Source organism: Calyptranema fuscum S582, from assembly GCF_055793305.1.
The window spans coordinates 1-57,671 of record NZ_JBSLYH010000010.1; the positions used below are offsets into that span (position 1 = coordinate 1).

At 49.2% G+C, this 57,671-nt stretch carries 45 protein-coding genes and 1 tRNA gene (1 of these 46 running past the window's edge); 24 read left to right on the forward strand and 22 right to left on the reverse strand.

The window, feature by feature from the left end; translation table 11 throughout:
* Window positions 1-1,355 (forward strand): CHAT domain-containing protein (locus ACR6Z4_RS09035; RefSeq protein ID WP_479716926.1); only part of this gene is annotated, 1,355 nt, incomplete at its 5' end.
* Window positions 1,356-1,555: 200 nt separating this feature from the next.
* Here the strand turns inward: ACR6Z4_RS09035 and ACR6Z4_RS09040 are convergent.
* Window positions 1,556-2,005 (reverse strand): tetratricopeptide repeat protein, encoded by a 450-nt coding sequence (locus ACR6Z4_RS09040; RefSeq protein ID WP_479716927.1) that lies wholly within the window; start codon window positions 2,003-2,005, stop codon window positions 1,556-1,558.
* A 1,067-nt stretch (window positions 2,006-3,072) separates the two neighbouring features.
* Here ACR6Z4_RS09040 and ACR6Z4_RS09045 point away from each other — a divergent pair.
* From ACR6Z4_RS09045 to ACR6Z4_RS09075, 7 genes are all read left to right on the forward strand, one after another.
* The gene (locus tag ACR6Z4_RS09045) at window positions 3,073-8,193 is read left to right on the forward strand and encodes an nSTAND1 domain-containing NTPase (RefSeq protein WP_479716928.1); all 5,121 of its coding nucleotides are present in this window, start codon (window positions 3,073-3,075) and stop codon (window positions 8,191-8,193) included.
* A gap of 144 nt (window positions 8,194-8,337) precedes the next feature.
* On the forward strand, window positions 8,338-9,435 hold the full coding sequence (locus tag ACR6Z4_RS09050) for a Gfo/Idh/MocA family protein (RefSeq protein ID WP_479716929.1): 1,098 nt from the start codon (window positions 8,338-8,340) through the stop codon (window positions 9,433-9,435).
* 97 nt (window positions 9,436-9,532) lie between these two features.
* A complete protein-coding gene (locus ACR6Z4_RS09055) occupies window positions 9,533-9,961 on the forward strand; it encodes a hypothetical protein (RefSeq protein ID WP_479716930.1) in 429 nt (142 codons plus the stop codon).
* An 80-nt stretch (window positions 9,962-10,041) separates the two neighbouring features.
* Window positions 10,042-12,093 (forward strand): NACHT domain-containing protein, encoded by a 2,052-nt coding sequence (locus tag ACR6Z4_RS09060; RefSeq protein ID WP_479716931.1) that lies wholly within the window; start codon window positions 10,042-10,044, stop codon window positions 12,091-12,093.
* Window positions 12,094-12,205: 112 nt separating this feature from the next.
* Window positions 12,206-13,294, forward strand: coding sequence for a metal ABC transporter solute-binding protein, Zn/Mn family (locus ACR6Z4_RS09065; protein WP_479716932.1), 1,089 nt, complete (start codon window positions 12,206-12,208; stop codon window positions 13,292-13,294).
* 158 nt (window positions 13,295-13,452) lie between these two features.
* Complete coding sequence (locus tag ACR6Z4_RS09070; RefSeq protein ID WP_479716933.1) at window positions 13,453-14,214, forward strand: metal ABC transporter ATP-binding protein; 762 nt, start codon at window positions 13,453-13,455, stop codon at window positions 14,212-14,214.
* A 95-nt stretch (window positions 14,215-14,309) separates the two neighbouring features.
* Entirely contained in the window at window positions 14,310-15,161 is an 852-nt protein-coding gene (locus tag ACR6Z4_RS09075; RefSeq protein WP_479716934.1) for a metal ABC transporter permease, read from the forward strand.
* A gap of 57 nt (window positions 15,162-15,218) precedes the next feature.
* Here the strand turns inward: ACR6Z4_RS09075 and ACR6Z4_RS09080 are convergent, their stop codons facing one another.
* A complete protein-coding gene (locus ACR6Z4_RS09080) occupies window positions 15,219-15,587 on the reverse strand; it encodes a winged helix-turn-helix transcriptional regulator (protein ID WP_479716935.1) in 369 nt (122 codons plus the stop codon).
* Between the two features lie 101 nt (window positions 15,588-15,688).
* Between ACR6Z4_RS09080 and ACR6Z4_RS09085 the strand changes: the two genes are divergently transcribed.
* Complete coding sequence (locus tag ACR6Z4_RS09085; protein WP_479716936.1) at window positions 15,689-16,165, forward strand: cupin domain-containing protein; 477 nt, start codon at window positions 15,689-15,691, stop codon at window positions 16,163-16,165.
* Here the strand turns inward: ACR6Z4_RS09085 and ACR6Z4_RS09090 are convergent.
* Entirely contained in the window at window positions 16,162-16,659 is a 498-nt protein-coding gene (locus tag ACR6Z4_RS09090; RefSeq protein WP_479716937.1) for a hypothetical protein, read from the reverse strand. The two genes, ACR6Z4_RS09085 and ACR6Z4_RS09090, sit on opposite strands and share 4 nt — an antisense overlap.
* Window positions 16,660-16,705: 46 nt before the next feature.
* Window positions 16,706-17,080 (reverse strand): phasin family protein, encoded by a 375-nt coding sequence (locus ACR6Z4_RS09095; RefSeq protein WP_479716938.1) that lies wholly within the window; start codon window positions 17,078-17,080, stop codon window positions 16,706-16,708.
* 324 nt (window positions 17,081-17,404) lie between these two features.
* Between ACR6Z4_RS09095 and ACR6Z4_RS09100 the strand changes: the two genes are divergently transcribed.
* Window positions 17,405-17,797, forward strand: coding sequence for a VOC family protein (locus tag ACR6Z4_RS09100; protein ID WP_479716939.1), 393 nt, complete (start codon window positions 17,405-17,407; stop codon window positions 17,795-17,797).
* 173 nt (window positions 17,798-17,970) lie between these two features.
* Here the strand turns inward: ACR6Z4_RS09100 and ACR6Z4_RS09105 are convergent, their stop codons facing one another.
* Window positions 17,971-18,666 carry a TVP38/TMEM64 family protein gene (locus ACR6Z4_RS09105; protein ID WP_479716940.1) on the reverse strand — a complete coding sequence of 232 codons (696 nt, stop codon included), beginning with the start codon at window positions 18,664-18,666 and terminating at the stop codon, window positions 17,971-17,973.
* A 202-nt stretch (window positions 18,667-18,868) separates the two neighbouring features.
* On the opposite strand from ACR6Z4_RS09105, the gene ACR6Z4_RS09110 reads away from it, so the two are divergent.
* Window positions 18,869-19,315 (forward strand): QcrA and Rieske domain-containing protein, encoded by a 447-nt coding sequence (locus ACR6Z4_RS09110; protein ID WP_479716941.1) that lies wholly within the window; start codon window positions 18,869-18,871, stop codon window positions 19,313-19,315.
* A gap of 96 nt (window positions 19,316-19,411) precedes the next feature.
* Here ACR6Z4_RS09110 and ACR6Z4_RS09115 read toward each other — a convergent pair whose 3' ends face one another.
* The 3 genes from ACR6Z4_RS09115 to ACR6Z4_RS09125 form a co-directional block, all read right to left on the reverse strand.
* Window positions 19,412-20,467, reverse strand: a complete 1,056-nt coding sequence (locus ACR6Z4_RS09115; protein ID WP_479716942.1) for a dipeptide epimerase — start codon at window positions 20,465-20,467, stop codon at window positions 19,412-19,414.
* A 103-nt stretch (window positions 20,468-20,570) separates the two neighbouring features.
* Complete coding sequence (locus tag ACR6Z4_RS09120) at window positions 20,571-21,314, reverse strand: LOG family protein (RefSeq protein WP_479716943.1); 744 nt, start codon at window positions 21,312-21,314, stop codon at window positions 20,571-20,573.
* Between the two features lie 4 nt (window positions 21,315-21,318).
* A complete protein-coding gene (locus ACR6Z4_RS09125; protein WP_479716944.1) occupies window positions 21,319-22,644 on the reverse strand; it encodes a PhoH family protein in 1,326 nt (441 codons plus the stop codon).
* Window positions 22,645-23,063: 419 nt separating this feature from the next.
* Here ACR6Z4_RS09125 and ACR6Z4_RS09130 point away from each other — a divergent pair, with 419 nt between their 5' ends.
* A complete protein-coding gene (locus ACR6Z4_RS09130; RefSeq protein ID WP_479717049.1) occupies window positions 23,064-25,712 on the forward strand; it encodes a cation-translocating P-type ATPase in 2,649 nt (882 codons plus the stop codon).
* 118 nt (window positions 25,713-25,830) lie between these two features.
* Here ACR6Z4_RS09130 and ACR6Z4_RS09135 read toward each other — a convergent pair whose 3' ends face one another.
* The 3 genes from ACR6Z4_RS09135 to ACR6Z4_RS09145 form a co-directional block, all read right to left on the reverse strand.
* A complete protein-coding gene (locus ACR6Z4_RS09135; RefSeq protein ID WP_479716945.1) occupies window positions 25,831-27,426 on the reverse strand; it encodes an NAD(P)H-quinone oxidoreductase subunit 4 in 1,596 nt (531 codons plus the stop codon).
* Window positions 27,427-27,811: 385 nt separating this feature from the next.
* Complete coding sequence (locus ACR6Z4_RS09140; protein WP_479716946.1) at window positions 27,812-29,914, reverse strand: NAD(P)H-quinone oxidoreductase subunit 5; 2,103 nt, start codon at window positions 29,912-29,914, stop codon at window positions 27,812-27,814.
* Window positions 29,915-30,368: 454 nt separating this feature from the next.
* Window positions 30,369-31,079, reverse strand: coding sequence for a YdcF family protein (locus ACR6Z4_RS09145; RefSeq protein WP_479716947.1), 711 nt, complete (start codon window positions 31,077-31,079; stop codon window positions 30,369-30,371).
* 58 nt (window positions 31,080-31,137) lie between these two features.
* On the opposite strand from ACR6Z4_RS09145, the gene ACR6Z4_RS09150 reads away from it, so the two are divergent.
* Entirely contained in the window at window positions 31,138-31,296 is a 159-nt protein-coding gene (locus tag ACR6Z4_RS09150) for a hypothetical protein (protein ID WP_479716948.1), read from the forward strand.
* Between the two features lie 499 nt (window positions 31,297-31,795).
* Complete coding sequence (ctpB, locus tag ACR6Z4_RS09155; RefSeq protein WP_479716949.1) at window positions 31,796-33,145, forward strand: carboxyl-terminal processing protease CtpB; 1,350 nt, start codon at window positions 31,796-31,798, stop codon at window positions 33,143-33,145.
* Window positions 33,146-33,387: 242 nt separating this feature from the next.
* Here the strand turns inward: ctpB and ACR6Z4_RS09160 are convergent, their stop codons facing one another.
* Window positions 33,388-34,821, reverse strand: coding sequence for an isochorismate synthase (locus ACR6Z4_RS09160; protein WP_479716950.1), 1,434 nt, complete (start codon window positions 34,819-34,821; stop codon window positions 33,388-33,390).
* A 305-nt stretch (window positions 34,822-35,126) separates the two neighbouring features.
* Here ACR6Z4_RS09160 and menA point away from each other — a divergent pair, with 305 nt between their 5' ends.
* Entirely contained in the window at window positions 35,127-36,032 is a 906-nt protein-coding gene (gene menA, locus ACR6Z4_RS09165; protein WP_479716951.1) for a 2-carboxy-1,4-naphthoquinone phytyltransferase, read from the forward strand.
* Here menA and ACR6Z4_RS09170 read toward each other — a convergent pair.
* Window positions 35,978-39,589, reverse strand: a complete 3,612-nt coding sequence (locus tag ACR6Z4_RS09170) for a response regulator (protein ID WP_479716952.1) — start codon at window positions 39,587-39,589, stop codon at window positions 35,978-35,980. The genes menA and ACR6Z4_RS09170 overlap by 55 nt on opposite strands.
* Before the next feature lie 796 nt (window positions 39,590-40,385).
* On the opposite strand from ACR6Z4_RS09170, the gene ACR6Z4_RS09175 reads away from it, so the two are divergent.
* On the forward strand, window positions 40,386-41,828 hold the full coding sequence (locus tag ACR6Z4_RS09175) for a cytochrome ubiquinol oxidase subunit I (protein WP_479716953.1): 1,443 nt from the start codon (window positions 40,386-40,388) through the stop codon (window positions 41,826-41,828).
* Between the two features lie 86 nt (window positions 41,829-41,914).
* On the forward strand, window positions 41,915-42,928 hold the full coding sequence (cydB, locus tag ACR6Z4_RS09180) for a cytochrome d ubiquinol oxidase subunit II (RefSeq protein WP_479717050.1): 1,014 nt from the start codon (window positions 41,915-41,917) through the stop codon (window positions 42,926-42,928).
* Window positions 42,929-43,256: 328 nt separating this feature from the next.
* Here the strand turns inward: cydB and minE are convergent, their stop codons facing one another.
* The 4 genes from minE to ACR6Z4_RS09200 form a co-directional block, all read right to left on the reverse strand.
* A complete protein-coding gene (gene minE, locus ACR6Z4_RS09185; protein WP_479716954.1) occupies window positions 43,257-43,529 on the reverse strand; it encodes a cell division topological specificity factor MinE in 273 nt (90 codons plus the stop codon).
* A 53-nt stretch (window positions 43,530-43,582) separates the two neighbouring features.
* Window positions 43,583-44,386 carry a septum site-determining protein MinD gene (gene minD / locus ACR6Z4_RS09190; RefSeq protein WP_479716955.1) on the reverse strand — a complete coding sequence of 268 codons (804 nt, stop codon included), beginning with the start codon at window positions 44,384-44,386 and terminating at the stop codon, window positions 43,583-43,585.
* 93 nt (window positions 44,387-44,479) lie between these two features.
* Window positions 44,480-45,274 carry a septum site-determining protein MinC gene (minC, locus tag ACR6Z4_RS09195; protein WP_479716956.1) on the reverse strand — a complete coding sequence of 265 codons (795 nt, stop codon included), beginning with the start codon at window positions 45,272-45,274 and terminating at the stop codon, window positions 44,480-44,482.
* A 191-nt stretch (window positions 45,275-45,465) separates the two neighbouring features.
* The gene (locus tag ACR6Z4_RS09200) at window positions 45,466-46,836 is read right to left on the reverse strand and encodes a four-carbon acid sugar kinase family protein (RefSeq protein ID WP_479716957.1); all 1,371 of its coding nucleotides are present in this window, start codon (window positions 46,834-46,836) and stop codon (window positions 45,466-45,468) included.
* A gap of 585 nt (window positions 46,837-47,421) precedes the next feature.
* Between ACR6Z4_RS09200 and ACR6Z4_RS09205 the strand changes: the two genes are divergently transcribed.
* From ACR6Z4_RS09205 to ACR6Z4_RS09215, 3 genes are read left to right on the forward strand one after another with little or no spacing between them, the layout of a single operon-like run.
* Entirely contained in the window at window positions 47,422-49,308 is a 1,887-nt protein-coding gene (locus ACR6Z4_RS09205) for an EamA family transporter (RefSeq protein ID WP_479716958.1), read from the forward strand.
* A gap of 51 nt (window positions 49,309-49,359) precedes the next feature.
* Complete coding sequence (locus tag ACR6Z4_RS09210; protein ID WP_479716959.1) at window positions 49,360-49,770, forward strand: hypothetical protein; 411 nt, start codon at window positions 49,360-49,362, stop codon at window positions 49,768-49,770.
* A gap of 31 nt (window positions 49,771-49,801) precedes the next feature.
* Window positions 49,802-49,975, forward strand: a complete 174-nt coding sequence (locus tag ACR6Z4_RS09215) for a hypothetical protein (protein WP_479716960.1) — start codon at window positions 49,802-49,804, stop codon at window positions 49,973-49,975.
* 117 nt (window positions 49,976-50,092) lie between these two features.
* Here ACR6Z4_RS09215 and ACR6Z4_RS09220 read toward each other — a convergent pair.
* The 3 genes from ACR6Z4_RS09220 to trxA all read right to left on the reverse strand — a co-directional run bounded on the left by ACR6Z4_RS09220 (window position 50,093) and on the right by trxA (window position 51,890).
* A tRNA-Ser gene (locus ACR6Z4_RS09220) sits at window positions 50,093-50,179 on the reverse strand.
* Window positions 50,180-50,277: 98 nt separating this feature from the next.
* Entirely contained in the window at window positions 50,278-51,345 is a 1,068-nt protein-coding gene (locus ACR6Z4_RS09225) for an LOG family protein (RefSeq protein ID WP_479716961.1), read from the reverse strand.
* 221 nt (window positions 51,346-51,566) lie between these two features.
* Entirely contained in the window at window positions 51,567-51,890 is a 324-nt protein-coding gene (gene trxA / locus ACR6Z4_RS09230; protein ID WP_479716962.1) for a thioredoxin, read from the reverse strand.
* Between the two features lie 156 nt (window positions 51,891-52,046).
* Between trxA and ACR6Z4_RS09235 the strand changes: the two genes are divergently transcribed.
* Entirely contained in the window at window positions 52,047-52,232 is a 186-nt protein-coding gene (locus tag ACR6Z4_RS09235) for a hypothetical protein (protein WP_479716963.1), read from the forward strand.
* A gap of 906 nt (window positions 52,233-53,138) precedes the next feature.
* Here the strand turns inward: ACR6Z4_RS09235 and ACR6Z4_RS09240 are convergent.
* A complete protein-coding gene (locus tag ACR6Z4_RS09240) occupies window positions 53,139-54,302 on the reverse strand; it encodes a GuaB3 family IMP dehydrogenase-related protein (RefSeq protein ID WP_479716964.1) in 1,164 nt (387 codons plus the stop codon).
* A gap of 674 nt (window positions 54,303-54,976) precedes the next feature.
* On the opposite strand from ACR6Z4_RS09240, the gene apcA reads away from it, so the two are divergent.
* The 3 genes from apcA (at window position 54,977) to ACR6Z4_RS09255 (ending at window position 56,616) form a co-directional block, all read left to right on the forward strand.
* Window positions 54,977-55,462, forward strand: a complete 486-nt coding sequence (gene apcA, locus ACR6Z4_RS09245) for an allophycocyanin subunit alpha (RefSeq protein ID WP_479716965.1) — start codon at window positions 54,977-54,979, stop codon at window positions 55,460-55,462.
* Window positions 55,463-55,578: 116 nt separating this feature from the next.
* A complete protein-coding gene (apcB, locus tag ACR6Z4_RS09250; RefSeq protein ID WP_479716966.1) occupies window positions 55,579-56,064 on the forward strand; it encodes an allophycocyanin subunit beta in 486 nt (161 codons plus the stop codon).
* 348 nt (window positions 56,065-56,412) lie between these two features.
* Window positions 56,413-56,616 (forward strand): phycobilisome linker polypeptide, encoded by a 204-nt coding sequence (locus ACR6Z4_RS09255; protein ID WP_479716967.1) that lies wholly within the window; start codon window positions 56,413-56,415, stop codon window positions 56,614-56,616.
* Between the two features lie 190 nt (window positions 56,617-56,806).
* Here the strand turns inward: ACR6Z4_RS09255 and ACR6Z4_RS09260 are convergent, their stop codons facing one another.
* Window positions 56,807-57,671, reverse strand: the 3' portion of a protein-coding gene (locus ACR6Z4_RS09260; RefSeq protein WP_479716968.1) for an SLBB domain-containing protein. 599 nt of this gene lie beyond the right edge of the window; the window shows 865 of its 1,464 coding nt (coding positions 600-1,464); the start codon falls outside the window, past its right edge; it ends in the stop codon at window positions 56,807-56,809.

The following is a 57,671-nucleotide window of genomic DNA, read 5'->3' on the forward strand; positions in this document are numbered from 1 at the left end:
CCACACCCACACCCACACCCATCCCCAATGATCCACGGATCGATACCCCGCCTCCCGTCCTGCCGCCACCAACGTTGATCGATACCACCGACACCATCGATACCAACGTCACAACTCTGGAAGACGGATTGACTGGAGAGTATACGACTTATCTGGGCGTGGCAGAACCTCCGATCAAAACCCTGGATGATGCCAGAGATATTGCCAGAGAAATCGAAGACGCGACCGGAGCGAGACCCGCCTTTATTTACATCAACTTTGTTCCGGCGACACTTGGTTTAGACGAAAATCCAGCGCCTCAAGATACAGATCAACTGGAGTTGGTCGTTGTCACGGCGAGAGGCGAGTTAATCCGCATCCGGGTTTCCGATGCCACAAGGGCTACCGTATTGGCGATCGCGAATGAGTTTCGTAGTGAAATCACCAATCCCAGACGCACCTTAACCACTACCTATTTACCCTCTGCCCAACAACTGTATCAATGGCTGATTGCCCCAATTCAGTCAGAGCTGCAAGCCAGACAAATTACCAATCTGGTGTTTTTGCCACCCACGGGGTTGCGATCGCTTCCCTTTGCGGCACTGCACGACGGGCAACAATTCTTAGTCGAGCACTATAGCATCGGCTTAATGCCCAGCCTCAGTCTGACGGATACGCGCTATGTCGATATCCGCAATTCTCAAATTCTGGCATTAGGCATATCGGAAGGCGTGCAAGGGCAGGTGCCTTTACCCTCCGTTCCTTTAGAAATTTCCACATTGGTGCTCGACCTATGGAAAGGCGGCAGAATCTTTTTGAACCAGACGGCGACGCTAGATAACTTGCGTGAAATTCGTCAAGAACAGCCCTTTGGCATTATCCATATGGCAACCCATGCCGACTTTGTTCCCGGTACGGCTGACAATTCCTATATCCAACTATGGGATCGAAAATTGCATATGGATCAAATCCGGCAATTGGGATGGAGCGATCCGCCGGTAGAAATGTTGGTGCTGAGTGCCTGCCGCACAGCGTTGGGAGATGAACAGGCTGAACTGGGCTTTGCCGGAATGGCAGTGCAAACGGGGGTCAAAACAGCGATCGCCAGTTTGTGGTATGTCAGTGATGCCGCTACATCTGCCCTGATGACCGAGTTTTATCAGTCGTTGAGCCAGGCTCCTATTAAAGCCGAAGCACTCCGAGCCGCCCAGCTCGCCATGATCAGAGGGCAAATCTACGTCGAAAATAATCAATTGCAGGGTTTAACGACGGTAGGAAACTTACCACTGCCCAACAGCAGTCTTGCCGATGGAGAACAAAAACTTTCACACCCCTACTATTGGGCAGCCTTTACCATCGTGGGCAATCCCTGGTAATGCGCTATCGTGCTTTGCGCTCCAACCTGACACGGCTGGATCCCGCGATGAAATTTAGTGGGAGTACCGCACGGCGTGCGGTACTCCCACTAAATTTCATCACCCAAATCAGCAACGCCGCAATTCCCAATGGCGTCACAGACAAGCTGTTGAGAGAGCCGCGCTCTGCGCGGCTCTCTCAACAGCCGTACTCTATTCCCTTAACGGCAGGTAAAACTACGATTTTGATTGACCGACAAAAAAGCCGCTCTCAAACGCGAGATCAATTTTCGTTTAATCTTGCTTAAACCTGGGTTGCGGCGTACACCCAACGCTTTGTCATAGCAGGCATAGGCTTCGTCGTACCGCTTGAGCTGCTGTAACGCCGCCCCTTTAAATATCCAGGCTTCCGTGTTTTTGGGTTCAAGCTCGATCGCGCGATCGCAACTCTCTAACGCCTCCTGATATCGACCCAGATGAATTAACTCTGCGCCTCGAAATACCCAAGCGGCACAGTAAACCGGCTGAAGCTGTACAGCTCGATTAAAACAAGCTAAAGCTTCTGCATGACGACCCGCGTTAGCCAATTCATCACCCTTTTCATACCAAGCAGTGCTATCCGCAGGATTAGTGTTCAGGGTTTGATCCAATTCCGTAAAAGATTTGTGCATGGTGTAGTGATCGTTGAATGGAGCGATAATGTGCACCCTGAGAGTCGAACTGTGCCGAGCTATAGCGGTAGCTCGTTGGCTTAGCCGAGTCAACCTGATCTAGGAGTTTGGCTGAAAAGTAGCGTTGCGAACCCACCAAAACGCGATCGCAGATTTAATCTTGAAAGACACCCTGTGCTAAACCTAGCTGTTGCCTGCGATCGCTAATTCCGTCATCAAATTGTTATTTGAGTCGGATCTGGGCATCCAATTGACCCCAGCTTCCGTAACTGTACTTGAATAGTAACGCTTGTCTTCATTGAATTAATATTTTCTTTAAATCTATTTACGTTATTCTCTGTCCAAATCAGTAATCTCACCCAAAATACGTTGAAATTGCCCCTTGCTGCCGAGGTTTAACAGGGTAATTACGTATTTATACTTCATGATCCGTTAGCAGCCGGAATGAAAAATTCGGTAATTTAACGCAGAAAACACTAATTTTAAGTTCCTGAAATTTACTAATTAGGCATTAATTAATAGAAGCTTTACAAACATATTTAGGAAATAGTGAAATGAGGGCTCTCACCCCTATCACCACAAGTTTGTGATTCGATTATCTTTCTTATTGAGGGGCTAATAAATCCGTTTCTCAATTCTGCATATTTTGCTTAGAACGCAATTTAAAAGGCAAAGCTATTGATTTCGTGGCACTGCTTCAAAAACATGAAAAAACCTGTTGAGCTAGCTTCGAAATAGTTTGCTATGAATCAGACAGTAAGCCTTTTGGCTTTTTGTTTTTTACTAAATTTTCTTAAAAAGCGTAAGTGATTAATACTCGACTTAGCTTTTTTAGAAGAGTCATTCTATCAGAGGTTCATCGATTAGAAGACGCTAATTTGCGCCAACTATAGAGATGGGCTAATTTTTCTGCGCTGATAATTATTGGCGTTTGAATTCGACCGAAATCAGATGCTTAAGGTTTTAATTTAGCGGTATTAAATTCCATCGCCGTTCAAAATCAATCGAGCCAAATTGGGAATCAATCGTATTAAACAGCAACCATAGTCGGGTGAGGTGATGTATCAATGTTACGAGATGCCCTGGCAGTAGGGATTAATACTTATCAATATTTGCCGGGTTTACAGGCACCTGCTCATGATGCTGAAGCGATCGCTCAGCAACTACATACCTATGGAGAGTTTCGGGTTCATCGTCTACCGGAAGTTATCCAATCGGGTCAACCGCAGGTCGGTAAAAAAACACACGTGACATTGAAGGAGCTTGAGACGGCGCTGGTCAAGTTATTTAAACCCCAGGGCACTCATGTTCCGCATACGGCGCTGTTTTATTTTTCTGGGCATGGAATTCAAAAAGATGCCGGAATTCGAGAGGGCTATCTCGCCGTCAGCGACTCCAATCCCGATACAGGGTTTTATGGGTTGTCGTTGTTCTGGTTGCGGCGGTTGTTGCAAGAAAGCCCGGTACGCCAGCGGATTATCTGGCTCGATTGTTGCCATAGTGGGGAGTTGCTCAATTTCTTAGAAGCGGATCCGGGTGCGAACTCTGGCACCGATCGCCTGTTTATGGCAGCGTCTAGAGAATATGAGTTTGCCTACGAGTCGTTAGAGAGTCCCTACAGCGTCTTTACCCAGGCAATTTTGCAAGGTCTCGATCCAAAGCGGGTCGAAACCGGGGTGATCACCAATTATTCGCTGACCGATTGGGTCAGCCATTCACTCAAGGGCGAAATCCAGCAACCCCTGTTTGAAAATTCGGGCAGCGAAATCATTTTGACCCGGCAGACAGGTCTGGTGTCTCAGCCTCAACGCCCTAAAACTCAAGATATCTGTCCCTACCGGGGCTTGGAATTTTTTGATGAAGCCCATGCCGAGTATTTTTTTGGTCGAGAAACACTCACCGATCAACTGATTACAAAGCTCCGCACCGATCAATTTGTGGCGGTGGTCGGAGCCTCGGGTAGCGGCAAATCGTCTCTGGTGCGGGCAGGGTTGATTTGGGAATTGCGAGGCGGACAAAAGTTTTCGGGTAGCGATCGCTGGCGAATTAAACTGATTACGCCAACCGAGCATCCGTTGAGAAGTTTGGCAGCCTCCTTCATTGACCCCGATCTAAGCGCTTTAGAAAAAGCCGAACAGTTGCGCCGTGCCGAAGTATTTCTTCAGAATGGTGCGGTTGGATTTGCCCAACTGGTGCGTGCCAGTCTGCCAGCGGCAACCAGCATTTCGAGCCTCAATGCGGCGGATAGCCCCCGCTATTTGCTGGTCATCGACCAGTTTGAAGAAGTGTTTACCCTCTGTCAGGGACCACGGGCAGAGCGAGAGCGGCAACAATTTTTCGATTGTTTGCTCAAAGCCTTGCCGCTGGTGGGTGATCTGCTGCGCGTGGTAATTGTCTTGCGGGCAGATTTCTTTGCCAAATGTTCGCTCTACGACGCTCTGGTTCAACACATTCAACAAAGTCTGGTGGTTGTCACACCGCTGACCTACGAGCAAATTAAAGCAACAATTGTACGTCCGGCAGAAAAAGTTGGGTTAGTCTGCGAACCCAATCTGATCTACACGATGTTGCTAGATGTTATTGGCGCACCTGGGGAATTGCCGCTGTTGCAATACACCCTTTTAGAACTGTGGCAACGACGCCAGATTGACCCGGAAACCGAAATAGCCCGCCTTGCGCTGGATACCTATAACGAGTTAGGCGGGGTGCGAGGGACGCTGCAAACCCGTGCAACTCAAATTTTTTATGAACTCACCGCTGAAGAACAGGTTGTCGCAAAACGAATTTTTTTGGCATTAACTCAGTTGGGCGATGGCACAGAAGACACACGCCGACGGGTATCTAAAGCTGAGTTGGTCAGCTCGGTGTTTGGGCATGGGTTAGTCGAACGCACGCTGGAAAAGCTAGTAGCGGCAAAATTAGTCATTACCAACCAGGACAGTCGCACCACCTCTGATGCCGCAGGTGATGCAACGGTGCTGTACCCGGATATGAAAGCATCGCTATCAACGCGCCCGTCGGGTGAAACGATTGATGTGGCGCACGAGGCATTAATTCGCAATTGGGAACTTTTGCGCAGTTGGCTGGATGAAAATCGAGAAATGTTGCGTCGCCTCCGCCAGATTGAGCGGGCTGCCCAAGAATGGCAGAATGCCGGACAGCCGTCAGGTGTGGAATATTTGTTGCGGGGTGGGCGATTAGTTGATGCGGAAGATTTTATTTATACCTATCCCCATGAACTTTCGGAATTGGCTCAAAATTATATTGAAATCAGCCGCAACGAAAATCAGTCGGCAAAACGTGAATCTCGGTTATTACAAATTGCGGTGCCGTCGGTGTTGTTGATTGCGCTGATGACGACGTTTAATCAATATCGCAATATCTCGCAGACCCAAGCCCAGCAAGATTATCAACTTCAGGTGGCGACATCCCGAGAGCGAGCGGCGATCGCCCAGGCGATTTTGCAAGAACCGCAGAGTGACCCGACCACTGCCCTACTCATCAGTCGGTTTGCTGCCGAACAAACCGAGCCAACCTACGAGGCGCAATCCAGTTTACGGGCAGCCTTGCAGGCATTGCGGTTGCAAGCGGAGTTCAAAGGTCATCAGGGCGATCTGACACAGATCCGGTTTAGTGCCGACCAAAAATATATTGCGACAGCCAATCAAGCGGGCATCATTCAAATCTGGTCGTTAACGGGTCGTGCCATCTATACCAACGGGGTTGAACCTACCAGGGTCTTTTCCTGGAATCCTCCGGCAACCGCCGTACAAACTCTGTCAACCGAGACTCCCTCAACCAAAACAGAGTCCAATTTAGCCAGTGAGCAAACCGATGAAGCAGATGAACCCGATGAATCTGTAGCCGCCCCCGTTGAGATTGCAGATCTGGCTATTAGTCCGGGGGGAGAGTGGGTAGCCGCGATCGCCAAAGATTCAACTCAGGTTAAAGTATGGTCCATCACATCGGGGCAGCAAGCCTATTTATTAGAACTGACCAAACCTGTCACTCAGGTTGCGTTTAGTCCCGATGGAGAATGGATTGTCACAGCTAGCGCTGACCAAACGATATCGATTTGGGGTGCCCGTACCGGACAGTTGCAAACCCATCTGACCACGACAGCAGCCATCAAAACCCTGCAATTTAGTAACTATAGTGGTGTGTTACTGGTGGGTGGCGATCGCACGGTTCAACTCTGGCGCGTGGTATCACAACCCAGTTCATCCGATAGCCCGACCCTTAAGCTAGAACCGCTGCCCTCGATGCCTCACTCTGCCCAGATCAACAGCATCAGCGTTAGCCCCAGTGGTCAATGGCTCGTGACAGCGGGTGAAGATGGTTTGACCCGATTGTGGAATACCACCACTGGAAAAATGCAGCGAGTGTTTGCCATAAATGCGGCAGCTCATGGGATGCCTACGGCAACGACAGCGACGTTATCCGATGGATCTGTGTCCGGTCGTGTGCCTGCCTTGCGATCGCTGATCAGCCCCGATGAAAAAACGGTTGCTACAGTAGACGGTCAGCACCAGGTCTGGTTTTGGGATCTGGCGACAGGACAGTTGAAACGAACCTTGCCCATGCAGGAACAGATTACCAACGGCGTTTCTAATAACGTTGCTGGCAACGTTTTCAGTAGCGTTTCCAATAACGTTAAAAATGACGTAGAAGCGATCGCATTTAGTCCTGATAGCCGTCTTGTAATTTTGGCAAGTCCCAATCAATCTCAGGCAGATGGCTTGTATGAAGCCTCGCTGTGGAATGTGCAAAGTGGTCACAAAGTCGGAGTGTTACAAGGGCATGCGAAAGAAATTGTTGCCACAGAATTTAGCCCAGATGGAACTTATACCCTCACCGCCAGCCGTGATGGGGCAGTGCGATTGTGGTCAACCACGATGGGGGGTGAATTGCCGACCCTTACCATGTCAGATGCGCCCATTCGCTGGCTGGCATTTGTGCAGCCCAATGCCGATCACGAAGCCAATGCCCCCAGTAAGATGGAGCTAGCGATCGCCAATTTAGTTACCGTCAGTGCCAACGGGCAATTGCAACAATGGCAATGGCAAAGCCATACTGCCCTGGATGTTGCCCCGATCTCTCCCGTGACAGACGTCTCTAGTTTATTGATTGACGATCAGGGGCAACAGGACAATCCACTTCGACCCGTTTTAGATTTACTCCAGTCGGTGTCGCAAAAGATTAACCCCGGTCAGTCGATTCTCGATAATCCCTATGCGTTTGCACCGTCGCTAGAGCAACCCACCAACCTAGAAGAGCCACCACCCGTTGATTCGTTGTCTTACCCAACCACCATTACGTCGCGGGGGGAAATTGTCTCAACGGCATTTAGTGGAGACGGTCATCGGCTGGCAACGGCAACCCAAGATGCTCAAATCGCCCTCTACCAATATCAGGCTGATCATCGGTTGCAATTGGTGCATCAATGGCAGGTGTCAACGGATCGGCTAATCTCCATCCGCCAACTGAGCTTTAGTCCTGACGGAAAGCAGCTATTGGGCATTGGTGATGATGCGATCGCCTATTTATGGGATGCGCAAACTGGACAACGACAGCATTCGCTGCAAGGGCACCAGGGTGCCATTCATACGGCTCGATTTAGCCCCGATGGTCGTTGGGTGATTACGGCAGGAGCCGACCACACGGCTCGAATTTGGGATGCGCGTTCGGGGGCGGAAGTGCATACCCTCAACCAGGCTCAATCCGTTACCAGCGCCAGTTTTAGCCCCAACGGACAATCGGTATTAACCACCAGCCAAGATGGCAATACAAAAATTTTAGATTGGAAAACAGGACAATTGCAGCTGGTGTTGCCTGAACAAACGGTAGGGCTAATTGATGCGCAATATAGCCCCAACGGCAAGTTGATTGCGACTGTTAGCACTGACAATATTGTGCATTTGTGGAATGTCCAGATGGGCATCGAACAGGCTCAGCTCAATCCGACCAATGAAAAAGGGGATGCCTTACGGATTCAGCAAGTCTTTTTTACGCCCGATAGTCGTTATGTTGCCACCCTGACGCAAAATGGCGAAGTGCAGCTCTGGGCAGCAACCTGGGAAGCTTTGTTGAAATTGGCACGCGATCGCACCCCCCGTCAACTGACTCCCGACGAATGTAGCCGTTATTTGCGGTTACCCGCAGCCGATTGCCCAAAGTTTGAAGGGTAACTGTAGATAGCAAGTTGCCATCAAGTAGTGTACAGATTATTTTTTGAAAGCCATGCGGAGCATGGCTTTCAAAAAATAATGTAACTTTAGCCAAGCGCGAAGCACTATAAAATGTGTGGGCAGAATGATGTGCAGGGGTGATTCATGGTTCAGTCTCCTATTGGGGTCGCCGTAGTTGGCACCGGATTTGGGCAAAAAATTCATATTCCTGGGTTGCAGATTCATCATCGGACGCAGGTCGTTGCCGTGCATCATCGAGATTTAGAAACCGCCAGGGCGATCGCCCAAACCCACACTATTCCTCATGCCTGTCAGACGATTGAGGAACTGGTGGCACTGCCAGAGGTGCAAGCCGTCAGCATTTCTACCCCGCCGTTTTTGCATTACGACATGGCAAAGACCGTCTTACAAGCGGGCAAACATTTATTGTTAGAAAAACCGACGACTCTGATCGCCCAGGAAGCCATTGAGTTACAGCAATTGGCGATCGCTCACAATGCCATCACGACGATGGATTTTGAGTTTCGGTTTGTGCCGGCATGGCAACACTTAGCCGAGCTGTTGGCTGAAGGATTTGTCGGACAAAAGCGATTAATTAAAATCGATTGGCTGGTGGCAGGTCGTGCCGATGCCAGCCGTCCCTGGAACTGGTATGCCCGCAAAGATCAGGGCGGGGGTGCATTAGGGGCGATCGGTTCCCATGTATTTGATTACATCCGTTGGTTATTTGGGCCCGTGAAACGGTTGTGCGGTCGCCTCAGCACAGCGATCGCCACTCGCCCTGACCCGATCACAGGGGAAGCGAAACCTGTTGATGCCGATGATACGGTTAGCCTGATGCTAGAAGTGGCAGATGGTACGCCCTGTCAGGTGTTGCTCAGTGCCGTCACTTACCAGGGGCGCGGACATTGGGTCGAAGTCTATGGCGATCGCGGCACGCTGATCTTGGGCAGCGACCACCAGACGGATTATGTACATGGCTTCAAGCTCTGGGCAAGCCAACCTGGCTCCCCTGCCGTCGAGGTCGAAATTCCAGAGCGACTGGCATTCCCCAAAACCTATGCCGATGGTCGCCTTGCCCCCTTCATTCGCGTGGTCGATCACTGGGTAAATAGTATTGATCAGGGAGTTTCTGCAACGCCGTCACTCCAGGAAGGCATCGATTCGCAATTGCTGATGGATCTGACCCACCAATCGAATGAATCGGGTCAATGGGTCGATGTGCCAGAGGTTAGGAATTAAGGATCAGGTAGAGACGCGATGAATCGCGTCTCTACCTGATCGTGTTTATTATGAATGAGGCGATCGCCCTTCGCCCTTACATTCCACAGGTAAACCTATGACCTCTGATGCGTCTTCTCCCAATATCACTCAAAGCATTGGCACCAACACCGGATCTGTAAACGCTGTCGCAGCTGGACGAGATGCGATCGTGACACAACAAACCACCCAGGCAGCCACCGTCGCCTTGACCCAAGATCAGGCAGTTGAACTGCTCCAGCACATCTTGACGTTGATCAAAACGGCTGAGTTACCAGATGAGGCACTGGCAGAAGCCGAGAGCTATGCCCAATTAGCCCAAACAGAAGCCAAAAAACCTGAACCCAACAAATCACGCATTGTTGGCAACCTGGAAGGAGCTACCGACCTGATCAAAAAACTCAGCGGCACCACCGACGCTGCTAAAGACCTGATCATCAAACTCAAAGACCCCATGCTGAAACTGGCGGGGTGGCTGGGCGTTGCTGCTGTCCATTTTTTCGGTTAAGGTTTTGCTATCGAAAATATTTTAGATCCCCGGCATCTTGCAGATGCCGGGGATCTTGAGCCTTTGCTGACCCAACTGATATGACCGACCCCACTGACCCTATACCTGCACCGCAAACTATCGATCAGACGGTTGGTACCAACCAGGGCGAGATCCAGGCAGTCTCAGCAGGGCGAGATGCTAATGTCATCCAAAAACTGGTAATCGAAGCACTAAATGTTTTTGGTAAGTCAGACTCTCAGCCCTCAGGCGAAACCACTCGACCCCGCGAAGAAAAGCTTTTACTCATCCAGGTCAAAAACGAAGTCCACTCGCGACTGAAGCAATCGCTACACAATGCCGTTTTAATTAACCTGCATAAAGAACAACAACCGCAACAGGTGAAACGCCCCTGGGATGCCGATATCAAAATTGGCGGTGGACCTGCCGAACCCCTGCCGGACGACACCTCAATTGTGCAGGTATTTGATCGAGAGGATGTTAGCGGCAAGTTACTGATTTTGGGGTCACCAGGTTCGGGTAAAACCACGACAATGCTGGATCTAGCAAAAGCTTTACTGATACGAGCAGATCGTCAGTCAGAATATCCAGTACCAGTTTTATTTAATCTTTCAACATGGAAAGATGATCGACAAAATATTTTTGATTGGTTGCTAGAAGAGCTCAAATCAAAGTATAAAATCTCAAAACGCATCGGTAAAAGTTGGATCCTAGAAAAACGTTTATTACCAATGCTAGATGGACTTGATGAATTACAAAGTCATCGACAAAGACTTTGCGTACAAGCAATTAATCATTTTTTATCATTAGAGTACTGTCCACAATACCTCCTAATTTGCAGTCGATGGGAAGAATACAATTTTCACAGAACATCTCTTAATTTGAACAATTCAGTCCATCTAAAAGAGCTTAAAAATGATCAGATTCAAATCTACTTAGATAAGATAAATCGTTCAGATTTATGGAAAGTATTAAGCCAAGATTCTTCCTTATTACAAATGGTAAGAACTCCACTATGGTTAAGTATTTTAATATTGTCAGAACGAGAAATAGGGAATGAAAATTGGAGATATTTAACGACTACCGAAGCACGTATATTAAATTTATTAGAATCATATATTCAATGCATGTTAACTAGAGAGATTAATACTCATCAATACCCACAAGAATATCAGCCAACCAGACGTCAAACAAAAAAATGGTTAAGTTACTTAGCTAGAAAAATGGGAGAGGAATATGAAACGGAATTTCTAATTGAATACATTCAACCCATTTGGCTCTCAGAGCGCTACACTAAACGCATTTATAAAAGCTTAAACAGCTTATTTTTTGGTTCATTCATAGGACTTTTCCTGACTTTATTTATATATTTATTTTTAGGTAACTCTTTTGGGTTTGCCGTCCCCATAATTAGTTTTATACTAGGGCTATTAATAGGAGTTAGTACTGAGTTTAATAAATCAATTACATTAGTAGATACTTTAAAGTGGTCTTGGCAAAGTTTTAGAATTGGTTGTCGTGAAGGAATAGATAAAGGATTACAGTTTTCAATAAAAGTTGCATTGATTGAAAGGTCAGAAAATAGCTATATCTTCTTCAGAAGCAAGCTGCATAAATTCTGGCATCGCTTTCGTAAAATTATTTGGTCAATATGGACAGCCATATGGTTAGCCATAGGATTGTTATCCGGGGTTTTAATCGGTATATTTATTGGTTCTATAAAAGGTTTGACCAACGAATCAGATATAGAGAACAGAATGATTCCTAATCAAGGAATTTGGAGTTCCGCCAACAATATTATTGGTTTTATTATTGCATGGGTAATAATATCAGGATTGACTTTAGGACTAGCAAATAAGCTTATTTTTAATTCACCTGAAAGTTTCATTACAGGATTCTTAAGTGGGGCAAGTCTGGGAGTAGTAATAGGTATGCTTGCAGGTTTAGAAAAAGGCGGTAGAGCTTGCATTCAACATTTCACTCTCAGGGTTTTACTTTATTACAGCGGTTCTGTTCCCTGGAACTATGCCCGGTTTCTCGACTACTGCACCGATCGCCTGTTGCTTCAGCGGGTGGGCGGTCGCTATCGGTTTGTCCATAAGTTGCTGCAAGAGCATTTTGCCCAGATGTAGAGGTCAATCCTGTTAAGACGCGATCGCTGGCGTCTCTATAGATTCATCAGTTGACCCTGATAAAGATAACCATTATCATTTTTGATGACGGTTGCCTTTTGAGTGTGGAACAATGCAGAACCAATATCCCATCAATCGCTTCCTTCCCAGTTCTCCGTTGTCCCAGCGGTTGTGGCTAACGGTGATAGCGATGACCGTTTCTGCGGTTGGGCTGAGCAGTTGCACTCGCAATCCAACCGCAGCAGGGCTGTCTTCCGCCCAACCTCAGACGGATGAACCACCAACCGATGAATTGGTGATCGTGACATCGACGTTACCCGTGACCAATTTCACTAAGGCAGTAGCGGGCGATCGCGCTGAGGTGACTTACCTGCTGCCTACCCATGTGGGACCCCATGACTACCAGGCAAAACCTGGAGATGTCAGGCTTTTGGCAGAAGCCGATGTGCTGGTAAAAAATGGACTGGGGATCGATGCCTATCTCGATAGTTTGGTAGACAATGCCAATAACGCAGAGTTAACGGTGATTGATACGAGCATAGGGATAGAACCGATCGCCAATGAAACGGATGAAGACCATGCTGAGTCAGAGCATTCAGATGCTGATGATCATGCTGCCGAACAGACTGCCAACCCTGAAGCGGCGGGGCATGACCATGACGACGAATTTAATCCGCATATCTGGCTTGACCCGGAGCGGGCGATCGCCCAGGTCGAACAGATTCGAGATGGCTTGATTGCGGTCGATCCAGAAGGTCAGGAAACCTACACGGCAAATGCGGCGGCTTATATTGACCAGCTCAACGCCCTGGATGACGCGATCGCCACAACTCTGCAACCTTACGCAGGCAAAGCATTTGTGACGTACCATGACTTTGCTCCCTATTTTGCTCAGCGATATCGTCTCCAGGTGGAATATTTAGTGGATGTCCCCGAAGACAACCCATCGCCGATGGATGTGCAACATGTGCTGAATGCGGCGAAGGCATCGGATTTGAAAACGTTGTTAACAGAACCGCAAGCGACTGGCAATCCATTTGAGGCTCTGGCTCAAGATCTTCAGGTTGGCATCAGTCCGTTTGACCCGATGGAAACCAGCGGGCCGGAAGGACTCGAACCCGACTATTACCTCACCGTGATGCGTCAAAATTTGGAACATCTCAAGCAGGCATTGGGTGCATCACCCGTGCGATCGCCATAACTTTGCATATGTAGCAGTACCCGCTTGAGTTAAGTACGGGGTGGGGGGGTGAACCCCCACGCAGGGGGCACCGCCCCCTGCACCCCCCTATACTTAATCAACTTGCACATTGCTATATTCAACGCTTATATTCGGCAGCAATTGGGACGGGCAGGGCAATGGAAACCATCTTAGACGTCAAGCAACTCAACGTGTATCGAGGCGATTATGCAGCGGTGCGCGATGTCTCATTTGCATTGCAAGCCCAAACCGATACGGCGTTGATTGGACCCAATGGTGCCGGGAAAAGTACGCTGGTGAAAGCCGTTCTGGGTATTTTGCCACGACAATCGGGGATGATTTCGATCTTGGGTCAACCTATGTCGGCAAAGGCTGGACGCAATTCTTATTGGCAGCAACAAATTGCCTATCTGCCGCAAAACTTTTTGTTTGATCGCAATATTCCAATGACGGTGGCAGAGGTCGTAGATCTGGGCTGGGGCAAGTCGGGCTTAAGTCTGCCCTGGCAAGCCAGAAAGCAACGGCGGCAAGCTATAGAGCGATCGCTGGCTCAAGTCAATGCCAGTTATTTGATCGATCAATCGATTAAAGGCTTGTCGGGTGGCGAAATCAAACGAGTGTTATTAGCATATTGTTTGGTGCGACCGCGCCGCTTGCTGATTTTAGACGAAGCCCCTGCCGGACTGGACTATCGCGGTGAATTAGAGTTTTATCAACTGCTCAACCAGCTCAAACTTGAACAGGGTTGGGCAATTTTACAAATCTCTCACGACTTAGATATGGTCAGTCGGCATTGCGATCAAGTGATTTGCCTGAATCGCCATATCGTTTGTCAGGGGGCACCCGAGGTTGCCCTATCGCCCGAAAACCTGATGAATGCGTATGGCCCAGAATTCACCCGCTACCGCCATTCCCACTAAATCTAGCAATCCCCAAGGGGCTGTGAGAGGCGCACCCCGATGGGGTGTGCCGCTTACCAGCCGCTTACCTGACACCTCATTTAGACCTGTTGCATATGGATGATTTGACTCGCTTGCTTGAATTATTGCAATTTCCTTTTATGCAGCGATCGCTGTTAGGCGGCGTGATTTTAGGAGTGCTAGGTGGCTTTTTGGGAAGCTTTGCTATTTTGCGGCAGCTTTCGTTCTTCAGCCACACCGTGGGTCATGCGGCACTGTTGGGCATTGTTTTGGGGGTGTTGCTCAACCTCGATCCGACTCTGACGTTGCTGCCGTTCACCGTCCTGTTTGGCTTGGGGGTGATCTACCTGATTTCGCAGACTGATCTATGGAGCGACACCATTCTCAATATCGTTTTTTCGGCATCATTGGCATCAGCCGTGATTGCGCTGAGTTTTGTGAAAAGCTACCAGGGCAACCTGATGAACTTGCTGTTTGGCGATATTTTAGCCATCCAAACCAGCGATTTGGGCTTAAGTTTGGCAGTATTACTCATCAGTGTGGTGTCCCTGGGGTTGACGCTGTGGGCACAGACGTTGCTGACATTGCACGAAGAAATGGCGAAAGCCCAGGGTGTTGCCGTGCGGCTTCACCAAACCTGGTTTATTGTCTTGCTGTCGCTGGCAGTAGCCGTGGCAATTAAAGCAGTCGGGGTGCTGTTGGTAAATGCATTTTTGGTGATCCCAGCAGCAACGGCGAAGTTGATCAGCCGAAAATTTGCGGTATTTGTCATACTATCAGCGGCGATCGGGGCGGTAAGTGCCGTGGTCGGCATTGTTTCGTCAGCTGCACTCAATATTGCATCAGGTCCCAGCATTGTCATTGCTCAGTTCAGCTTGTTTTTGATCGCTGTAATTGTGTCTCGGTTTCGCGTTCAGCCTCGCCGCAGACCCGTCACAGACTCATAGCAAGGTATTAGACCTCCGAGGTTTGCAAACCTCGGAGGTCTTGGGGAGTGCAATCCACTAGTCCATCTCAATCTGATCCTCAGAGAGTTTTGTATCAGGAATTTTCGTATCAGGAATATGCTGTAAACCCCAAACTGTAATTCCTTTTAAAATTGGGCGTAGACTCTGACCCTGTTTGGTTAAGGAGTAGTTCATCCGGCGGGAATGGTTGCTGTAGGGGTGCTTTTCAATCAATCCCATTTCTTCTAAGGCTTTGAGGCGACTGGTAAGAATATTTGAAGAAATGCCTTCGGGAGAGTCTAAAAACTCTTCAAATCGCTGTTTGTTAAAAAACATCATGTCGCGGATCACAAGCAGTGTCCAGCGATCGCCAATCAGATCGAGGGTGCAAGCAATGGGGCAGGGAGATCGTCGAATTTGCGTCACAGCCAAAACAAAATGAATCCTATCACTTGCATTTTACAAGTTATCTCTTGTATAGTGATTTTAACTTGCAACTTGCAATTTAGAAGTTAGTGAGAGTCACCATGCTTGAAACATTACTCGCCACGACCACCGGGCAACACTTTTCTGCCGTCGATTTAGGCTTGTTTTCTGGACTGCGTCAGTTTACCTTTGAAGCGCCCGAAAAATCGATCAAGGCAGATGGGAAAGTTTTTCTCAAACAATTGCTCAACCTTACCAGTGCCGAAATTTCGATCAACAGCTTGCCACCGTCCACGTCGATTCCGTTCTATCACAAGCATCAATTAAATGAAGAGGTCTATCTTTTTCTCAGCGGAGAAGGTGAGTTTCAGGTAGATAGCTCTACATTTGCTGTGCATCAGGGCACCGTGGTTCGGGTAGACCCAGAGGGAGAGCGGTGTCTGCGAAATACCTCAACCGTTGAAGATCTGCGTTGGGTTGTGGTGCAGGCACGGGCAGGGTCTTACTCAGACCATACGATTCAAGATGGGGTTGGGGTAAATCGGCAGGTCAGCTGGGTGGAAACACCGCAGGGCTAAAAATCATCGTCAAAGACGTCTTCTGAAAACGTTGAATCTGCTGCCCAGGGTGCGACTTCTTTATCGGCACAAGTATCCGTTCCCGACTCCAACCCGTAAGGATGCATGGCACAAACCAGCAGATTGCCGCCATAGATTCGCCCATGGTAATGACGACATCCGACACAAACGGGGTGCTGTTCTGGTAAAGGGTGCAGGGTTGGATCGTTGAGTTCCGCCATTTCCGGGAACACATCTGGGAACAGATCAGGAAACGGCAGTTCTGGTGGCAGAAACGTTTGGGCAAACAGCTCGATCTGCTGGAGGAACTGCGTATCAAGCTGATGGAGTGAAGGGGCGATCGCCTCCTGGACTTGCTCCGCCACGTCTTCAGAAAAGTCTAACAACGCATCCAGTGCGTCACCCATTTCTCTGGAGACATCCAGCACAAACCGTTCGGCATCATCCACTGCCGTCTCCCAAAATTTGATCCATTCCTGTTGCCAGTCGTCCATTGATCCAGTCGCAATTCTTAATTGCGTGAAGTTATTTGCATTGCTCTTATTCGCGATTGAGGCGACGCAATTCTTCTTGCAGCTTTTGCACCTGAGAACGCAGATCGCTAACGCTATCCGGTTGGGTACTGCTGGCAACGTCGTCTTCGTCGGTAAGAATTTCGATGCGTCGGGGTTCGCTAGGCTGGGTTTCTTGATTGCCCGTCGCTTCACCGGGTTGTTGTGCCCGGTTAATCATGTCATCCACCATACGTTTGGCTTCTTCGGTGGTGATTTCACCGCGAGCCACCATTTCATCGGCTAGCTTTTGAGCTTGCGATCGCAGTTCTGATAGCGTGCTGCCTGCCTTCTCACCCGCCAAAGAGGCAAAACCGACGCCTAAGTAAAATGCTTTTTGTACAATATCTCCAAAACCAGCCATGCTTGCTCCGGCTCCTTATGTGGGTTAGTCTGACGATTGGCTGTTGGCTACTACCAATCCACGATGAAACTGCAACGTTTTAAGAAGGGGGTGTGGGGGTTTCACCCCCACGAAGGGGGCAACGCCCCCTTCACCCCCTCTTTCTATAGGGCGCATTTTCATATAGAAACGGTGTGATAACCAATTCTCTTTTGCCAAACACTGGTGTACATCTTCGTTGCTAACAGCTAACGGCTAATCGCTATTAGCTATAGCATAGGAGCAAATTTACGCGATTGCCTACGGCAGTCAGCCTCAAACAGGGTGGGAATCCCGTACTTGGCGATGAAGATCGATCGCATTGACCATCTTGTGTTAACGGTTCGTAATATTGAAACCACCTGCGCCTTTTATACGCAGGTTTTGGGAATGCGGGTAGTGACCTTTGGGCAGGGTCGAACTGCCTTGCAATTTGGGCAGCAAAAGCTGAATTTACATGAAGTTGGGCATGAATTTGAACCCAAAGCACGTCATCCTGCACCCGGTTCCGTCGATCTTTGCCTGATTACCCAGACGCCATTGGCAAAGGTTATAGCGCACCTGGAAACCTGTGGGGTTGTGCCAGAGTCCGAAATAGTACCGCGTACGGGAGCCGTAGGAGCGATCGCGTCCATCTATATTCGTGACCCAGACGGCAATTTATTAGAAATCTCCAATTACATTAGTAGACCCAATTAAACGTCTGACAACGGGGTGCAGGGGTGGAACCCCTGCGTGGGGGCGAAGCCCCCACCCCCATGCTGCAATATTTAGTGTTTGCCACACCAGTTTGCAGTCGCTCTAAAACCGATAGCGGCAGGGCGTTGTGACTGCCCAAAGGGCGGTCACAACGCCCTGCCGCTATCGATCTGTCAATCCATGCGAATCACTTCTTTCATACCCAGCCAGTTATAGCGTTGGATGCCCCAGGGAAGCACGATTAAAACGGTGAGAAATACCAATCCAAAAGCGATCGCCATCGGCATTCCCATTGCCAGTTCTGATCCCATATAGGTCATTAAAAAGGTCGGGGGGATCATCCCTAGCAAGGTCGCGATCGCATAAATCGGGATAGATAACCCCGTGATGCCAGCTCCGTAGCTAATCAGGTCAAAGGAAAATACGGGAAACAGACGCGTAAAAAAGATCAGCCAACCGAGATAGTATTCACCCCGATGCTTAGAGAAATAGATGGCTTTCCCCGTGAAGGCACGAATAGTAGATCTGCCTAACGTTCGTCCTAAGAAATAGGCAATCATACTCCCCAGAAATCCACCCAGAACACTATAGATGCCCGCTGGTAAAGCACCCCAGACCGCTCCAGCCGCGATCGCCAACGGCACGCCGGGAATTTGGCTAACCACAACGGATAACGCCAGAATGCCCATGTAGAACAATGGACCCCAGATACCCAGGCGATCCACGGCGTGTTGAAATCCGGCTTTAGTGAACAGGTTGACTCCAAAGTGGTGCAATTGCCAAAACGCCAACCCACTCAAAAGGGCGATCGCCAAAGCGATGCCGTTCTGATAGGTGAGCAAGGCTCTCAGGTGTCGTGGAGTTCTCATGATTGGGAAATGGCTTCTTGCAATGGCTACGAGCGATCGCACATTCTTTCCAGACACGCGTTCCGGTGTTGCTGATGTTAGAGGTGTTTTTGTACGTGAAACCTATGGTTGCACGTGCAAAAACACCCCATCCTTAAATTCCATGCTAGGGTGCGAATACCTCAACATTCATCAACTCAACTCTCATGTGCAGGGATAGATTATGGATCGACGAACCTTTTTGACCTGGATCGGAATTGGTGGGTTAGCCAGCTCTATTCCGGTAGTCTTAGCTGCCTGTCAACCCAAATCCAATCAAACCGAGGTGACCTCTAGCGCCTCTCCTCGCCCAGACGGTTCTGCGGTCGTTGGCACCGCTGCGGATCTGGATGCTCAAGGGTTTTTGAAAAGCCAGCTGACCTTCGCACCCAATCCCGTTCTGGTGGTTCGCGATCCTGCGAATGCCGATATGCTCCATGCGGTAGATTCTAAATGCACCCACCAGGGGTGTGCGGTGGAATGGAAAGCGGATGTTACGCAATTTGTCTGTCCCTGTCATGACTCCAGGTTTGCCCTTGATGGCAGCGTCGTTCAGGGGCCCGCTAATCAACCCCTGGCGATTTATGCGGTCAGCGTCGAAGGCACAGACGTCATTGTTAAACCCAGTTAGGATCGTGAATTCATTAAAACCGCAAGGTTTGTGTTGTGAGGTGCGGCGGTGCCGCGCCTCACAACACAAACTTACAGCTTATTAAATCCATAATCCTTAGGTGTTCAGATCAGGACGAGTCACCCCCAGCCCCGGTAAGTCGTTAGGCATCAGGTAGCCGTCTTGCATCGCTGCACCGACAAACGGATCGTCGATTAAATTCAAATGGCTATCTAAATCGAGATGGGTAGCATAAGCACCGAGCTGAGCGGCTGCGGTATTGGACAACGTGCTGTCGGAATAGCAACCAAACATCAATTGCAGCCCAAACGCCTGAGCCGTATGGATCATCCGCACAGCTTCGCTCAAACCGCCCGATTTCATCAGCTTGATGTTGATGCCGTGAACCCGATCGGCGAGTTTGGGAATGTCCTGGCTATTGAAGCAACTTTCGTCCACAAAAATAGGTAAGGGCGATCGCCGATATAGCGTCACTAAATCGGCTTCTTGCCCCTGGGGCAGGGGTTGTTCGATGTAGGTAATCCCCTGATCGGCTAACCAATAGGAAAGGGCGATCGCATCTTCCAAGCACCAGCCACCGTTGGCATCAACGCTAACCTTGACATCGGGCGGAGTTTCAGCCAGAACAGCCATGAGCATCGCTTGATCGGCTTCAATTCCGGCGGGACTGCCGAGTTTAACCTTGATGGCTTTGACGGTGCAAAAATCCAGCCAGTTCAGTAAGCGTTGACGGGCAGCTGCCGGTGAGCTAATGCCAATGGTGACGGAGGTAGGAACAATCTGCTGGCGATCCAAGCCCCATAGTTGCCACAGGGGTAACCCCAGTCGTTTGCCCAACCAATCCTGCATGGCAATGTCCAAAGCAGCACGCGCCGCAGAGGGCAGATGGGCAGCCGTTAGAATTGGTGCGATCGCTTGCTGATCAAATGGACTGAACGGTTGTAATTGGGGCGCAACCTGACGCAGCGATCGCACAATATCATCCGTTGTTTGAGGATGCTGATCAATGGTAAAGGGCGACGCTTCACCCCAACCTTCGATGCCATCATGCTGCACGATCAGCCAAATATTGGTATTTTGGGTCGCTGTTCCCCGGCTAATCGTTAAGGGAAACCGCTTATTAACGGTGAACGTTTGAAGTTGAATCTGCATGGAACACGGATGATGGAGGTGTGTTGCAAATGAATTGTGATGGATGGGAACGCTCGCTGCGCGAGCGTTCCCATCCATCACAACCCGTCTAAAACAAGACCGTCTAGGGGCACGTCAGCCATTGAGTATGGTCAGCTTTAAGTAAAGCGATCGCCTCTTCAACCGTGGTGACACAGCGGGGAATCAAAATATCTGATGGACTGATCATCGGCACTTCGGTCGCCAGCATATGGTCTTTTGCCCACAGCACCAGATCGAGCCACATATCGCCAATCAAAATAAATGGCGTATTTTGCAACTTACGCACCTGAAGCAACTGCCAGATCATAAAGGCTTCCAGGGTTGTGCCCAACCCACCCGGCACCACGACAAAGGCATCGGATAGCAACACAAAATGGTGCAACCGGGAAAAAAATGAGCGATGGAAATATACCTGCTCGACAAATGGATTGGTCTCTTGCTCAAACCCCAAATCAATTCGCACGCCAATGGATTGGGTTTGGTTAGCCGGATCTGCCATGACACTACCTTCATTGGCAGCTTGCATCAAACCGGGACCGCCCCCGGTGACAATGTCACAGCCTAACAGCGTCAGTTCACTGGCAAGAAACCGTACTCCGTCGTACAACGGCATACCCGGTTGTAACCGGGCAGACCCAAAAATACTGACCCGATAGCGTTCTCGCTTGGGCGGTTGGATGCTCGACAACTGGTTGACTACATCCCAGAGATTCAACACTGAATTTTGTAAGATTTGAAAAATCGCATCCTGGTGGGTCATGCCGATCGTGTCACATCGAGGCGGTGGCAACGGTTCGCTGGGAAAAATATCTGGATTGGAGGTCATACGTTTAAAGCAATGTGGCAGCTCGTTCGGCTAGGGGCGATCGCTCACCTTTGACCAGCGTGATATGCCCCGCTAATGGTTCCTGCTTAAAGCGTTCGACCACATAGGTCAATCCATTACTCGCAGAATCAACATACGGGTTATCAATTTGCTCCAGATCACCTGTAAAGACGATTTTGGTGCCTTCCCCGGCGCGGGTCAAAATCGTTTTGACTTCATGGGGTGTCAGATTTTGGGCTTCATCGACAATCAAAAATTGCTTGGGAATGGTGCGTCCACGAATATACGTGAGGGGTTCAATCTGAAGGAAGCCACGCTCCATCAATTCTTCATAGCCACGCCGATGATAACTCGGCTTATGGATCGACTCCTGGGTATTGAGGATCAGATCGAAATTGTCATACAGCGGTTGCATCCAGGGGGTGAGTTTTTCGTTAACATCTCCAGGTAAAAAGCCCAAATCTCGTCCCATCGGCACCACCGGCCGGGAAATCAACAAGCGGCTATAGATGCGCTCATCGGCAACTTTTTGTAACCCCGCCGCGATCGCCAATAGGGTTTTTCCGGTGCCTGCTTTCCCCACTAACGTCACTAGTTGAATAGAGTCGCGCAATAGCAATTCCAAGGCAAACTTCTGCTCCCGGTTGCGAGCTTGAATGCGAGAAACACCGCCACTGGGCAAGGCGGTTAACGGGACAATTTGCTCCGCGCTGCCATTGACCAGCGCCAATGCCGTATGAGATGGATTGGTCGTATCCACCAGGGTCAAGCCTTCATTGGGATAAAATTTATCGTCTAAGGTAACGGTTTTGCGCTGATAAAACTCATCGATCACATCTGCGCTCACCAACACCTCGGCAGTCCCGGCGTAAAGTTCATCAACATCGACCTTATCCGTTTCATAGTCTTCTGCCGATAACCCCAGAGCATCTGCTTTGATCCGCAGATTGGTATCCTTGCTGACGAGAACCACGGGACTCTGCGACTGCCGTTTCAACTCTAGCGCCAGTGCCAAAATCGCATTATCACCGCGATCGCCTTCTAATTCGGCGGGCAATTCTGCCAGTGTTTCTCGATGACACAGGGCAACCCGCAACGTGCCGCCCCCCTTCAAACTAATGCCATCGATCAGATGACCCTGCTGACGAAATCCATCCAAACTACGAGATACTTGCCGTGCATTGCGACCCGTGACTTCCGGTTGTTTTTTAAACCGATCCAATTCCTCAATCACCGTAATCGGCAGGACGACATCATTGTCTTTAAACCGCAGCATCGCTGTCGGGTCATGCAACAACACATTCGTATCCAAAACAAATACTTTTTTCATAGTTAATATGGCGAGTGAATTACATTCACGTCGTTCAATATCGTTGAATAGGCACGGCATTGCTGATTTTAAGAATGAATTTGAACGTGAAACCTCCGGTTTCACGTTCAAATTCATCCCCTGATCGCGATGTTCAATCAAGGAGAATACAGATTATTTTTTGAACGCTTTGCGGAGCAAGGTGTTCAAAAAATAATCTGGTTCTAACCGAGCGTGAAACGCTGTATGACGCAATGCCACAGGTAAAACCTGCGCGACCTGGTTGCGGAGAGAGCGGGTAGCCTATATAACATTGACTGTATCGCGCTCTACGAATCTTTGGAAGGCTGTGTTGCAAGAACGCAACGATCCCGCCGACAATAGTAGGATGGCACGTTTACAACGAGTATGAACCACTGACTGCTCCTCAAGTACAACCGCTGACCCAAACGCCTCAGTGCTGGCATAGTCTAGAGGTTGAAACGCTCTTGTCTACTCTAGACAGTTCTGCGGCAACGGGTTTATCCCAGCAGTCTGCCCAGAGTCGATTACGTCAGTACGGACTCAACGTTATTCCCACAGCAGCCTCGCGATCGCGACTAAGAATATTTTTTGACCAGTTTAAGTCAACCCCCGTATTGCTCTTGAGTTTGGCTGCTGTAATTTCGCTACTGACCGGCAGTCGAGCAGATGCCCTGGTGATCATGGGGGTGGTGGGCATCAATGCGGTGATTGGCTATGCTACCGAAAGTCAGTCAGACCGGATCATTCACTCGCTCAAACATTTGGTCAAACCCTCTGCTCGACTACTGCGGCAGGGCAACCCGATAGAAGTCATGGCGCAGGACGTGGTACCGGGCGATATTTTGCTATTGCAACCGGGAACCTATGTCACGGCAGATGCCAGAGTGATTGAGTCAGAGGATTTGACCGTCGATGAATCGGCGTTGACGGGTGAGAGTTTGCCGATCAGCAAAACAGCGGCAGTTTTGCCCCAGCCAGAGCTGCCCTTGGGCGATCGCGTCAACATGGTCTACACCGGAACCCTGGTAACCGGCGGCAAAGGACGGGCGATCGTCGTTGCAACGGCGCGATCGACGGAAATGGGAACGATCCAAACCCTGATTGGCACAATTGACGCACCCAAAACCCCGATCGAAAGCCAGTTAGATCAGATTGGGAGTCAACTGGTTGTGGTATCGAGCGTCATTTGCGGCATTGTCTTTGCGATCGGCTTGGGGCGGGGGTATGACTGGCTTGATATGCTCAAAACGTCGATTTCTCTAGCCGTTGCGGCAGTACCGGAAGGATTACCTGCGGTCGCCACAACAACGCTGGCATTGGGCATTTGGACTATGCGTCGCCATAACGTGCTGATTCGTCGATTGGATGCGGTAGAAACCTTAGGCACGTTGCAGACACTTTGCCTGGATAAGACAGGCACCCTGACGGCAAACCACATGGCTGTGGTGGAACTTTACACGGCTAAAACACAGATTCCCGTTTTAGCCCATGCCGATAGCAGCCCTGATGCTCAGGCTCTGCTGTCCCATCCCACCTGTGTACAACTACTGCGGGTTATTACCTTATGCAACGACAGCGCCGTGAATGGTGGCGGTCATAGCCTGTTGCTCAAGGGGTCTTCGACCGAAAATGCCCTCTTGCAACTGGCGATCGATGCCGGGATTGATGTGCCCCATCTGCGCGAAAGTTATCCTCGTCTCTTCACCCAGGAGCGTTCCGGCGATCGCAACTTTATGACAACCCTACATCGCAGCCCCCAGCACACGGAATTCGTGGCGATGAAGGGAAATCCACTAGAGGTCTTGGCGCAGTGTCAGGCGTATTTGAATGGAGATGACGTAATACCCCTGCTACCCAGCGATCGCGATGAGATTGAGCAAACTAACGATCGCATGGCGCGCCGAGCATTGCGAGTTTTGGGAGTTGCCTATGGCGATGGGGTTGCGTCTTCAGCCGATGTGCCTCAGCCACTGATTTGGCTGGGCTTGGTGGGCATGAGCGATCCCATCCGACCGGGAGTAAAGCCTGTTATGGGTATATTGCACCAGGCAGGAATTGACACCATTATGGTCACGGGCGATCAACGCTCCACGGCCTATGCTATTGGACAGGCACTGGATTTGAGTCGGGGTCAGCCTTTGAGAGTAGTGGATAGCAGGGAGCTGGATCACCCTGAGACAACTGAACTCAACCTCAGCCAGCCGATTCACATTTTTGCCCGCATCAGTCCTACTCACAAACTTCAAGTGGTACAAGCCCTGCAACGAGTCGGAAAAGTGGTAGCCATGACGGGCGATGGCATTAATGATGCGCCTGCGTTGAAAGCTGCCGAAGTCGGCATTGCCATGGGGCAGTCTGGTACCGATGTGGCGCGTGAAGTGGCAGATGTGGTGTTAGAAGACGACAATTTAGCGACCCTGGCGATCGCCATTAGCCAAGGGCGCACCATTTATAGCAACATTCGCAAGTCAGTTCATTTTCTACTTGCCACGAATCTGAGCGAGATCATCGTCATGCTGGCAAGTACAACCTTGGGACTGGGGTATCCCTTAAACGCAGTGCAGTTGCTCTGGCTGAATCTGGTAACGGATATTTTTCCGGGCTTAGCCCTGGCGCTGGAAGCGGCAGAACCCACGGTGATGCAACAACACCCCCGTGATCCCCAGGAATCGATCATTCCCGTGAGCGACTTTAAGCGGATTGTGGGGGAATCGGCAGTGCTGGCGGTCAGTGCCTTGAGCGCCTATAGCTATGCCCTGTGGAACTATGGCATCGGCTCCCACGCCAGCACGATTGGATTTATGAGTCTGGTATTAGCACAATTGCTGCACGCCATCAGCTGCCGTGCCAAAACCCGCGTTTTGTTCAGCCCTATTCCCTTACCCTTTAACCAGGCTCTGGCGATCGCCCTGGTTGGGTCAATTGCCCTACAGTTAATCCCCTTAGCAATTCCGGGGTTGCGATCGCTGCTCAACGTCGTTCCCCTCAATCTTCTCGATTACGCCATTGTTGCGATGAGTGCGTTATTGCCCCTATTCGTAAACGAAGCCACAAAAGCCAAATAAAGGTGGAGTGAATGCGCGGAGCGCATTCACTCCACCAGCTCAAAATACTAAAGAGAGGGGGCGTTTTTCTTGCAGAAAAACGCCCCCTCTCAAGCAATCATCTCAATCAGTTCATGGCTCAATTGACCAGAGCTTTGGCATCAATTTCAGGTGCCGATTGAAAAGCAAACGCGGTTTCAGGCACCGGGCGATCGCTGGCAATATTCAGCGAACCCCGAATGCGAGCCGTCAGAGCAGATGCCGTAGAGTCATACATCTGAGTCACGAGCTTGGGATAAAAGCCAATGCCAATAATCGGGATCAGCAGACAGGCAATGATAAATACCTCACGCGGTTCTGCATCCACCAACTTTTCGTGGGAAGTGAGTTCCTTGTTTTCGGGTCCGTAGAAGATTTCTCGCAGCATCGAGAGCAGGTAAATAGGCGTCAAAATCACACCCACGGCTGCCAGAATTACTGCGATTAACTTAAACGTAAAACTGTAGGCATCACTGGTAGCAAACCCAACAAATACCATCAGTTCCGCGACAAAGCCGCTCATCCCAGGTAATGCCAACGATGCCATAGAACATACCGTAAACATGGCAAAAATCTTCGGCATTTGCTTCCCGACTCCGCCCATTTCATCCAAAATCAGGGTATGAGTGCGATCGTAGGTCGCACCCACCAGGAAGAACAGGCTGGCTCCAATTAAACCATGGGAAATCATTTGCAGCATGGCACCGCTCAGACCCAGGTCGGTAAACGATGCCATCCCAATCAAAACGAAGCCCATGTGGGAAATCGAAGAATAGGCAATTTTTCGCTTGAGATTTCGCTGGGCAAAGGAAGTCAGCGCCGCATAGATGATGTTGACAATACCCAGGATCACCAGGATCGGCGCAAAATAAACGTGGGCATCGGGTAACATCTGCACGTTCATCCGGAGCAGGGCATAGCCTCCCATCTTTAGGAGAATGCCAGCCAGCAACATATGCACAGGTGCTGTAGCCTCGCCGTGAGCATCGGGTAGCCAGGTATGCAGTGGGAAGATCGGCAGCTTAACCGCGTAGGCAATCAGAAACGCGCCATACATCAGCAATTGAAACTGCACGGAAAAATCCTTACCCATCAGCGATCGCATATCAAAGGTGACCGTGTCACCGTAGAATGCCATTGCTAACGCGGCTACCAAAATAAACAGCGATCCCCCAGCCGTATAGAGAATAAATTTAGTCGCCGCATAGAGCCGCTTGTAGCCGCCCCAAATGGATAGGAGCAGGTAAACCGGGATCAGTTCCAACTCCCACATAAAGAAAAATAGCAACATATCCTGGACGGCAAACACCCCAATTTGCCCGCCATACATTGCCAACATCAAAAAATAAAATAGCTTTGGCTTCAGGGTTACAGGCCAGGATGCCAAAATTGCCAGGGTTGTAATGAAACCCGTAAGCAAAATCAAGGGCATCGACAACCCATCTGCCCCGACCGACCATTTCAGATCCAGTGAGCTAATCCAAGAATAACTCTCGACCAGTTGCAGGTCTGGGTTAGAAAAGTCGTATTGCGTATAGAAGGCATACACAATCAAAACAAAGTCAATCAAGCCGACAGTAAGGGCATACCAGCGTACCGTTTTCCCCTCTTTATCTGGAATAAACGGAATAAAGAGAGCCGCAATGACTGGAAATAGGATGATTGTCGTTAGCCAGGGAAAATTAGCAGTATCCATCGCAATCTTGTTATAAGAATCTGGGAATAGCGATTAGTTATTAGCTATTAGCTGTTAGCTATTGGCTGTTAGCTATGAGCTATTAGCTGTTAGATAATCGCCATAGCCATGGTATGGAGGAGGGAAACAGATTATTTTTGAAACCACAGGAATGTCAGCGCTTTCAAAAATAACCTTCGATTAACAGCTCATCGGCAGTCGCTATTAAGTACCTATCCGGGCATTGCTGGTTTATTTCCATAGAGTACGCCCCAGCAATATGTCTCAGCACGGTTCGGATAGGGTCTAAGGATCTCGAATGAAATAGAACCTGGCGTTTATTTTAGGAAGCGCGGCGTCGCCGTGCTTCCTAAAATAAAGCTTTGGCTTGTTTAAATCCACGAGCCTAAGTGATACCGGAAACCAGGACTAAGCCTAAAACTGCCCCAAACACAATCAGGGCATAAAATTGCACCCGTCCATTTTCCAGATATTTCAGCGCTTCACCTGTGACCAGGGTGACAAAGCCTGCCAAATTGACCAGACCATCTACAATGCGGACGTCTACTTCTAACACTTGGCGTGCCAGACGTCGGCTTCCCTGCACGAAGACTGAGTTATAGATATCGTCGATATACCACTTGTTAAGCGACAGTTGGTAGAGCGGTTGAATCTGTTTGGCGATCGCCCCCGCATCAATCTTCCGACTGAGATACATCAGCGATGCCAACGTAATGCCAATCAGGGCAATGCCGACAGAACTGCCTGCCATGAGCCCAAATTCAGCCCACTCAAAATCAGCAGGAATGCCAAGCGACGGCATTTCGTGAACGACTTCACTCGGCGGATGCACAAAGGCTTCAAAGAAATTGCCAAAGGGGGTACCCACCAATCCAATCAAGATCGAGGGTACTGCCAACGTAATCAGAGGCAAGGTCATACTGGCAGGAGACTCATGGGGAAACTCGCTGTGGTGGGCGTGGTCATCATGAGCATCGGCGTGGTGATCATCATGAGCTTCTGTCGGTTCGACCGTCAACTCTCTGGGATCCATCGCACCCGGACCAAATGCCAGCCCCATGCGCTGCAATTGCTCGGTCTTGAGTTGCTGTTTAACCGTTGCGTCTTTACCCCGGAAGGAACCTTCAAAGGTAGAGAAATACATGCGAAACATGTAGAAAGCCGTGATCCCCGCTGTCAGCCAGCCCACTAACCACAGGGCAGGATTTGCAGAAAACACCGATCCTAAAATCTCATCTTTTGACCAAAACCCTGCAAAGGGGGGAACGCCACAAATTGCCAACGTTCCAATCAAAAAGGTAAATGCTGTGACGGGCATATACTTGCGTAAGCCACCCATCAGCCGCATGTCTTGGGCATAAACCGGATCATGACCCACGACTCCTTCCATGCCGTGGATGACCGATCCAGAACAGAGAAATAGCATTGCCTTAAAGTAAGCATGGGTCATCAGGTGAAATAACCCTGCGCCGTAGGCACCAACACCCATTGCCATGACCATGTAGCCCAGCTGAGACATGGTGGAATAGGCTAAGCCCTTCTTAATATCATTTTGGGTGATCGCGATCGTTGCCCCTAAAAAGGCTGTTGTTGCGCCAGTCCAGGCGATCACACTCATGGCTGTAGGAACGTGCTCAAACACCGGGAACATGCGGGCGATCAAGAACACACCTGCTGCCACCATCGTTGCAGCGTGGATCAACGCGGAAATTGGCGTTGGACCTTCCATGGCATCCGGTAGCCAAACATGCAGAGGAAACTGAGCCGATTTCGCTACAGGCCCTAAGAAAACTAGAACAGCAAAGAATGCAGCCAGACCTGCACTTAAGGCACCAGACTCGATCAACTCTTGGAGGCGATCGCCAATGACCTCAAATTCAAAACTTCCGGTCGCCCAATAGAGCGCCAGAATTCCTAGTAATAACCCAAAGTCACCCACACGGTTGGTGACAAATGCCTTCTGGCAAGCATCTGCCGCCGCCTTGCGGTCATACCAAAACCCGATGAGCAGGTAAGAACACATGCCGACCAGTTCCCAAAAGATGTAGATCTGCACCAAATTTGGGCTGATGACCAGACCTAACATGGAGGAACTAAACAGGCTGAGATACGCATAAAAGCGCACATAGCCAGGATCATGCGACATGTAGCCATCGGTGTAGATCATCACCAAAAACGCTACGGTTGTGACGATCACCAACATGACAGCAGTGAGATGGTCAATGGTGTACCCCATGCTCAGGTGGAAGTCACCGGCTGCTGCCCAATCAATCATGCGCGTGTAGGGAACATGTCCCTGAATTTGGCTCCACAACAACGCAAAAGACAGCACCATCGTCGCGCCTAGCGTAGAAACGATGAACAGGGCACTGGCTTTACGAAGTTGATTCGTCGCCTTGTTATATGAGATCAAACCCAAGCCGATGAACATTGCCGCTAACAAGGGCAACACCGGGATCAGCCAGGCATATTGGTATATCGATTCCATGACTCACGCCTTCTTCAAATTGCTTCGAATTGGCAAAACCGCTTACAGACTTTAACACGTTACAAAAGTACGTCTTCCAACGTTCCCTTGCAAGAATAACCTAGACTAGCCTACTCCTGCTTGTATCTTTTGTACTCTTTCACTATTTCTCTATAAAGTTGTCGCGTAAATTGCCCTGCATTTTTTCATCCCTTTAACACCGACAAATGCCCACTGTATCGAGGGTGTGTTTTAAAACTTACTAAGGGGGTTGTTTTTTCGGGCGCGAAGCGCCCGAAAAAACAGCTTTCAAAACAGACCCTAGTAAGCTCAATCAAAAATTTTGTAACTAGGTACAGGAGTTCTATCCCTGCACCCCGCCCTCAAAGGTCATCCCAGCAAATCATAGGGGCGAACGGCCGTTCGCCCCTACGGCAAATCATCGAAGTTATGAATTCCCATTTCTAAGCATCCTCTACAGATCTAAATTGCCCTGATGCTCGCATTGAAATCCCTCCTGCCGCCATTTTTGCCAATCCTGGAGATTGACATCTGCCAACCGGGTCATCTCTTGACAGTGGGGTTGATAAACCTGACTGACGACTGCCCAGAGTAAACTGCGACTGATATCCAGCCCTGTTTTTAACCAGGATTCTTGATTGGCTGGCACCCCCTCTTCAGGGGCGATCGCAGGTTCTACCCAGATGCCATGCGCACCCAGAAGAATTTGAGCCATCCACAGTGCCCTGGGCAGATGAGAGTCAGAGGTAATTAGCTTGACTCGATGAACTCCCCATTGCCGCAGGATAGGAAGTCCAAAAAAAAAGTTGCTAAAGGTAGAATCTGCACATTTTTCCAACCAGATCGAATTTAGCGATGCCTGCGCCCGCTGGAAAATTAACAAGATGCAGGGATCGGCGGAACCTTGAGAGATCAAGACGGGCAATTCGGGGGTTTGCTTAGAGAGTTCGGCGACATACATTTCGCGTTTGATGCTCCCTCCTAACACAAAGTAAGCATCGATTGGTTTGGCGGCAGCGAGCTTCAGGTTAACGGCTGCGGTTGATAGCCAGATGAGCAAAAGCCCACCTATCACCAGACCGATCGAGCGGAATGGGTGGGAGCGCAGCCAATGGCTGACTCTCCCAAAAATTCCCTGACGTTGGTAGCGTTTGCGTCTGGACATATCTGTGCCTGAATTCTGTGCCTGAATGCAACGGCTATTCCCAATGCTCTAAAGTCTCATGCCCTGTTCCAGAGCAAATCAACCGATCAAGGTACCGGGCGATCGCATCATTTTTAATCAACGTTTAAGCAAGGAAGAACGCCACCTCTGCAATCCTAGTAGTATGGCAAAATCTCTGCTGACAAAATTGAGCAGCAACCTGCTGAGAAACGCCTGAAACCCGTCTCCAATTCTACGTTTCAGTACTGCTTTAAAGATTTCATGAATTTTATCCATTAATACCTAAACTAAATTCGATGAGTCGGGTTACATTAACAGGTAAAGAACAGCGTTAAGCCCTACCCGTTTTGGGAACTAGAGGTTTGCTAGAGACAAGGCTCCAGATCCCAAAGCTCAGGTTTACTTTCTCTGCATCCGTGGTTGTGAGGAATTTCGGCTCAATTGTTCAAGACACTACTCAAAACTGGCACACAGTTGACCCAATTCTACTCAGCAGTCTGGGTATCTTTAAGCCAACTCCCGTCAGTCGCGCATCAATCTGAAAACGGAGTTTGTTAGTGAACTGAGGAATAGAAAGTGCCATGGCGATCGCTACCCTTAGTTTAGAAAGCGAGCCAGCTGCGTCACTTCCTTTCTGCTCCGGTTCATTTTGCGTAAACCCCAAATCTTATCCCTGGTACTGACCTTTACTCATCTCTTTTGCCTAGCCAACGCCCATGAAGCTATCCCAAGGAATTTCTAACCTGCTGCGTCACTCCTATCTGATCAAAACAGTTGTCACGTCCACCACGTTGGCACTGCTAGGTTCAACCCTGAGCCTTCCTGCTCAAGCTTCGTTTCAAGACAGTCCCAAGGCACTTCTAGATGAAGCTTGGCAAATCGTCAATCGGGAATATGTAGACACGACATTCAACCACACCGACTGGCAAACCGTGCGCCAAGAGTTGCTGAGTCGTGAGTATAGCTCTCGTCAAGAAGCGTATGATGCGCTGCGAGCTGCCCTCCAGCAGTTAGAAGATCCTTACACACGGTTTATGGACCCCGGCCAATATGAGCAACTGACTCGGCAGACCTCAGGTGAGTTGTCGGGTGTAGGAATTCGTTTGCGGGTCGATCAAACTTCTGGGGCAATGGTGGTCGTCGAATCTTTGCCTAATTCCCCTGCAACACGGGCAGGAATCCGGTCGGGCGATCGCATTTTAGAAATTGAAGGTCGGTCAACTCAGGGAATGCCCGTTGAAGCGGCATCCAACATGATCCGGGGAGATGCTGGCACTCTGATTACCTTACGCATTAGCCGCGACGGAGAAGACCCGTTTGATTTATCGCTGACCCGCGCCCGGATTGAATTGCCGACTGTTCGCTATGCCTTGCGGCAAGAAGCAGGAAATCGGATTGGTTACATCCGCCTGGGCGAATTTAGTAGCCACGCCTCTGATCAAATGCGCCATGCCATTGAAGACCTCAATCAGCAGGGCGTAGATGCCTTTGTGCTAGATTTACGAGGCAATCCGGGTGGGTTGTTGCAAGCCAGTATCGATATTTCGCGCATGTGGATTAATAACGGCTCGATCGTACGAACCGTCGATCGGGTCGGCTCTAGCGAAGAAATTGAAGCCAACCATACCGCACTGACCGATTTACCGTTGGCAGTTTTAGTCGATGGCAATTCAGCCAGCTCCAGCGAAATTTTGACCGGGGCATTGATGGATAACAATCGTGCCACCGTTGTCGGCAGCCAAACCTTCGGGAAAGCATTAGTGCAAGCGGTTCATTCCCTATCCGATGGGTCTGGGTTAGCGGTGACGATCGCCCATTACTACACACCCAATGGCACCGACATTAGCCATCTGGGGTTGAGTCCTAATGTGCGGATTGATCTGACGGATAACCAACGGCAACGACTGGTAGCCAATCCTCATTTGGTGGCAACCAATGCTGATCCCCAATATGTGCAGGCGATCGCAACGTTGCATGACACCATTGTTGCTAACCAGTTGAGCCGCCAAACTCCCCAGAGGATTAGTGTGGGTCAAGACCAGGGAACCACGAACGGTTCAAATTAGTAGCCAATCTGAAAAAAAGGAGTGTAGGTGCCCTGCGGGCACCCACACTCCTTTTTTATAAGCTCTTATACCAATCTTTTATGAAGTTGCGCCAAACCAGAACCCCCTGTAGTTCCCTTTGGCAAAGGAAACGGTGACAGCCGGAGGTAAATCAGGCGCAGCCTCATATAAAAACGGTATAAGTACAGAAACGGTGCTGTGGGGCACGGAGCGCCCCACAGCACCGTACTGCATCAAGATGCTTAAACCAGAGCTTGCAACAATGCCTGAAGTTTGAGTTTGACCTCTGCCAGTTCGCGTTCGGGGTTTGACCCCGCCACAATTCCAGCTCCGGCATAGAGGCGAGCGTGACAGCCTTCGATAAACGCAGAACGGATGCCAACAATAAACTCAGCATTGCCTTGAGTGTCCACCCAGCCCAGCGGTGCTGCATAAAGCGATCGCTCGAACGGTTCGTAGCGACGAATATAGTGGCAGGCTCGATCTCTAGGAATTCCGGCAACCGCAGGAGTAGGATGCAGTTCTGCCAGGATATCTAACGGATGCAGGTTAGCGGAAATGGCAGCCCGAATGGGGGTATGGAGGTGCTGAATATTAGAAAGCTGGAGCAGAGTCGGCACCGAGGCAAATTGAGGATCTAGCCCTAAATGAGCCAGCCGTTGCCGCATAAAATCAACCACCACCTGATGTTCGTGCCGTTCTTTATTACTGCTCAACAGGTGGTTGGCAAAATTGGCATCGTCACTCGGAGTTTTGCCCCGAGGGGCAGAACCCGCTAACGCATCGGTAATTAAATGGCGATCGCTAATACTAATTAATCGTTCTGGACTGGCACCAATAAAACTTTTGCGATCGCCATTGCTGACTGAAAAAATATGACAGTCTGGATGTAAATGACGCAGATTATCGAGTGAATGAATCCAATGAAATGGTAGAGCTGACTCTACATCAATGGCATGCGCTAAAACGACTTTTCCCATCTGTTGCGTTTGGATGGTTTTCAGGGCATCGGTTACTCTAGCTTTAAAATCATAAGTGTCTTTAATAGTCCAGCGTTGAAGCTGTCGTCGAATATCATTAGGAATGTGAAAGAGTTGATATCGTGTCGGTCGAATCGTCTGAAATTGTAGCCAGACGTCTTCCGTTAATTGAGTCAGATTAATTTGAGGATGAATTAATAGATTGACAGTTAAAAAATAGCAGTCCTGTTGCCGAATAATCTGCCAGCTTGGCAAGAAAACATTAGCAGAAGGGATGCTGGATACATCATCAGAATGAAGAGAATGGGGTTGATCAAAAAACGTAAATGCACAGAAAAATCGTGGTTCAATCTGTGCTTGTTTGGAGGTGGCAATGGAGACTAAATCATCCTTGCAGGTTTCAATAAAGTGTTGGATTTGGCTAAAGCGTTGACTACCAGATGCTTGAAACGAAACCACTGCACCAATAGCGGCGATCGCCATTGACTGAAGCGGCTTTTCGAAATAGAAATGAGGTTGCTCAGGGTCAATCCTATGCTGAAGTAGAGACAGCGGATCAATCGGATCAATCTCCACAGAAATACTGGCAATTTGCGGATAGCATTTTGCGACAGATCGTTCCTGACAACCTAACAGAAATTGATAAAGATCCTTACGATTCTGAAAAAGATTAGAACGACAGGGTATGACTGGCATGGAAATGAAGATATCAAACGGCAAGCATACCTGGAAAACATCAATTGGCAATGGGGAAGGTTCTAAACGTATTGTTGATGGTTGAGAAAACCTGCGACGCAGGTTTTCTCAACCATCAACAACATTTTTAAAGCGCTACCTGGCAATGCTCTCGATTAATGGAGATTGTAGGTCAGTTTTCAGATATGTCTATTACACGTAACACACTTCGCTAGCCCTATCGCGATTTGTACTCTATTTTTTTGCGCTAGGGTGACGCTGAAAGACGTAGAATGATGAGGTTTTCAGCAGTTCAGTTTTGTGTGATGACCGTCAAGCCTCTGAACGCTCCCAAGTCTAAGCTCTGGCTTGCAGCAATCAAGCCACCGATGTATAGCGTTGCAATCATGCCCATTTGTCTCGGCAGCGCTATAGCATTTGCTGTAACCGGCACATTTAACCGTTCAATATTCTTCATCTTTCTAATCTCTGCCATTCTCATTCTTGGCTGGGAAAACTTGAGCAATGATGTGTTTGATTCTGAAACCGGAATCGATCGCAACAAGCATCATTCGTTAGTTAACCTCACCCGCAATAAGTCGCTGATTTCGGCATTAGCACTCCTGTGTTTGGGGTTGGGAATTATTGGCATTGTGGCGATCGCCTGGTGGCAACGCGATCCAACCATTTTAGGCATCATCTTAATGTGTTGCGCTCTGGGCTATGCCTATCAGGGCCCGCCCTTTCGCCTGGGCTACCAGGGGTTGGGTGAAATTCTCTGCTTCTTTAGCTTCGGCCCCCTGGGGGTAACGGCAGCTTACTATAGCCAGACTCAGGCCTGGTCATTAACTCCTCTGTCCGCTTCTATTGTGTTGGGGATTACCACGACCCTGATTTTATTTTGCTCGCACTTCCACCAGATAGAAGATGACATTGCCGCAGGGAAGCGATCGCCCATTGTTCGTTTGGGGTCTCGGCGAGGTGCCCAGATCCTATCCTGGGCATGTGCCAGTGTATTTGGCTTAACGGCTGTATTTGTGGCGCTGAAGCTCCTGCCGATTTGGAGCCTGCTGATCTTTGCCAGCATTCTCCCGGCACTAAAACTGTGCCGTCACGTTTCTGCCTACCACGACCAACCTGAACGGGTCAGCAATTCTAAATTTATTGCCGTGTCATTTCACTTTTGGAGTGGCGTGCTGCTGTGTGCAGGGTTCATTTTAGGCTCAACTTGAGCCGGATGGGCAGCCTGGCAGAGCTGTACGATGCTCCAATATTGAAAATCGTGGTTCAACTGTCGGAGGTAGGCACTCAACCCACCCTGGTCGCTGGGGATTTGTTGGATCAGAGCCGCAACCGCTTCTGAATGCCCCAACAAAGCAGACTGCTGCAACGCCGCTACCCATTCCTCCGGCATCCCTTGTAAATCGATCGGGTGGAGTTCATCGACCGGCTCCACATCCACCGTTGCCTGCGATCGCTCAGCCGTTTCTGTATACAGGTATTGCAGTCCCAGATGCTCCTGCATTTTACGAAACAGCAAGGCTTCTTGAACGGGTTTTGTGACAAAATCATCGCAGCCTGCTTCAAGGGCACGCTGTTGATCCTCTGAGAAAGCTTGAGCCGTCAGGGCAATAATTTTTGTCGGGTGAGGGGTAGGGTGAGTGGATGACAGGGCACGAATGTGTCGGGTTGCCTCTAGCCCATCCATCCCCGGCATCCGCAGATCCATCCAGATCAAATCGGGGTGCCACGTCTGCCATTGTTGCACCGCATCTTCGCCATTGACAGCCTGATGCACCTCTAACCCGACACGGCTCATAATAGCCATCAGCAATTGCCGGTTAATCGGTTGATCATCGACAACCAAAATCCGGTAGTTGGGTTGACCCGGCATAATTCCATAAATAGGGCGATCGCGATCGAGTGTCTGTATGGCTGTTTCAACCCGTTTGACGGGAATCTGCAAGGTGAAGGTGCTACCCTGACCAAGCGTGCTGTGGGCAGATAGGTCACCGCCCAACAGTTGAGTAAACCGACGGCTGATAGATAAGCCCAGCCCTGTGCCATCAATCGTTTTCCGACCTAACTGAGCTTGCACAAAGGCATCAAAAATAGTCTCGATTTCTTCGGGCGCAATGCCGATCCCTGTGTCTTCTACCGCAAAACTCAACATCATGTCCGATGTGGATGCCAACGTTGAAGCCTCAGCGCCCAGCAACGGACTCACTGCCGGAGTCACCCGCAAGGTAACGTTACCCCTGGTCGTAAATTTAATGGCATTGCTGAGCAGGTTGATCAACACCTGCCGGAGTTTGTTGGCATCGGTAGAAACATACTGCGGCACGCCCGACGCAATCTCTAAGATAAACTGCAACCCCTTATCTACTGCCCGCTGTTGAAACATATCTTGCAGGGTATGCAACAGACTCATTAAGTCAAAATCGGCTGGATCGAGCGTGATGCATCCGGCTTCAATTTTTGACAGGTCTAAAATGTCGTTAATTAACGCCAGCAGGTGGTCGCCGCTGTGCTGAATCGTGGCAAGCGTTTCTTTTTGATCTGGAGTGAGAGAACTGTCATAGCTCATCAACTGGGTAAAGCCCAGGATCACATTTAACGGCGATCGCAACTCGTGGCTCATATTCGCCAGGAAAATACTTTTGGACTGATTGGCAATTTCGGCACTTTCCTTGGCTTGTTGCAGTTCTAATTCGGCACGTTTGCGAACAGTGATATCCTGCCCCGTCCCAAATAGCTTAATCACCTTGCCCTGGGCGTCACGCAGGGCTTTGCCTTTGGTCAACGTCCACCCGATTGAGCCATTGGGTCGAATAAACCGATGCTCCATTTTATAAGAGGCTCCAGTGGCGATCGCCTGACTCACCAGATCTTGAAAAGGTTGGCGATCTTCTAGGGGTAGAAGTTTGAGGAAACTAGAATAGTCGGGAACGGTTTGGGCAAGGTCAAGCCCATAAATGCGCAAAAGTTCTTTAGACCAGGTAATTTTTTGCGACTCTAAATCAAATTCCCAATTGCCCAAATGGGCAATTCGCTGGGCTTCTTCTAATGCCGCTTCACTATTCCGCAGGTTTTCTTCTGCTCGTTTAGACGCGGTAATATCCACGACGACGCAGCCAATTCTGGCACTGCGCTGCCCATCTTCAGCGTCGTCAATGCCCGTATTCGGCAATAAAAAATATGAGACATTCCAATAGTGCTTCACACCCGGTTGGTGAAGAACTTCTCCACTGATTTCGTGGTTGAGGATGGGTTGTCCGGTAGATAAAACTTGTTGATAGAGCGGTGCGATTTCCGGTGCTAAATCGGGGATCATTTCCCAAATCGATCGCCCCAGATTATCGGCAATGGAGTACCCATTACTCATTGCCAGCGGTTCATTAATCTGGACGTATCGCAGGTGCTCGTCCATGATTGCCATTCCGGTCGGAGCCGATTGAAAAAAGGCGTTCCATTGCCCTTCGAGATTGCGATTATTATCTGCCAGTGTGGCGAGAGAGGTTTGCAGTTGGGTTGCCATGTGTTGAAATGACAGACCAATGTTGCGCATCTCCGTAATCGGGCTGTGCGCTAACGGGCTGTCAAAATTGCCCTGGGTAATTCGATGGGCAGCAATGTTAATTTTTTCTAGCGGACGCAGAATCCAGCGGGCAGTGATAATGCCTAACTCAATAGAAGCGATCGCTGCCAGTAGACACAACAAGGCAGTGCGGCGGGTATTGGCATTGATCTGTGCCATAAAGTCTGCTTCTGGAATGGTCGTGACCACCCACCAATCCAACCCGCGATCGTCATGAAAGGGCGTGACATTGACAAACAGGGGTTCCCCGTCGGCAATGATATGTAAGTTTTTTTGCTGCCGGGCAGCTGGCAGCTGGCTCGGTGAGCGTGCTAAATAATCTGCGGTTTCGTGAATCAAGACATTGGCACTGTCTGTCGCTTTAATCCGAACCAGGTCGTCTGCGTCGTCTGCAACCTCATACGGATCCTGGGAGTCTGACCAGGCAATCAGCGTGCCATCGCGTTCGATAATAAAAACTTTTCCAGTTTTGCCAATTTGTAACGTTCGTAAAAATTGGCTAATTTGCCTCAAGCCAATATCGGTGCTGACCACACCCAATAGATCACCCTGATCGTTATAAAACGGTTGATTGGCAGACAGGATCAAGTTTTTGGGTGTAATGGAGGTAGAAATTCCACTCCAAATCGGCTTTCCTGCCTCGACGGTTTCCTGGTACCAAGGACGTTGACGATGGTCATACTCATGGTCTTCACCCAACAAGTTTTGCTTGCCAGTGGTATCAATTACCCAATCAAACGTGCCCCCTGCCTGGGGGTTCCAAACCGACAAATAGAGAGAGTCTTGGTTTTCATCGTCATAGCCCAAGCCAATGTAATCAGGTGTTTCGGTACCAATGGTAATAGAGTTAAGCGAATCAACGGCTAACAGTTGCCCCAGCAAATAATCTTGCAGATCTGCCAGGTGGTTAATCTTAAATTTGCCAGAGGCGATCGCTTCAACGTTGAGTTGGTTGATCAGTTGGGCGTTTTCTAAATAATCTGTGAGTTTTTGATGGATCCGAGCGGCAATTTCGTGTTGCAATTGATCCGCTAATTCGGCGATCGCCTCTTGCCCGTTGCGATAGGAAAGATAGCCGACCAGACCCACGGTACCGATCAGTTGGATTGCAAAAGGAACGACCAGCAACCAGCGCAACGAAATGTGAGGGTTGTAGTGTTTAAACTGGTTCCTTAAGAAAGAGGCAATCATTAACTTATTTAAAAATCATTACCATTAAAACAGAAGCCGTTGGTTAAAAATTATAGTTTTCGCAAAAAATATCAGAACTATATCCGTCCTAATTGAGTTTTAAGATAAGCGGGTTATAAGAGGCGCACCCTTTCGGGGTGCGTTTCTTGCAACTTAGGAGATGTCTGAAAAAGATGTCACTCCCTGTGAGGGCGAAGCATGCGTTAGATCGTCTTTGGTAAATAGCGAACATCACTATCCGAATGCTTCGCCCCTACGATTTGTCGGGATGTCCTTTTTTAGAAATCGCCTTAGTTGGATTGCTATATAGATTTAGGTTTAGGAATGGGAATTAAATAACTCCAATGATTTGTTGTAGGGGCGAACGGCCGTTCGCCCCTACAAACGATTCAATATTCGATCTTATTTAATCCACGATCCTTAGCGTTGGATCAGAGGGTTGAATATTAATCCTTTTACCCTCTAGCTTCGCATTTAAAAAATATAAATAGCCTCTGTCAGAGTTCGGACATCCCTCATAGAAATGGCTGATTAACGGCACGCTTGAATTTGTCAGTTGGGCGTTGTGACTTCATAAAATTCCACGGATGGCGCTTCGTGCCCAGCTAGGTGCAGATTATTTTTTGAAAGCCATGCGGAGCATGGCTTTCAAAAAATAATCTGCACCCCGCTCGATTAAAAATTGCTATGTACTGATTTATTACAAAACCTTAAAACTTCCACCGGAAAAGCTTTGTAACGGTTCTTTACTGAATACATTGAGGAACGGAAGCTAGATCAAATAGAAGAGGCACTTATGGAGCTTTTATCCAATACGGTCGCACTCTCTCGGATGCAGTTTGCGTTAACTGCTATTTTTCATATGCTGTGGCCCATCCTGACGACAGGGATGGCTATTTATCTAGTCATCGTGGAAGGATTGTGGCTGAAGACGCGCAACCCTGACTACTATCACCATGCCCGGTTTTGGTCAAAGTTATATGTCTTAAACTTTGGGGTCGGGGTGGCATCGGGGCTACCGATGGAATTTCAATTTGGTACCAATTGGGCACCCTTTTCTGAAGCCGTTGGCGACTTTTTTGGTAGCATTTTAGGCTTTGAAGGCTCGATGGCGTTCATGTTAGAGGCAGGCTTCCTGGGCATTATGTTGTTTGGCTGGGGACGGGTGCATCCCGTAATCCACTACCTCGCCACCATCATGGTTGCCTTTGGTGCCAACCTTTCTACGTTTTGGATTTTGGTGGCAAACTCCTGGCTGCAAACCCCATCCGGTGGGGAAATGGTAAATGGCAAGTTTGTCGTCAGTGACTATTTCCAGGCCATCTTGAATCCATTCATGTTAAAAAGTGTGTCGCATATGTTTTTTGCGACCTTAGAAACGTCGCTGTTTGTCATTGGTGGCATTAGTGCCTGGTACATTCTCAATAAACGGCATGAAGCTTTCTTTGCTACATCTCTGAAAATTGTTTTAGTCGCCGCGATCGCCGTTACTCCATTACAGGTCTACATTGGGCATTTAAGTGCTGAGCAGGTCTATCACTACCAACCCACCAAACTGGCGGCAATGGAAGCCAAGTGGGAAACAACCCCTGCCGGACAAGCGGCTGACTGGAGTTTGCTCGCCTTACCCAACGAAACGGCAGAACACAATGTCTGGGAAATCAAGATTCCCAATGCGTTGGGCTATATTTTGGAATTCAAGCAAACGCTGTCTCAGCCCGTCTTGGGTTTAAAGGAATGGGCACCGAGCGATCGCCCTCACATGGTCGGTCTGATCTACTACTCCTTTCGAATTATGAGCGGCATTGGCATTTTCTTTGTCGTGCTGATGCTCTGGAGTACCGTGCAATGGCTGTTGGGCACATTGTCTGCTGAAAAGATTGGACAACAAACATGGCTGCTGCTCGCCTGGATTTTTGCTGCCCCCCTGGGGTATATCGCGGTTGAAGCGGGTTGGATTGTGCGCTGTGTCGGGCGACAACCCTGGACGCTTTATGGGCAAATTCGTACGGCTGATGCCGCATCCCTTCTTCCCCCCAGCAATGTGCTGGTGTCTCTCAGCCTATTTGCGTTGATCTACTCCATCTTACTGATTTCAACGTTGTACTTTGGTAGCCGGATTATTCGCAAAGGTCCCAATTTAGACCTGCCCGTACCCGATATGGATGAGCCGCCTGCGGTAGATACAGCTCCGGCAGAGTTTGTCCCCGATCAACGTCCAGTCGAAGCGCAACAGTAGGAATGGCAATGACGGTGTGGCGCGGCAAAGCCGCGCCACACCGTCATTGCCATCCCAATTCAATCCATTTTTATATAGGAGATGGCATGGAAGCACTCTTTCATTTTCTCCCCCAGGTTTGGTTTGTGATTTTGGCACTCTTCCTCTTCCTCTATGTCATGCTGGATGGCTTTGACCTGGGCGTAGGAATTTTGTCATTGACCAGCTCTAGCGAAGAACGACGCAGCATTTTAATGACCAGTCTGGGCAATGTTTGGGATGCCAATGAAACCTGGCTGGTGCTGATGGGAGGCGCGTTGTTTGGGGCGTTTCCGTTGGCCTACGGGACGATTTTAAATGCGCTTTATATCCCCATCTGGATGATGATCTTTGGGCTGATTTTCCGTGCCGTGGCATTTGAATTTCGAGAACATGCCGATCGCAAAATTATCTGGAATATTGCCTTTGGTGCGGGCAGTTTTCTGGCAGCCCTGGGTCAGGGGTTTGCTCTGGGTAGTGTGATCGAAGGCATTACCGTCGATGCGGCAGGGCATTTTGTTGGCTCTACCTGGGATTGGCTCGACTGGCGATCGCTCTTAGTCGCATTAACACTGATCCAGGGATATGTCTTGATCGGCTCCACCTACCTGATTTTGAAAACCGAAGGCGAACTGCAAACCACTCACTTTCGCACTGCCAAAATTGCAGCAGTGACCACGCTGATCGGTGCCATCTTGATTACCATTGTCACGCCCGTGTTTTATCAAGCCGCGCGATCGCGCCTCTTTAGCCCACCCCAGGTCTATATTTTTGCGGTCATTCCTCTGCTGGGGGTGCTGTTGATTGGGTTGCTGTTGCGCAGTCTCAGCCGCCAGGAAGAAAGCACACCCTTTGTCTGGACAATTTTGCTGTTTCTGCTGACCTTTGTGGGCTTAGGGCTGATCGTGTTTCCTTACATCATTCCGACCCAAATCACCATTTACCAGGCAGCCGCAGCCCCCAGCGCATTGGTTTTCATGATTATTTTCATTGGCTTTCTTATCCCCATCATGTTGTTTTACAACATCTACCAATACGTCGTCTTTCGCGGAAAAGTCGCAGGCAGTGCTTACGGAGATTGAGCTTGCATCCGTCCCATTGCAAAACTGGAGTGTTCCATACAGGAACACTCCAGTTCTCAATCTAGTACACCCACTTAAAAGTTTTAGAGGGGGTGGAGGAGGTAAAACCCCCTCTTGGGGGCGCAGCCCCCAAACCCCCATGTTGCAAAATTTCGTGTTTGCAACACTAGCTGGGGATTAACAATTCTAAGGAGATTTCTGAAAAAGACGTTACCCCCTGTACGGGCGAAGCATTCGTTAGATAGTCTTTGGTAAATAACGAACATCATGGTTCGAATGCTTCGCCCCCACGATTTTCTAGAAATCGCCTATGAAATGGGCGATCGCCCTAAATCTCCTCTCGAACCCGACGAATGGGCAAATTAGCGATCAGTGCAGTCACTCGTTGATTATTCTCTAAAGCAAATTCTGATTCCTCAGGATCAATCTCGACATATCGAGAAACGACCTCTAAAATTTCCCGTCGCATCTTCTCAACGGTTTCAGGAGGCAAATCAGCGCGATCGTGGGCTAACACAAGCTGCAAGCGACGCTTAACAGTCTCACGACTACTGTCAACTGGAGGGCGCGGAAAAAGTCGGTCGAGGAATTCGCTGAGCATGATACCTTCGGGAGGTCAAAAGGAAAAAAATTTGAAGCGAGATCAAAAATCGGCTAAGAGTTGCCGCGAAACAGTCGGCGAATGCGAGAAAACAGATCATCATGCGTGGCAGTCAGATCTAAGAAGGGAACGGTCTCACCTTCTAACCGACGAACAATGTTGCTCAACGCCATGCCCGCTAACGATGGGTTAGGCGACAAAACCAGTGGCTCACCCCGATTGGTTGAAACAATCACCTTTTCGTCGTCAGGGACAACGCCGATTAGAGGGATTGCCAGAATTTCTTGGACATCCTTGACTGACATCATCATATCCTCTTGCACCATCGCTGGTTTGAGACGATTGACGATTAAGTTGAGCTTCTTAATATCATTCGCTTCGAGCAACCCCACAACCCGATCGGCATCTCGTACCGCTGCAATTTCAGGTGTGGTTACTACCAGGGCTTCTTGTGCCCCTGCGATCGAGTTTTTAAACCCCATTTCAATCCCAGCAGGACTATCGATTAACACGAAGTCATACAGGGTTGCCAGTTCCTTCACCAACTGCTTCATCTGCTCCGGGGTGACAGCTTCTTTCGTCCGATTTTGCGCCGCTGGCAACAATGCCAGGTTGGGTTGGCGTTTGTCTTTCACCAGGGCTTGCTCTAGACGGCACTCGCCTGCCAGGACTTCGACCGTGGTGTAGACAATCCGGTTTTCTAACCCCAGCAATAGATCGAGGTTTCTTAAGCCAAAATCTGCGTCAACCACAACGACCCGATGACCACGTTGAGCCAGAGCCATACCAATATTGGCGGTACAGGTAGTTTTTCCTACCCCTCCTTTACCCGATGTAATGACAATTGTGCGACTCATGAATGGCTTTAGTTAATCTCTAATGAACGACAAATTAAGATAGCGGAGACGTAAACTGGCTCAAGATCAAGGCTCTGATCTCTAATTTCAGCCCTATCCCAATGGGGTCAGGAGATGCCCTTTAGAAAAATCGGCTGCCCGAGCGATGCGAATCCCTTCGGATACCACGTAAGCGACTTCAGGATGATATTGGGCGGGTGGAGTTTCGGGCGATCGCGCAACATAGCTAGCAATACGAATTTGGGTCGGTTCCATGCGCAATGCCATGATCAAACAGCGATCGTTACCGGCTGCACCTGCCTGGACGACGCCGCGTAGATTTCCCCAAACAATCACATCTCCGTCGGCAATTACTGAACTTCCGGGGTTTACGTCTCCCAAGATTACTACTGTACCAGGATGGCGGATTTCCATGCCCGATCGCACAGTCGTTTGAATATAGAGAGGGTCGGCTAAGGCTTGCCCCGACTCTGTCGGCGGATTGAGATGGGCGATGGGCGAGTGTTGCTCGACCGAATAGCCAATGGTAACGGCAGCAACCGCCGTCTGACGACGGCTGGTGTAAACCCGTTTGAGGTGGAGTTCATGTTCAGCCAGGGCATCGGCGATCGCCTGAAGTTGGCGAACATCGAGCAAGCGATCGCGGGCTAATAAATGGACAGCCGTATTGGCTTGCCAAAAGCGATCGCCAGAGTTGAGGCGTTGCTTGAGTTGCTGCCACAAATCAGTCCAACTGCCAGGAGAGCTGGCAATTTCGGTTTCGGGTGGCAAGAGCAGCAGCAATCGTCCACTTTCACTCTTAAACCGAACTTGTGGATTGGGAATCCCTTCTGGTAGAGATTGAGAGATAGCCGACACAGACGCAGGCGCAGAAGAATCAGAACTCATGCAAGCAGAATTTGAGGTAATTTGACGGGAACGAAATTAACTATCCATATTAGTCGCCAAGTCCGCATTCAACACAACAATTTTGGATCTCGCTCCGATCTACTGTGGGATGCGGAATTTTTGCCATCGGCAAAAGATTCTTTTTGAGAGAGCGACGGCTTTGCCGTCGTTCTCTCAAAAAGAATTGGATTTTATGAACAGGTGGACGGATTAAGTCGCAAATACGCAGCTGCCAGAGAATGGCGATCGCCCACATTACCGGGAAAAAGCACCACTGGCAAATGGGGGAATAGCGGATGATCCGCTGCGGTTCGCACGATTGAAACCCCCGGCAAAATTTGACCAAGCAACCGGGCAGAGGTTAGCGATAAGCCATTACTCAAAACATCATTGGACGTGATGCCACCTTTGCTGATCAAAAACCCAATCTCGGATGGCAATCCCCGGACAATATCCATCAGCAAATCTGACACGGCAACGCCAAAATCTAACCGGGTTTGGGCATCGGCAAAGGTCAATTCCTGGCGACTGGTATAGACTACCGGGGTTTGCCCCGACGCATGAGCGCTATGAGTTTGCGCCAAAATCGTTTCCAATACTTGCGATCGCTGGGTCTGTGAGTCGTCCAACAAATGCGAGACATCCACCTCCACCCCGACGATGCCCTCTGCCTTGAGCAATTCCTCCAGCTGCTCCGTTGTTTTTTTCACATGAGAGCCGACGATCACGGCACCGGGTTTGCCATCGCGGGTGTAGGCTGCCATATTTTCCGGTGCGATCGGTTGCGGCGGCAACGCTGCCAGAGCCGTCAACAAACTTGCCGCACTACGAAACAAAAACCGTTTCCCCTGAGCCGCGGCTGCCAACACATCAACCGCAAACCGATCGAGATCTGCCTGGGTTTCGGCATCCACAGCCACACATGAGTTGTCGTGCAGCTGCAACAGTCGCTCCAGGCTACCGGCTCGGATATCTGCTAGCAAGAACCGTTCTACCTGATCGGCTGCTATTTTCCCTTGCGTTTTTTCGGCAACGTAATCGGGCAGATAGCTATAGCTGTACCCGAAGACGGAATCACGAGCAAATTCTGTTTCGTGGACAGGCGTTTCAACCCCATTCACAATCAGGTAGTGGATGCTATCGCGAGTGATCCGACCACCTTCAAAAAAGGCAGGCGTAAGAAAGTGGGCATCAAAGGGACCTAACTCATCGGCGATCGCATCTGTTTCGACAGGATAATGACCGCGCAAGGTGGAGTCAGAACGACTGACCACCAGAAAATCTTGAATTTGCTCCAGTGCGATCGCCTGTTTGAGATTGCGACAAACCTCGCGGGTTACCTGATCCGCTTGCGCTGGGGTTAATGCCCTTGTATTGGTGAGAATGAAAAAAATTGGCGAATCATCCGATAAGCCCAGACGCAGCGTGTCTACATCCCAACGCGTCAGCAATAAACAACTGTGAACCGTCTGAGACCCAGTCGGATCATCATCCAACACGACAATTTTGGGTTGGCTAGGTTTGGTCGCGTTTAATTCAACAGAATCAAGTGTGCTCGTCATGCTCAAATATCTGAATACGTCTGAAATAGTAGGCTTTATCGGAATCACTGATACATATAGCGATCCTAAATCAGGTGTGAAAGCGCCCGCCCTTCGGGCGGGCGCTTTCACACCTGATCATTTTCACGAATCAAATAGGATTGCTATATACATCTTTGGTTTTATCGAATTCCCAATCTTGAGGCAGATCAGCAGGTGTTTACTATTACAAGCAATCACGTTTCAACCATCCTCTTACCATGAAGAGTATGATGGCTGAGTTCACCTCTTGGGTGCTGGTTTAGATCTGTCCACTCCTGTGTTTATTCAGTAGAATATTGGACAATTTAAGGCAAAATAGTGGGGACGCTGCGCAATCTATCATTTCACTTCCCCTGATCAAACCCTCCAGAGGGGATTCCACCATTTGGCAGAGGCTGACACCGAAGCCCCTGCACCTCAGATTTCCACTTCGTAGACATTCCACTTCATACTGTATGACACGTTGGATTGATAGAAGCGGGTAGCCAAAAAATTTTGACTGAGATGGATTCTGAGATTGATTCATAGAAATTCTGTAAATAATGCGCTAAGGGTTGCACAAGAATGGGGCTATTGGATAACCAACCTGAATATCCCAAATCAGACGATCCCAAGTCTGCGGAAGACGTCTTGCATAGCGTGACTCAAGACTTGAGAGCGTTGCAACACGACTTAGTGGCTCAGCTGGGTCGAGATGTCGAGCGTCTTCAGTCAGAAAAATCGCGTCTGGTCAATGAAATTGATAAACTGCGCGATCAGCGGGAGATGCTTCAGAGTCAGCACCACGATTTGCTGTCACAGCAACAGTTGGCGCAGCAGCAGGTCTGGGCAAAGCAACTGGCACAGGCAATGGCAGCCCATTTGCAGGCATTATTAATCCAACGGCTCAATCAGCAAATTGAAATGCCCTCCGCGTCGGCGTCCGATCGGGTGCGGTTGCCGTCGGCAACGGAGGAAACGGGGCAAAACCAGAATGCGTATCAGCTATTGTTGTCGCTGGATACGACCCTGAATCATACGCTGAACTCATTACGGCAAGATCTCAATAGTTATCAGAGTGTTCTGTCTCAACAACTCAACCGCATGCAAACCCTGGAACAGCAGGGTGAAGCCATTTTGGAAGCGTTGGTCAATCGTTTGAGCCAGGAGCTACAACGAGATCTGGTTGCCAGTCGTTCACCCCGGCGATCGCCTGCCCCCAATGGCAATCTTCCCATGATGCCAACACCGGGTAGAACTCAAACTCTACCCCCCGTCGGCAGACCCCAACCCCCTGAGACGGCTCGTCCGCCTATAGTTTCACCCCAACCTTCAGCCCAGGGCTATCGTCCGAGCAATGGGGTCTCTAAGGTCATGGCAACGGCTCCAGCGATCGCCCCCGAAGCCTTAACCACCTCCGTCAAACCGTCTGGTCGGGTGGGGTTATCCCAGTTCCAGTGGGGGCTGATGATGATTCTCGTGTCTACGGTGGCGTTGTCGTTACACAACGTCGTTGTCGGCATCATTTACTATCCCAGCAGTGTGTTGGGTTGGCTAAATCTGGGTGGTTTTATTACCCCCAATTTTGGTAACTCCCTGCTGGTGTTGTGGACACGGATGTTGATCGTCGTGCCGATGATGCTGACGTTAGCGGGCTTCCTCTATCCGTCTGCCTGGAAAGATATTAAAGCGTTCATGCTGTCTAAAGATCGACCGCTCCTATTTACAGTCATTGGCAGCGGCGGGTTCCTGTTTTTGTCGCAGGTGTTGATCTATATCTCCATTGGGCAGATCGGACCAGGGGTAGCCGTCACCATTTTATTTATGTACCCCATCATTACGGTGCCATTGGCATGGCTGTTATTTGGCGATCGCCCGACAGCTCTACGGTTTGGCGTCATGCTAACGATCTTGGCAGGGGTGATCTTAACGGCACTGCCCAAGCTCACAGCATCGGTTGCCAGTAGCGGAACCAATGTGGCATTGGGTGTGACCACAGCCGTTGTGTCTGGGTTTGCCTTTGCGCTGTATTTGATTTCAATGCAGATTAGCTTTCGCAAACTCCACCCCGTGCCCGTCAGCATTATCCAGTTCACAGCGATTTTTGTCTTAACCAGTATCATCCTGATTATCGTAGGTCCCAAATTGGGAGTCGAAATTCTGCCCGAAAACCGCTGGGGCTTCTGGATCGGTGGTAGCATTCTGGCAACCCTGACATTGCTGGGTTATCTAACGAATAACTTTGGGGTTCGCTTTATGGGAGCTGCCATGGCATCGATCATTGCCTCTAGTGGTCCTGTCCTGACGGCATTGTTGGCATTTTTGATTACCCCCAGCGATCGCACGACGCTTTTGCCGATTCAGGTTCTTGGTATTTTTGTCGTCACCATCGGCGTTGTGGCGTTAAGCATTGAAAAAATGTTGATGCAAAAAAAGGCAACTGCCAGAGTCGCCAAAGCTGCCAAACTGTAACCATTTGAAGGGTTTATCCTCACACTACCGTCTCATCACTACGGTCTTAACGTGAAGCAAAAACGTTCAAAATTCTTGCTGTTAAGCTTGCTCAACTCCCTTGCCGACTTCGATGGCATGCTATCTCACGATGCCATCCGCCTGTTGGATGTGTTGAAGACCCGATCGGATACAATTCCGCCCCTGTATGCCGATGTGTTTCTGCTGCCCCATGTCGCCACCTGCGCAGATCTGGTCGATCGCATTAGATCCTTATCGCAGGAACAGATTGCGATCGCCAGTTATGCCTTTCAAATTTTTCGCTTTTACGAGCAGATCTTAAGAACCAACCCAGGGGATGCATCGCCGCAACAGACGGCTGCCTATGAATCGCAAATCGAACGCATTCGGGCATCTGTTGCTCGCACCAAGGTAGCCCTGGCGGAATCATTGGGGGAAAGACCAGAAGAACCACTACAATGAACTGCTAGCAATCTACCTACAACCGATCTCTATGGCTTCACTTGACCGTCAACAATCCGATCGCCTCGTTCAAACTATCGCCGGGGTTGAACAACTCCTGACCGAGGTGGATGAAGAGGGAGCAGAAGAGATCTTAGATGAACTCTATATGCTGATTACCACGTTGTTTGACAAATTCCCTCAGCTTGATAAAGACGAAGACTAATATCGATTCTATAGAACCCGCAATTTTTTAGAGAAGGCGATGGCTCTGCCATCGCCTTCTCTAAAAAATTGCGGGTTCTTCAATCTGTGATCTCCGGCAAGAGTTCATCTTACAAAACGGAGAGAGAGGGATTCGAACCCTCGTTACCCTTACGAGTAAACAGCATTTCCAGTGCTGCGCCTTCAACCGCTCGGCCATCTCTCCAGGAGCTAAATTTTGTGGTTGATGCAACCACAGAATTCCTATGGTATCAGAATGTGCTACCTTACGGAAGCTTTTTGCGGAATCTTGGTCACTTTTAGTTACTTATGTTCGGGATGCAGGGTTTCGGGTGTAGGTTTGCCTAACTGGTTAATCATGCGGATCATTTGATACAGGCGACCAAAGTCTCGCTGGTTAAAATGCATCACCAAGCGCGGTAATTCGACTGACGATACGCGCGATTCTTGAGGGAGGGGAAGACTTTTGGCAATCCTGCCGCTCACCAGGAGATCACCAAATTGATGATTCAGATCGTCTACCGCTGCATCCGACAATTCAGAATTCAGCCGCAATACAAGCTGCTCACCGACATAGCGACTTGAGTGAAAGACTCGATAGAAACTGGCGATCGCTTCACAGGCTACATCAATCCGATCGGTAATCGTATATAAGTTGAGGTCGTCTGGACTGATCAACCCCTGCTTCAGCAGGTGATCTTTCATATACGTTTCCCAACTGTGCCAATAGCTCCCACCGGGTTGATCAATCAGCACCAATGGCAACAGTTCAGATTTTCCGGTTTGCATCAACGTAATGCATTCAAACGCTTCATCTAAGGTGCCAAAGCCCCCTGGAAACAACGCCAATGCATCGCTTTCTCTTAAAAAAAACAGCTTGCGTGTGAAAAAATACTTGAAATTGACTAACTTGCGATCGCCTTCAATAAACGGGTTAGACCCTTGCTCAAACGGTAGACGAATATTAAGCCCAAACGACTTTTCAGCCGTTGCGCCTTCATTACCCGCCTGCATAATCCCAGGACCACCACCTGTAATCACCATAAACCCCTGTTGGGTGACACATTTGGCAAAGTCTACTGCCACCTGATATCCAGGGCTATCGGGCGCAAGTCTGGCAGACCCAAAAATAGAAATCTTACGAACATGGCGATACGGGTAAAACACCCGAAAAGCCTGTTCCATATCTTGCAATGAAGCATTTAAGATCTTCCAGTCCAGGCGATCGACGTCTACTTCAGCCATCCGCATCAACGTGGTCAGGGCTTGCTGAATTAGCCCTCCATGTTTCATCGAGGGAAGTTGGGTGATCAATTCAGAAAGTTCGGTCTGCAATGACTCAAGTGTAGAGATTGAATTCGATGAAGTCATTCGCTCTGCAAAACAAGTAGCACTCTATTGTATCGAGATTTTTGCGTCCAGATTTGAAAACCTTGGCTCAACTATCAAATTTACTGATGTGGCTGAACGAAGCAAAATTCAAACAGCGCTATCGCTTGACGCAACAGCGCTGTTGGATGAATCCAAAAACTTATGAGAGGCTGAACAAGTAGGCTTGAAATCAACTCAAAGATTTACAAACGAACAAACTATTACAGATGCTTTTCTAAGGTGCTAGCCAAAGTGGTTTTAGGAACCGCTCCCACAACCATATCAACCCGTTGCCCTCCTTTGAAAATCATCAGGGTAGGAATGCTACGGATGCCGTATTGGCTGGCAACACTTGGATTTTCGTCTGTATTAACTTTGACGACTTTGACTTGCCCGATGTACTGTTCAGCGATCTCATCAACCACAGGTGCTACCATCCGGCATGGTCCACACCAAGGAGCCCAAAAATCTACCAAAACCGGAACATCGCTTTCAAGTACCTCTTGCTTGAATGTAGAGTCTGTAACTTGTGTGGCTGCTGACATGCCTGAAAATCCTTAGCCTTACGTGATCTCTAGATATATTACCACAGCAAAAACGGCGATTTTAGAGCATTGATAGCTAGAAGGTTGTTCCTACAACAGTCTTAACAATGCACCTATGCAGTGAAGCAGATCTGCCAGGTTACTCTTCCATCTGAAATGCTATGGGATTCAGTTCATCTCTATTGTAATCACACTTTACCCCCATCTCGTCTGGATGCGCCCGAGTATGCCTGCCTCACGGGTTCTCAAAGCCTCTCTCTCAAAGCGAGCCAGCAGTTAAGAACTTCAACGCGATCGCTCAGGCAACTGGCAAGAGCAGTTGATTTTTATGGCATTGAGTAATTTTGGAAATAAATTTTGGAGATAAATTTGGATGTGAACTCTTTGGGTTCACCTCTAAACGTATCCCGCTATTCAGCAATATCGTTTTTGGCAGTCAAGTGGTGCCAGACAACACAGCCCTAAATAATCGCGGCGGAACGGGTAATGGGTGTTGCACAGAGTGCAGCACCCATTACCCTATTGGTTCTCAAGGCGTAGCACCGTAAGAGGGCATCGGGGATTTAAGAAAATTCTGTTTCAGAGACACGACCTGCCCCATATCCCAAAATATCGCCAAAATCAGTACCCTTCACCCCTTAAATAAGTTTTCTGTATCAATGGCTTATAAGTTAGAGGTAGGGAACTGTTTCAGCAACCTGAGCATTGGAACGGAGTCAAACCTTGAAAATTCTTTCAGAAGCAGGGCATCAAGGCGGCATCAACTCAGGTCGCCAAATTTGTAAAGATATCTAAACCAATCCAGAGTTTTACCGATGCAATCTCCTGTGCCGTGTAGAAAGAGGAACCGCCTGAACATATAGTCCAGGCGGAGTGTGGTGTGAGGAGTGAACGGAAACATGCGTCTCCGCTTCTTCCATTGTAAGAGATGGTTATAGTTTTTCCAGTAACTCAGCCAACAACATCGAGAAAACTTATCAGAGCGCAACTTAACAAAACGAAATCTGGGGTATCCGTGAGACATTGAATCTCAAGATTTTGAAGACTTCGAAGGCTTAGGATCTTGGATTTAATAAAACCGAGGATTTATTTTTGGAATCGCGGCGACGCCGCGATTCCAAATCGATAGGACTGTGCGGGTTAACTCAGCACGGTATTGTGGGGCATGAAGCACCTCACAACACTATTGCTGTACTGAACAAACTTGCACACCGCCCTAAACCTTCAGGTTTACTACATCCAGAAATCTTACTTACCCATTCCCAGTTGCTGGGCTTTTTGGTAAACTTTGCCTTCGGTGAGCAGGGAAGGCGCAATCACAACTTCAACCTGTTGCATTTCCCGAATATTTTTGGCACCCAGGGTTCCCATGCTGGTCTTCAAGGCACCCAGTAGATTGTGAGTTCCATCGTCAAGTTTGGCGGGACCCGTCAGAATTTGTTCTAAAGTTCCGGTTGTAGCAACTCGAATGCGAGTTCCGCGCGGCAACACAGGGCTAGGCGTTGCCATACCCCAGTGATAGCCTCGTCCAGGAGCTTCTTCGGCACGGGCAAAGGGAGAACCGATCATGACACCGTCTGCGCCACAGGCAATACATTTGCAAATATCGCCACCTGTTACCAATCCGCCATCTGCAATGACTGGAACATAGCGACCCGTTTCTTCGTAATAGCGATCGCGTGCGGCGGCACAATCTGCCACTGCGGTTGCTTGTGGAATCCCCACACCCAACACTCCACGAGATGTACACGCGGCTCCGGGTCCAATTCCTACCAGAACACCGGCTGCACCCGCTTTCATCAGATTTAGGGTCACCTCATAGGTAACGCAGTTGCCTAAGATCACAGGCATCGGCATAGAGCGGCAAAACTCTTCTAAATCGAGTAGAGCCACCGATTCTGGCGAGAGATGGGCAGTTGAAACCACCGTAGCCTGAATGAAAAATAAGTCAGCCCCAGCTTCCGCCACAACAGAGCCATATTTGGCAGCTCCTGCGGGAGTCGCACTAACGGCAGCAATGCCTCCCTGTTGCTTAATTTCTTGAATACGCTTTGCAATCAGTTCGGGTTTGATTGGCTCAGAATAGAGCTTTTGCATCAACGGCACAAACTCGGTCTTGTCAACGGCTGCAATGCTATCCAATACAGGATTTGGGTCAGCATAGCGAGTCTGGATGCCCTCTAGATTTAAAACACCTAGCGCCCCAAGACGAGATAACAAAACCGCCATATTGACATCCACTACTCCATCCATCGCACTTGCAATGATGGGGATCTGACGTTCGATGCCGCCGATCTGCCAGCTTGTGTCAGCCAGACTCGGATCTAAGGTTCGCTGTCCTGGGACGAGCGCAATTTCATCAATTCCGTATGCCCTACGGGCTGATTTGCCCCTGCCAATTTGAATATCCACGCTTTCACTTCCAAGACCAATCAAAGCTAGACTATCCAGTCTAGCCTAGAACCTGCATCTATTGCAGAGCACACGCCAGCTTCGAAAGCACGACCCTCAAATTTTATGGAAGGCACACCTTAGCAAAGGAGTGCCAATTCATAGCCAAGTCATGGTTGATTACGACATGGTTATGACTCGATTGATCGCAGGATAAAAGCTGAAACCGTTAATTGTTGTACGTTTTGATACCAAATCTTGCTTGGGATTATTGATTAATGAACCTGTAATTCGTGCTTGAGAGAGCCATGGCTCCGCTACCACTCTCTCAGCGAAATCCTCGATCCTCACCCACCGATCGCTAATTTAACCTCGTGACTACCCCGTATCAGCAGAAATAATTCTGATGAAATTGTTACGAAATATTGCTAGCTAACTCAGAATGTGAACGCAATGCCGCAGAATATTTCCGGAAGGTAGCTGAATCCTTTTGCTTACACATCTTCTCAGTTGCGCTCAGGCGAGTCTGAAATGTGTCGGTTAGATGTTTTGATGTTAGCTACTCCGACTGTTTGTAACTCTCAAAATTCTTTTAAGAAGTTTGGTGAGATACTCGGGTTGGCTTCAGCTATCTATCGCCGAGTGCCAGTTCATATCGCTTTCTGGTCACACTTTCTTTCGGAGGAATATATCAGATGAGTATTGTCACGAAATCTATCGTGAATGCCGATGCTGAGGCACGCTATCTCAGCCCCGGTGAATTAGATCGGATCAAGAGCTTCGTTACCTCTGGTGAGCGTCGTCTTCGGATTGCTCAAGTTTTGACTGATTCTCGCGAGCGCATCGTTAAGCTAGCAGGCGATCAGTTATTCCAAAAGCGCCCTGACATTGTTTCCCCCGGTGGCAATGCTTACGGTGAAGAAATGACCGCAACCTGCCTGCGCGACTTGGACTACTATCTCCGCCTAGTGACCTACGGTGTGGTTTCTGGTGATGTCACCCCTATTGAAGAAATCGGCATCGTTGGTGTTCGTGAAATGTACAACTCTTTGGGCACCCCCATCCCTGCTGTTGCAGAAGGTGTGCGCGCCATGAAGAGTGTTGCTACTTCTCTGATGTCTTCTGAAGACGCATCAGAAGCCGGTTCCTACTTCGATTACATCATCGGCGCTATGCAGTAAGGTTGCGGGTAAATAGGGTTCGCGATCGCAAACTATTTTAGATCGCATATTTAACCACGTTGTTCCCCTCCTTTCAAGCGTAATAAGTGACGACCAAGATTTAAGGAAGCAAGATTATGCAAGACGCAATTACTTCTGTTATCAATTCTTCTGACGTTCAGGGCAAGTACCTGGACAGCAGTGCAATGGACAAGCTCAAGAGCTACTTCTCCACTGGCGAACTGCGCGTTCGTGCCGCTGGAGCTATCAGCGCTAATGCTGCTGGTATCGTTAAAGAAGCTGTAGCTAAGTCTCTGCTGTATTCGGATGTCACCCGTCCCGGTGGCAACATGTACACCACCCGTCGCTATGCTGCTTGCATCCGCGACCTCGACTACTACCTCCGCTATGCAACCTATGCAATGCTGGCTGGCGATCCTTCCATCCTCGACGAGCGCGTCCTGAATGGCCTCAAAGAAACCTACAATTCTTTGGGCGTTCCCGTTGCTTCCACCGTTCAAGCTATCCAAGCTATGAAAGAAGTTACTGCTAGCTTGGTTGGTGCAGACGCTGGCAAAGAAATGGGTGTCTATTTTGACTACATCTGCTCTGGCTTGAGCTAATTGCTGATGAGTGTTGAGTATTGAGTGTTGAGTAGCGAACTGTTCGCAGCTTCAAGCCTCAAAGCTTAAAACTCAAAACTTAAAATCTTCTGGGGTCTGAGATTTTAGGGTGAGTGTTAGAAGGTCAATGGCTAGTAAATCTGGCTGTGACGTTCTAAGATTGGCTCTAGGCTCTCAGCCCTCAGGCTATTAATCGGGAATTAGTTCGATTAATATCTGCAATTTTGGGCTTTTTGATGCTTGCAGATCGTTTTGAACCTGAACCTAATTTAGGTAAAGGATCAGATTTTGCAAGATTTTTACATGAGATTTAGATGATTTCTCATTCCAGTTAGGGGAGAAAAACCTATGCGGATGTTCAAGGTCACAGCCTGCGTTCCCAGCCAGACGCGGATTCGTACTCAGCGGGAATTGCAAAATACTTATTTTACGAAGCTAGTTGCCTATGACAACTGGTTTAAAGAGCAGCAACGCATCATGAAAATGGGCGGCAAGATTGTGAAGGTGGAACTGGCAACCGGAAGACCAGGGACTAATACTGGCCTGCTGTAGCCTGTGGCTCATTTAAAATTAGTCAGTCCGTTGCAATATTTGCTGTGAGACTGGGAACTTGAGGTTAGATCGCATTGAGGTGGTTTAGCTTTTGGTTCTCAGTCTTAGTTTTTAGATATTAGATCTCTTGCAGATTAGTATGGGCGGGGGCTTCGCCCCCGCCCATACTAATCTGCAAGAGATCTAATGCTTACAAACCCCCAAATATTCTGAGTAAGCTGAAGACTCCGGTGATGGGTGAGAGCACGGTGGTTAAGGTATCGCCAATTCCTGCCAGCGGTGAACGTCCGACTACGATGGTGTCGTTGGGTCGGAGGGCAGGGTTATCCTCCGTATTCAGTCCCTGGTCAAAGTCAACCGAGATCGCCCGACGTGAGACTGTGCCATCTGGGTTGAGTCGAATCAGGGTAACCGTTTCGCGACGTGCCCGGTTATTAAATCCACCGGCAGCGAGTAGGGCTTGATTTAAAGGCGTATTGGGCGTCAAATCGACACTTCCCGGACGAGCCACTTCACCCACCACATTAACCTTAATGGTATCTGGAGAAAAACTAGCCGATGCCAGTTCTGTCATTTCTTCTGGGCTAAGGGTTGGTGCCGTAGGAATCAAGATTGTATCGCCCGTTTGCAGCGGCAAGTCTTGTTCCAATTCGCCGGATTGCAGAAGATCCCAGAGATTGACTTGAATGGTCTGTTCTTCTCCAGAATGAACAATCCGACGAATTTCAATATTGCGGATATTGGCAGACTGGGTGATGCCTCCAGCTTGTTGAATTGCCTGAGTCACTGTGGGAATGATGGCTCCTGTGGTTGCATTGGCGCTATCCGCGACAAGCGTGTAGGGTCCCGGACGATTCACTTCTCCCACGATCGCCACTGAGATTGGGCTGGCTTGGCTGGCAGAAAAGCTGGTATTCGCCAGTTGACGAGCCTGGGCTAAATCGACGTCTGTAGCAGTTGGGATAAAAATGCGATCGCCATCTCGTAACAACAGATCTTGTTGGAGGTTGCCATCCTGTACCAGTTGCCAGAGATCAATGGTGAGCGTTTGTATG

Excerpts from the sequence above, each read along its gene's own strand:
- ACR6Z4_RS09085 (WP_479716936.1), top strand. The coding sequence starts at position 15,689 with ATGCTTGAAACATTACTCGCCACGACCACCGGGCAACACTTTTCTGCC.
- ACR6Z4_RS09045 (WP_479716928.1), top strand. The coding sequence starts at position 3,073 with ATGTTACGAGATGCCCTGGCAGTAGGGATTAATACTTATCAATATTTG.
- ACR6Z4_RS09055 (WP_479716930.1), top strand. The coding sequence starts at position 9,533 with ATGACCTCTGATGCGTCTTCTCCCAATATCACTCAAAGCATTGGCACC.
- apcB (WP_479716966.1), top strand. The coding sequence starts at position 55,579 with ATGCAAGACGCAATTACTTCTGTTATCAATTCTTCTGACGTTCAGGGC.
- ACR6Z4_RS09200 (WP_479716957.1), bottom strand. The coding sequence starts at position 46,836 with ATGACGAGCACACTTGATTCTGTTGAATTAAACGCGACCAAACCTAGC.
- ACR6Z4_RS09065 (WP_479716932.1), top strand. The coding sequence starts at position 12,206 with ATGCAGAACCAATATCCCATCAATCGCTTCCTTCCCAGTTCTCCGTTG.
- ACR6Z4_RS09235 (WP_479716963.1), top strand. The coding sequence starts at position 52,047 with ATGCTATGGGATTCAGTTCATCTCTATTGTAATCACACTTTACCCCCA.
- ACR6Z4_RS09170 (WP_479716952.1), bottom strand. The coding sequence starts at position 39,589 with ATGATTGCCTCTTTCTTAAGGAACCAGTTTAAACACTACAACCCTCAC.
- ACR6Z4_RS09215 (WP_479716960.1), top strand. The coding sequence starts at position 49,802 with ATGGCTTCACTTGACCGTCAACAATCCGATCGCCTCGTTCAAACTATC.
- ACR6Z4_RS09105 (WP_479716940.1), bottom strand. The coding sequence starts at position 18,666 with ATGAGAACTCCACGACACCTGAGAGCCTTGCTCACCTATCAGAACGGC.
- ACR6Z4_RS09050 (WP_479716929.1), top strand. The coding sequence starts at position 8,338 with ATGGTTCAGTCTCCTATTGGGGTCGCCGTAGTTGGCACCGGATTTGGG.
- apcA (WP_479716965.1), top strand. The coding sequence starts at position 54,977 with ATGAGTATTGTCACGAAATCTATCGTGAATGCCGATGCTGAGGCACGC.
- ctpB (WP_479716949.1), top strand. The coding sequence starts at position 31,796 with ATGAAGCTATCCCAAGGAATTTCTAACCTGCTGCGTCACTCCTATCTG.
- ACR6Z4_RS09255 (WP_479716967.1), top strand. The coding sequence starts at position 56,413 with ATGCGGATGTTCAAGGTCACAGCCTGCGTTCCCAGCCAGACGCGGATT.
- ACR6Z4_RS09110 (WP_479716941.1), top strand. The coding sequence starts at position 18,869 with ATGGATCGACGAACCTTTTTGACCTGGATCGGAATTGGTGGGTTAGCC.
- ACR6Z4_RS09205 (WP_479716958.1), top strand. The coding sequence starts at position 47,422 with ATGGGGCTATTGGATAACCAACCTGAATATCCCAAATCAGACGATCCC.
- ACR6Z4_RS09145 (WP_479716947.1), bottom strand. The coding sequence starts at position 31,079 with ATGTCCAGACGCAAACGCTACCAACGTCAGGGAATTTTTGGGAGAGTC.
- ACR6Z4_RS09040 (WP_479716927.1), bottom strand. The coding sequence starts at position 2,005 with ATGCACAAATCTTTTACGGAATTGGATCAAACCCTGAACACTAATCCT.
- minD (WP_479716955.1), bottom strand. The coding sequence starts at position 44,386 with ATGAGTCGCACAATTGTCATTACATCGGGTAAAGGAGGGGTAGGAAAA.
- ACR6Z4_RS09125 (WP_479716944.1), bottom strand. The coding sequence starts at position 22,644 with ATGAAAAAAGTATTTGTTTTGGATACGAATGTGTTGTTGCATGACCCG.
- ACR6Z4_RS09175 (WP_479716953.1), top strand. The coding sequence starts at position 40,386 with ATGGAGCTTTTATCCAATACGGTCGCACTCTCTCGGATGCAGTTTGCG.
- ACR6Z4_RS09150 (WP_479716948.1), top strand. The coding sequence starts at position 31,138 with ATGCCCTGTTCCAGAGCAAATCAACCGATCAAGGTACCGGGCGATCGC.
- ACR6Z4_RS09070 (WP_479716933.1), top strand. The coding sequence starts at position 13,453 with ATGGAAACCATCTTAGACGTCAAGCAACTCAACGTGTATCGAGGCGAT.
- trxA (WP_479716962.1), bottom strand. The coding sequence starts at position 51,890 with ATGTCAGCAGCCACACAAGTTACAGACTCTACATTCAAGCAAGAGGTA.
- ACR6Z4_RS09075 (WP_479716934.1), top strand. The coding sequence starts at position 14,310 with ATGGATGATTTGACTCGCTTGCTTGAATTATTGCAATTTCCTTTTATG.
- ACR6Z4_RS09095 (WP_479716938.1), bottom strand. The coding sequence starts at position 17,080 with ATGGCTGGTTTTGGAGATATTGTACAAAAAGCATTTTACTTAGGCGTC.
- menA (WP_479716951.1), top strand. The coding sequence starts at position 35,127 with ATGACCGTCAAGCCTCTGAACGCTCCCAAGTCTAAGCTCTGGCTTGCA.
- ACR6Z4_RS09115 (WP_479716942.1), bottom strand. The coding sequence starts at position 20,467 with ATGCAGATTCAACTTCAAACGTTCACCGTTAATAAGCGGTTTCCCTTA.
- ACR6Z4_RS09135 (WP_479716945.1), bottom strand. The coding sequence starts at position 27,426 with ATGGATACTGCTAATTTTCCCTGGCTAACGACAATCATCCTATTTCCA.
- ACR6Z4_RS09160 (WP_479716950.1), bottom strand. The coding sequence starts at position 34,821 with ATGCCAGTCATACCCTGTCGTTCTAATCTTTTTCAGAATCGTAAGGAT.
- ACR6Z4_RS09060 (WP_479716931.1), top strand. The coding sequence starts at position 10,042 with ATGACCGACCCCACTGACCCTATACCTGCACCGCAAACTATCGATCAG.
- ACR6Z4_RS09120 (WP_479716943.1), bottom strand. The coding sequence starts at position 21,314 with ATGACCTCCAATCCAGATATTTTTCCCAGCGAACCGTTGCCACCGCCT.
- ACR6Z4_RS09100 (WP_479716939.1), top strand. The coding sequence starts at position 17,405 with ATGAAGATCGATCGCATTGACCATCTTGTGTTAACGGTTCGTAATATT.
- minE (WP_479716954.1), bottom strand. The coding sequence starts at position 43,529 with ATGCTCAGCGAATTCCTCGACCGACTTTTTCCGCGCCCTCCAGTTGAC.
- ACR6Z4_RS09225 (WP_479716961.1), bottom strand. The coding sequence starts at position 51,345 with ATGACTTCATCGAATTCAATCTCTACACTTGAGTCATTGCAGACCGAA.
- minC (WP_479716956.1), bottom strand. The coding sequence starts at position 45,274 with ATGAGTTCTGATTCTTCTGCGCCTGCGTCTGTGTCGGCTATCTCTCAA.
- cydB (WP_479717050.1), top strand. The coding sequence starts at position 41,915 with ATGGAAGCACTCTTTCATTTTCTCCCCCAGGTTTGGTTTGTGATTTTG.
- ACR6Z4_RS09090 (WP_479716937.1), bottom strand. The coding sequence starts at position 16,659 with ATGGACGACTGGCAACAGGAATGGATCAAATTTTGGGAGACGGCAGTG.
- ACR6Z4_RS09140 (WP_479716946.1), bottom strand. The coding sequence starts at position 29,914 with ATGGAATCGATATACCAATATGCCTGGCTGATCCCGGTGTTGCCCTTG.